The organism is Pseudomonas sp. HB05 (genome assembly GCF_016756915.1).
Lineage (GTDB): Bacteria > Pseudomonadota > Gammaproteobacteria > Pseudomonadales > Pseudomonadaceae > Aquipseudomonas > Aquipseudomonas alvandae.
The window spans coordinates 1-57,671 of the sequence record NZ_JAESPG010000009.1 but is presented as its reverse complement, the minus strand read 5'-3'; the positions used below and the strand labels follow the sequence as shown (position 1 = coordinate 57,671).

47 protein-coding genes, 1 rRNA gene and 1 other RNA gene (1 of these 49 running past the window's edge) are annotated in these 57,671 nt (G+C 61.7%); 26 read left to right on the top strand and 23 right to left on the bottom strand.

What is annotated here, in order from left to right; all coding sequences use genetic code 11:
• The 3 genes from hemN to JMN22_RS10820 all read left to right on the top strand — a co-directional run.
• Window positions 1-161: the final stretch of an oxygen-independent coproporphyrinogen III oxidase gene (gene hemN, locus JMN22_RS10830; protein ID WP_030140893.1), read on the top strand. Its footprint begins 1,222 nt before the window's first position; 161 of the gene's 1,383 nt are visible here — the last part of the coding sequence; its start codon lies beyond the left edge, outside the window; it ends in the stop codon at window positions 159-161.
• 95 nt (window positions 162-256) lie between these two features.
• Window positions 257-991 carry a fumarate/nitrate reduction transcriptional regulator Fnr gene (gene fnr, locus JMN22_RS10825; RefSeq protein WP_030140892.1) on the top strand — a complete coding sequence of 245 codons (735 nt, stop codon included), beginning with the start codon at window positions 257-259 and terminating at the stop codon, window positions 989-991.
• 75 nt (window positions 992-1,066) lie between these two features.
• Window positions 1,067-1,615, top strand: coding sequence for an adenine phosphoribosyltransferase (locus JMN22_RS10820; RefSeq protein ID WP_003183509.1), 549 nt, complete (start codon window positions 1,067-1,069; stop codon window positions 1,613-1,615).
• A 127-nt stretch (window positions 1,616-1,742) separates the two neighbouring features.
• Here the strand turns inward: JMN22_RS10820 and recR are convergent, their stop codons facing one another.
• The 4 genes from recR to dnaX all read right to left on the bottom strand — a co-directional run bounded on the left by recR (window position 1,743) and on the right by dnaX (window position 6,245).
• Window positions 1,743-2,345, bottom strand: coding sequence for a recombination mediator RecR (recR, locus tag JMN22_RS10815; protein ID WP_181286939.1), 603 nt, complete (start codon window positions 2,343-2,345; stop codon window positions 1,743-1,745).
• Window positions 2,346-2,411: 66 nt separating this feature from the next.
• Complete coding sequence (locus JMN22_RS10810; RefSeq protein ID WP_030140890.1) at window positions 2,412-3,440, bottom strand: NADP-dependent oxidoreductase; 1,029 nt, start codon at window positions 3,438-3,440, stop codon at window positions 2,412-2,414.
• Between the two features lie 314 nt (window positions 3,441-3,754).
• The gene (locus tag JMN22_RS10805) at window positions 3,755-4,093 is read right to left on the bottom strand and encodes a YbaB/EbfC family nucleoid-associated protein (protein ID WP_003183512.1); all 339 of its coding nucleotides are present in this window, start codon (window positions 4,091-4,093) and stop codon (window positions 3,755-3,757) included.
• Window positions 4,094-4,157: 64 nt separating this feature from the next.
• Window positions 4,158-6,245 carry a DNA polymerase III subunit gamma/tau gene (dnaX, locus tag JMN22_RS10800; protein ID WP_198797580.1) on the bottom strand — a complete coding sequence of 696 codons (2,088 nt, stop codon included), beginning with the start codon at window positions 6,243-6,245 and terminating at the stop codon, window positions 4,158-4,160.
• Between the two features lie 143 nt (window positions 6,246-6,388).
• On the opposite strand from dnaX, the gene JMN22_RS10795 reads away from it, so the two are divergent.
• Window positions 6,389-7,156 (top strand): substrate-binding periplasmic protein, encoded by a 768-nt coding sequence (locus JMN22_RS10795; RefSeq protein WP_030140887.1) that lies wholly within the window; start codon window positions 6,389-6,391, stop codon window positions 7,154-7,156.
• Here the strand turns inward: JMN22_RS10795 and JMN22_RS10790 are convergent.
• The gene (locus JMN22_RS10790; protein ID WP_198797581.1) at window positions 7,108-8,850 is read right to left on the bottom strand and encodes a putative bifunctional diguanylate cyclase/phosphodiesterase; all 1,743 of its coding nucleotides are present in this window, start codon (window positions 8,848-8,850) and stop codon (window positions 7,108-7,110) included. The genes JMN22_RS10795 and JMN22_RS10790 overlap by 49 nt on opposite strands.
• A 339-nt stretch (window positions 8,851-9,189) precedes the next feature.
• On the opposite strand from JMN22_RS10790, the gene JMN22_RS10785 reads away from it, so the two are divergent.
• Window positions 9,190-9,504, top strand: coding sequence for a helix-turn-helix domain-containing protein (locus JMN22_RS10785; RefSeq protein WP_030140885.1), 315 nt, complete (start codon window positions 9,190-9,192; stop codon window positions 9,502-9,504).
• Between the two features lie 182 nt (window positions 9,505-9,686).
• Here the strand turns inward: JMN22_RS10785 and ffs are convergent.
• The 6 genes from ffs to JMN22_RS10755 form a co-directional block, all read right to left on the bottom strand.
• Window positions 9,687-9,783, bottom strand: an RNA gene (ffs, locus tag JMN22_RS10780) — signal recognition particle sRNA small type.
• A gap of 316 nt (window positions 9,784-10,099) precedes the next feature.
• Window positions 10,100-11,260 (bottom strand): zinc-binding metallopeptidase family protein, encoded by a 1,161-nt coding sequence (locus tag JMN22_RS10775; RefSeq protein ID WP_198797582.1) that lies wholly within the window; start codon window positions 11,258-11,260, stop codon window positions 10,100-10,102.
• Between the two features lie 128 nt (window positions 11,261-11,388).
• Window positions 11,389-13,746: an NAD-dependent DNA ligase LigA gene (ligA, locus tag JMN22_RS10770; protein ID WP_198797583.1), complete on the bottom strand. Its 2,358-nt coding sequence runs from the start codon at window positions 13,744-13,746 to the stop codon at window positions 11,389-11,391.
• A gap of 114 nt (window positions 13,747-13,860) precedes the next feature.
• The gene (zipA, locus tag JMN22_RS10765; protein ID WP_030140882.1) at window positions 13,861-14,706 is read right to left on the bottom strand and encodes a cell division protein ZipA; all 846 of its coding nucleotides are present in this window, start codon (window positions 14,704-14,706) and stop codon (window positions 13,861-13,863) included.
• Window positions 14,707-14,961: 255 nt separating this feature from the next.
• Window positions 14,962-18,450 (bottom strand): chromosome segregation protein SMC, encoded by a 3,489-nt coding sequence (gene smc, locus JMN22_RS10760; RefSeq protein ID WP_198797584.1) that lies wholly within the window; start codon window positions 18,448-18,450, stop codon window positions 14,962-14,964.
• Window positions 18,451-18,452: 2 nt separating this feature from the next.
• Window positions 18,453-19,112, bottom strand: coding sequence for a GntR family transcriptional regulator (locus tag JMN22_RS10755; RefSeq protein ID WP_198797585.1), 660 nt, complete (start codon window positions 19,110-19,112; stop codon window positions 18,453-18,455).
• Between the two features lie 369 nt (window positions 19,113-19,481).
• Here JMN22_RS10755 and xdhA point away from each other — a divergent pair, with 369 nt between their 5' ends.
• The 4 genes from xdhA to guaD all read left to right on the top strand — a co-directional run bounded on the left by xdhA (window position 19,482) and on the right by guaD (window position 25,605).
• Window positions 19,482-20,936, top strand: coding sequence for a xanthine dehydrogenase small subunit (gene xdhA, locus JMN22_RS10750; protein WP_198797586.1), 1,455 nt, complete (start codon window positions 19,482-19,484; stop codon window positions 20,934-20,936).
• Window positions 20,929-23,328, top strand: coding sequence for a xanthine dehydrogenase molybdopterin binding subunit (gene xdhB / locus JMN22_RS10745; RefSeq protein ID WP_198797587.1), 2,400 nt, complete (start codon window positions 20,929-20,931; stop codon window positions 23,326-23,328). The genes xdhA and xdhB overlap by 8 nt, the downstream gene beginning before the upstream one ends.
• Window positions 23,329-23,442: 114 nt before the next feature.
• Window positions 23,443-24,279 (top strand): xanthine dehydrogenase accessory protein XdhC, encoded by an 837-nt coding sequence (xdhC, locus tag JMN22_RS10740; protein WP_198797588.1) that lies wholly within the window; start codon window positions 23,443-23,445, stop codon window positions 24,277-24,279.
• A 21-nt stretch (window positions 24,280-24,300) separates the two neighbouring features.
• Window positions 24,301-25,605: a guanine deaminase gene (gene guaD / locus JMN22_RS10735; protein WP_198797589.1), complete on the top strand. Its 1,305-nt coding sequence runs from the start codon at window positions 24,301-24,303 to the stop codon at window positions 25,603-25,605.
• Window positions 25,606-25,727: 122 nt separating this feature from the next.
• Here guaD and JMN22_RS10730 read toward each other — a convergent pair whose 3' ends face one another.
• Complete coding sequence (locus JMN22_RS10730) at window positions 25,728-26,492, bottom strand: GntR family transcriptional regulator (protein WP_030140875.1); 765 nt, start codon at window positions 26,490-26,492, stop codon at window positions 25,728-25,730.
• 243 nt (window positions 26,493-26,735) lie between these two features.
• On the opposite strand from JMN22_RS10730, the gene JMN22_RS10725 reads away from it, so the two are divergent.
• Entirely contained in the window at window positions 26,736-27,926 is a 1,191-nt protein-coding gene (locus tag JMN22_RS10725; protein WP_198797590.1) for a benzoate/H(+) symporter BenE family transporter, read from the top strand.
• 165 nt (window positions 27,927-28,091) lie between these two features.
• Here the strand turns inward: JMN22_RS10725 and JMN22_RS10720 are convergent, their stop codons facing one another.
• On the bottom strand, window positions 28,092-28,436 hold the full coding sequence (locus tag JMN22_RS10720; protein ID WP_039589030.1) for a YggL family protein: 345 nt from the start codon (window positions 28,434-28,436) through the stop codon (window positions 28,092-28,094).
• A 233-nt stretch (window positions 28,437-28,669) separates the two neighbouring features.
• Between JMN22_RS10720 and dacB the strand changes: the two genes are divergently transcribed.
• Window positions 28,670-30,136, top strand: a complete 1,467-nt coding sequence (dacB, locus tag JMN22_RS10715; RefSeq protein WP_198797591.1) for a D-alanyl-D-alanine carboxypeptidase/D-alanyl-D-alanine endopeptidase — start codon at window positions 28,670-28,672, stop codon at window positions 30,134-30,136.
• A 129-nt stretch (window positions 30,137-30,265) separates the two neighbouring features.
• Here dacB and JMN22_RS10710 read toward each other — a convergent pair whose 3' ends face one another.
• Window positions 30,266-32,650, bottom strand: a complete 2,385-nt coding sequence (locus tag JMN22_RS10710; RefSeq protein WP_198797592.1) for a sensor domain-containing diguanylate cyclase — start codon at window positions 32,648-32,650, stop codon at window positions 30,266-30,268.
• A 140-nt stretch (window positions 32,651-32,790) separates the two neighbouring features.
• Window positions 32,791-35,061: a bifunctional 23S rRNA (guanine(2069)-N(7))-methyltransferase RlmK/23S rRNA (guanine(2445)-N(2))-methyltransferase RlmL gene (gene rlmKL / locus JMN22_RS10705; protein ID WP_198797593.1), complete on the bottom strand. Its 2,271-nt coding sequence runs from the start codon at window positions 35,059-35,061 to the stop codon at window positions 32,791-32,793.
• 531 nt (window positions 35,062-35,592) lie between these two features.
• Between rlmKL and rmf the strand changes: the two genes are divergently transcribed.
• On the top strand, window positions 35,593-35,808 hold the full coding sequence (rmf, locus tag JMN22_RS10700) for a ribosome modulation factor (RefSeq protein WP_003223300.1): 216 nt from the start codon (window positions 35,593-35,595) through the stop codon (window positions 35,806-35,808).
• Window positions 35,809-36,114: 306 nt separating this feature from the next.
• On the opposite strand, the gene JMN22_RS10695 is transcribed toward rmf, so the two are convergent.
• Window positions 36,115-37,134 carry a quinone-dependent dihydroorotate dehydrogenase gene (locus tag JMN22_RS10695; RefSeq protein ID WP_198797594.1) on the bottom strand — a complete coding sequence of 340 codons (1,020 nt, stop codon included), beginning with the start codon at window positions 37,132-37,134 and terminating at the stop codon, window positions 36,115-36,117.
• A 234-nt stretch (window positions 37,135-37,368) separates the two neighbouring features.
• Here JMN22_RS10695 and JMN22_RS10690 point away from each other — a divergent pair, with 234 nt between their 5' ends.
• From JMN22_RS10690 to JMN22_RS10675, 4 genes are all read left to right on the top strand, one after another.
• Window positions 37,369-38,580 carry a CmpA/NrtA family ABC transporter substrate-binding protein gene (locus tag JMN22_RS10690; protein WP_198797595.1) on the top strand — a complete coding sequence of 404 codons (1,212 nt, stop codon included), beginning with the start codon at window positions 37,369-37,371 and terminating at the stop codon, window positions 38,578-38,580.
• Between the two features lie 14 nt (window positions 38,581-38,594).
• The gene (locus JMN22_RS10685; RefSeq protein ID WP_025212689.1) at window positions 38,595-39,170 is read left to right on the top strand and encodes an ANTAR domain-containing response regulator; all 576 of its coding nucleotides are present in this window, start codon (window positions 38,595-38,597) and stop codon (window positions 39,168-39,170) included.
• A 622-nt stretch (window positions 39,171-39,792) separates the two neighbouring features.
• Window positions 39,793-41,004 carry a nitrate/nitrite transporter gene (locus JMN22_RS10680; RefSeq protein WP_030140867.1) on the top strand — a complete coding sequence of 404 codons (1,212 nt, stop codon included), beginning with the start codon at window positions 39,793-39,795 and terminating at the stop codon, window positions 41,002-41,004.
• 9 nt (window positions 41,005-41,013) lie between these two features.
• Window positions 41,014-42,684: a bifunctional protein-serine/threonine kinase/phosphatase gene (locus JMN22_RS10675; protein ID WP_198797596.1), complete on the top strand. Its 1,671-nt coding sequence runs from the start codon at window positions 41,014-41,016 to the stop codon at window positions 42,682-42,684.
• A gap of 51 nt (window positions 42,685-42,735) precedes the next feature.
• Here JMN22_RS10675 and JMN22_RS10670 read toward each other — a convergent pair whose 3' ends face one another.
• Window positions 42,736-43,470 (bottom strand): thioesterase II family protein, encoded by a 735-nt coding sequence (locus JMN22_RS10670; protein ID WP_198797597.1) that lies wholly within the window; start codon window positions 43,468-43,470, stop codon window positions 42,736-42,738.
• A gap of 131 nt (window positions 43,471-43,601) precedes the next feature.
• On the opposite strand from JMN22_RS10670, the gene tam reads away from it, so the two are divergent.
• Window positions 43,602-44,372 (top strand): trans-aconitate 2-methyltransferase, encoded by a 771-nt coding sequence (gene tam, locus JMN22_RS10665; protein ID WP_198797598.1) that lies wholly within the window; start codon window positions 43,602-43,604, stop codon window positions 44,370-44,372.
• Window positions 44,373-44,506: 134 nt separating this feature from the next.
• On the opposite strand, the gene JMN22_RS10660 is transcribed toward tam, so the two are convergent.
• Window positions 44,507-44,959 (bottom strand): carbohydrate binding domain-containing protein, encoded by a 453-nt coding sequence (locus JMN22_RS10660; RefSeq protein ID WP_198797599.1) that lies wholly within the window; start codon window positions 44,957-44,959, stop codon window positions 44,507-44,509.
• Window positions 44,960-45,161: 202 nt separating this feature from the next.
• Here JMN22_RS10660 and JMN22_RS10655 point away from each other — a divergent pair, with 202 nt between their 5' ends.
• Complete coding sequence (locus JMN22_RS10655) at window positions 45,162-46,295, top strand: cupin-like domain-containing protein (protein ID WP_198797600.1); 1,134 nt, start codon at window positions 45,162-45,164, stop codon at window positions 46,293-46,295.
• A 180-nt stretch (window positions 46,296-46,475) separates the two neighbouring features.
• On the opposite strand, the gene JMN22_RS10650 is transcribed toward JMN22_RS10655, so the two are convergent.
• A complete protein-coding gene (locus JMN22_RS10650; protein WP_030140863.1) occupies window positions 46,476-47,648 on the bottom strand; it encodes an MFS transporter in 1,173 nt (390 codons plus the stop codon).
• A 157-nt stretch (window positions 47,649-47,805) separates the two neighbouring features.
• Between JMN22_RS10650 and JMN22_RS10645 the strand changes: the two genes are divergently transcribed.
• From JMN22_RS10645 to JMN22_RS10630, 4 genes are all read left to right on the top strand, one after another.
• Window positions 47,806-48,606 carry an SDR family oxidoreductase gene (locus JMN22_RS10645; protein ID WP_198797601.1) on the top strand — a complete coding sequence of 267 codons (801 nt, stop codon included), beginning with the start codon at window positions 47,806-47,808 and terminating at the stop codon, window positions 48,604-48,606.
• A complete protein-coding gene (locus tag JMN22_RS10640) occupies window positions 48,599-50,422 on the top strand; it encodes a glycoside hydrolase family 15 protein (RefSeq protein ID WP_198797602.1) in 1,824 nt (607 codons plus the stop codon). The genes JMN22_RS10645 and JMN22_RS10640 overlap by 8 nt, the downstream gene beginning before the upstream one ends.
• A gap of 159 nt (window positions 50,423-50,581) precedes the next feature.
• A complete protein-coding gene (locus JMN22_RS10635; protein WP_198797603.1) occupies window positions 50,582-50,959 on the top strand; it encodes a hypothetical protein in 378 nt (125 codons plus the stop codon).
• A 28-nt stretch (window positions 50,960-50,987) separates the two neighbouring features.
• Window positions 50,988-51,890 carry an alpha/beta fold hydrolase gene (locus tag JMN22_RS10630; RefSeq protein ID WP_198797604.1) on the top strand — a complete coding sequence of 301 codons (903 nt, stop codon included), beginning with the start codon at window positions 50,988-50,990 and terminating at the stop codon, window positions 51,888-51,890.
• Here the strand turns inward: JMN22_RS10630 and JMN22_RS10625 are convergent.
• On the bottom strand, window positions 51,859-52,845 hold the full coding sequence (locus JMN22_RS10625) for a GlxA family transcriptional regulator (protein ID WP_030140858.1): 987 nt from the start codon (window positions 52,843-52,845) through the stop codon (window positions 51,859-51,861). The two genes, JMN22_RS10630 and JMN22_RS10625, sit on opposite strands and share 32 nt — an antisense overlap.
• Before the next feature lie 99 nt (window positions 52,846-52,944).
• On the opposite strand from JMN22_RS10625, the gene inhA reads away from it, so the two are divergent.
• The gene (gene inhA / locus JMN22_RS10620; RefSeq protein WP_030140857.1) at window positions 52,945-53,631 is read left to right on the top strand and encodes an isonitrile hydratase; all 687 of its coding nucleotides are present in this window, start codon (window positions 52,945-52,947) and stop codon (window positions 53,629-53,631) included.
• 65 nt (window positions 53,632-53,696) lie between these two features.
• Here the strand turns inward: inhA and JMN22_RS10615 are convergent, their stop codons facing one another.
• The gene (locus tag JMN22_RS10615; protein ID WP_198797605.1) at window positions 53,697-54,434 is read right to left on the bottom strand and encodes an SDR family oxidoreductase; all 738 of its coding nucleotides are present in this window, start codon (window positions 54,432-54,434) and stop codon (window positions 53,697-53,699) included.
• A 199-nt stretch (window positions 54,435-54,633) separates the two neighbouring features.
• Here JMN22_RS10615 and JMN22_RS10610 point away from each other — a divergent pair, with 199 nt between their 5' ends.
• Window positions 54,634-55,581, top strand: a complete 948-nt coding sequence (locus JMN22_RS10610; RefSeq protein WP_198797606.1) for an AraC family transcriptional regulator — start codon at window positions 54,634-54,636, stop codon at window positions 55,579-55,581.
• A gap of 174 nt (window positions 55,582-55,755) precedes the next feature.
• Window positions 55,756-56,007, top strand: coding sequence for a hypothetical protein (locus JMN22_RS10605; RefSeq protein WP_030140854.1), 252 nt, complete (start codon window positions 55,756-55,758; stop codon window positions 56,005-56,007).
• Window positions 56,008-56,517: 510 nt separating this feature from the next.
• Here JMN22_RS10605 and JMN22_RS10600 read toward each other — a convergent pair.
• On the bottom strand, window positions 56,518-56,976 hold the full coding sequence (locus JMN22_RS10600) for an SRPBCC family protein (protein ID WP_030140853.1): 459 nt from the start codon (window positions 56,974-56,976) through the stop codon (window positions 56,518-56,520).
• 121 nt (window positions 56,977-57,097) lie between these two features.
• Here JMN22_RS10600 and JMN22_RS10595 point away from each other — a divergent pair, with 121 nt between their 5' ends.
• Window positions 57,098-57,499 carry a lysozyme inhibitor LprI family protein gene (locus tag JMN22_RS10595; RefSeq protein ID WP_030140852.1) on the top strand — a complete coding sequence of 134 codons (402 nt, stop codon included), beginning with the start codon at window positions 57,098-57,100 and terminating at the stop codon, window positions 57,497-57,499.
• 93 nt (window positions 57,500-57,592) lie between these two features.
• Here the strand turns inward: JMN22_RS10595 and rrf are convergent.
• Window positions 57,593-57,671 (bottom strand): 5S ribosomal RNA (rrf, locus tag JMN22_RS26820); the annotation flags it as partial.

The following is a 57,671-nucleotide window of genomic DNA, read 5'->3' as shown; positions in this document are numbered from 1 at the left end:
GGCCGCAGTTGCAGGTCATGGCCGACGATGGCCTGATCGAATTGACGGACACGCATCTCCAGGTCTTGCCTGCCGGGCGCCTGCTGGTGCGCTCGATCTGCATGGTGTTCGATGCCTATCTGGAGCAGCAAAACCGGCAGCGTTTTTCCCGAGTCATCTGAGCGCGACAATTTGACGGTAACGCTGCACTGGCCGGAGTGTGTGCGCTGGGTTACCCTTACGTCTAATGTGTGTTTTTCCCACAAGGATTTAAGAAATGTCCGAGCCAGTCAAATCGCGCGCTCATAACCAGGCTCATTGCAAGGATTGCAGCCTGGCCCCTCTCTGTCTGCCACTTTCGCTGAATCTGGAGGACATGGACGCGCTGGACGACATCGTCAAGCGGGGACGTCCCTTGAAAAAAGGCGAGTTCCTGTTCCGCCAGGGCGATGCCTTCGACTCGGTCTACGCCGTGCGCTCGGGCGCCCTGAAGACGTTCAACCTGAGCGACGGTGGCGAAGAACAGCTCACCGGGTTCCACCTGCCCAGTGAACTGGTGGGCCTGTCCGGCATGGACACCGAAAGCCATCCGGTCTCGGCCCAGGCGCTGGAAACCACTTCCGTGTGCGAAATCCCCTTCGATCGCCTGGATGAACTGGCCATACAGCTGCCGCAGCTGCGCCGCCAGTTGATGCGGGTGATGAGCCGGGAGATCCGCGACGACCAGCAAATGATGCTGTTGCTCTCGAAGAAGACCGCCGATGAGCGCATTGCGACGTTCCTGGTCAACCTCTCGGCGCGCTTCCGTGCCCGTGGGTTTTCGGCCAATCAGTTTCGCTTGAGCATGTCGCGCAACGAAATCGGCAACTACCTGGGCCTGGCGGTGGAAACCGTGTCCCGGGTGTTTACCCGGTTCCAGCAGAATGAATTGATTGCCGCCGAGGGCAAGGAGATCCATATCCTTGATCCGATCCAGCTCTGCGCTTTGGCTGGCGGCTCGGTCGACGGCTGATGCGCTTGCGCGGCTGAGGCTTTCGCCTCGCCGCGCTATACTGCCGCGTTTGCAGCCAGCCAGGACACCTCGACGATGGTCTTCGACTCCTTCGACATCAAATCCCTGATCCGCCCCGTGATCGATTTCCCCAAGCCAGGCGTGATCTTTCGCGATATCACACCGTTGTTCCAGTCACCCACGGCCCTGCGGCTGGTCATGGACAGTTTCGCCCACCGTTATGTCGAGGCCGAGTTCACGCACATCGGCGCGATGGATGCACGCGGCTTCCTGATTGGCTCGATCCTCGCCTATCAGTTGAACAAGCCTCTGGTGCTGTTTCGCAAGCAAGGCAAACTGCCGGCCGACGTATTGGCCGAGGGTTACCAGACCGAGTACGGCGAAGCCTTCCTGGAAGTCCACGCGGACAGCCTGTGCGAAGGGGATTCGGTGGTGATGTTCGATGACCTGATCGCCACGGGCGGCACGTTGATCGCCGCCGCCAACCTGATCCGCCGCATGGGTGCGAAGGTCCACGAAGCGGCCGCGATCATTGATCTGCCGGAGCTGCTCGGGTCCCAGCGCCTGGAAGACATGGGCATCCCGACGTTCTGCCTGACGCAGTTTTCGCTCAGCGAAAAATAACCTCCAAACAACGAACAACCCTGTGGGAGCGAGCTTGCTTGCGATGGCGGTGGATCAGTTGATACTTATACTGGCTGACACACCGCTATCGCGAGCAAGCTCGCTCCCACAGGGGGTTGTGTGGGGGTTATAAGGCGATCGGCTTACGCCCCGCAAACGAATGCGCCAGCGTCCCGCCGTCCACCAGCTCAAGCTCCCCACCCAGCGGCACGCCGTGGGCGATGCGAGAGGCCACCAGGCCTTTATTGCTCAGCAACTGGGCGATGTAATGGGCGGTAGCTTCGCCTTCGACCGTCGGGTTGGTGGCGAGGATGACTTCGGTAAACGTGCCCGCCTCCTCGATCCGCGCCATCAACTGCGGGATGCCGATGGCCTCAGGCCCCAGGCCGTCGAGGGGTGACAAGTGCCCCTTGAGCACAAAATAACGGCCGCGAAAACCGGTTTGCTCCACCGCATAGACATCCATCGGCCCCTCGACCACGCAAAGCAGGCTGTCGTCCCGGCGCGGATCGGCACATTGCGGGCACAGGTCGTCCTCCGTCAGGGTGCGACACTGGCGGCAGTGCCCCACACCTTCCATGGCCTGGCTCAAGGCCTGGGCCAGGCGCGAGCCGCCGCTGCGATCACGCTCGAGCAATTGCAACGCCATGCGCTGGGCGGTTTTCTGACCCACGCCCGGCAAGGTTCGCAGGGCATCAATCAGTTGGCGGATCAAAGGGCTGAAGCTCATTGAGGAAACGTCCGACATAACAACGAGACGCGGTTTATACCCGCGCCTCCGATTAGCGTCAAATACTCAATCGCGCGCCACCCGCACGACCAGCTTGCCGAAATTGCGCCCTTCCAGCAGGCCGATGAACGCCTGTGGTGCATTCTCCAGTCCGTCGACGACGTCTTCGCGGAACTTGACCCGGCCGTCACGCACCCAGGGCGCCATGGCGCTGATGAATTCCGGCTGGCGGTCACCGTAGTCATCGAACACGATGAAACCCTGGATGCGCACGCGTTTGGTCAACAGGGTGCGCTGTAGCTGCGGCAGGCGATCCGGACCACTTGGCGGCTGATGATCATTGTAGGACGCGATCAAACCGCAAAGCGGGATGCGCGCCTTGGCGTTGAGCAATGGCAGCACTGCCTCAAAAACCTTTCCGCCGACGTTTTCGTAATAGATATCAATGCCCTTGTCGCAGGCCCGAGCCAGCTCTTCGGCAAAATTCGCGCTCTTGTGGTCGATGCAGGCGTCGAACCCCAGCTCATCGACCACGTATTTGCATTTTTCACCGCCACCGGCCACGCCCACCACCCGCAGGCCCTTGATCTTTGCCACTTGGCCGACCACTGAGCCCACCGCGCCGGAGGCCGCCGCCACGACCAGGGTTTCTCCCGCCTTGGGTTGGCCAATGTCCATCAACCCCATGTAGGCGGTCATGCCGGGCATGCCCAAAACACCCAGCGCCATCGAAGGGCTGGGCAATCCTGAAGGGATTGGAATGACATTGCGCCCATCGCTGATGCAGTGGCTTTGCCAACCCGTGGCGCCCACCACCAGATCACCCTCCTGGAATTTCGGGTGCATCGAACGCTCCACGCGACTGACAGCGCCACCGGTCATCACTTCGTCGATTTGTACCGGGGCCGCGTAGGACGGTGCGTCACTCATGCGCCCGCGCATATAGGGGTCCAGGGACAGGAACAGCGTCTTGAGCAGGATCTGCCCTTCGGCCAGATCCGGCAGCGTCATGTGTTCAAGGCGAAAATTTTCAGCGGTTGGCGCGCCGGTGGGGCGCGAGGCCAGGACGATGCGCTGGTTGGAAATCGATGACATGGGGCGTCTCCTTGTTCGTTGAGCGGACACGTATAGGGAGCAGACCATTGCCGAGGGGGCGGCGTTCGATGTTTGTTCGGTTGGACCGCAGTGGCCGCATCGTCGGAACGCCGCCCGGAGCAAGCTCGCTCCCACAGGGTTCATGGGTGAACACACATCTTGTATTCATCACAATCTACTGTGGGAGCGAGCTTGCTCCGGGCGGCGTTCCGACGATAGCGATCTGGCATCCACTGCTATCTCTGAAGCAGAAACAAAAATGCCAGGCGCGATGCCTGGCATTGTGTGTAGCCCATCCCGACCGGGATGGCGAATCAGAACGGCAGTTTCATGCCCGGCGGCAATTGCATGCCCGCGGTCATGCCGGACATCTTGTCCTGGCTGTTGGCTTCGATCTTGCGCACCGCGTCGTTGACGGCAGCGGCGAACAGGGCTTCGAGCATTTCCTTGTCGTCTTCGCTCAGGCCTTCGACCACGCTTGGGTCGATGCTGACGCGCTTGATGTCATGGCGACCGGTCATGACCACGGTCACCATGTCGCCACCGGACTTGCCGGTGACTTCGGCGTTGGCCAACTCTTCCTGCATCTTGGCCATTTTTTCCTGCATCTGCTGCGCCTGCTTCATCAGGCCGGCCATGCCACCTTTCATCATGGGAATCACCTCGAAAGTACTTGGATAAACAACGCGCCCGGCCTGCACGGCCCGGCGCCTTCAGTTATGAGCCCTGGGGGACCGGGGCCTCGACAGGTTCGATAGTATCGTGACGGACCACGGCGCCGAACTGTTGCATCATCTGCTGGATGAACGGATCGTTGTGGATCGAATCCTCGGCTTCACGCTGCCGGTCGGCACGGCGCCGGGACGCGGCCTGGGCCGGCGTCTCCTGCTCGGGCTTGATCAGCTCGATGGTCAACGTCAGGGTGCGCTGATGGTACTGGTTCAGCGCATCGTTGAGGCGACGCTGCTGGGTCGCGTTGAACAGCGCGCTGTGGGCCGGATCCAGGTGCAGCAACCAATGGTCGCCCTCCACCGAGATCAGCGTGCAGTTGGCGGCGATGCTGCCGGTCATGCCGCTGATCTGCAGCTTCGGGAACAGCTCCAGCCATTGCAGGGCCAATCCGGTGGCCGGCATCGCCGCCGGTTCCGGCTCGGGCTCCGGGGCCGGCTCGGCGGCATGTTCGCTGGCCAGGTCGTCCAGGTAGCTGTAGGCCGAATCCATGTCCGGTTCGATGTAATCCTCGTCCAGCGGCGGCTCGTCGTCCAGGTCGATGCCCGGCGTGGCGACATCGACGTCGGCCACCGTTGGCTCCGGCATCGGTGCAGCCACCCACTCCGGCGCGTCAGGCACTGCGCTGTCCGGCGTGGGCATGGGCATTGGTGGCAATTCAGGCTGCTCGGCCACGGTTTCCAGCACGGGCTCGACGGCCGGTTGCTGGACAACTTCCGGCTCGACCGGGTCGTTCCATGGCAGGTCGATGACTTCTTCGGCGACGGCCTCGGGAACCGCCTCGACGACCGGTTCGGGCTCCGGCTCAGGCGTGACGACAACAGGTGCCGGTGCCGGCGCCGGAATCGGCTGGGCTACAGGCGCCACCGCCGCCGGAGCAGAAGCCGCTGCCGGCGCAACCACGGGCGCGGCAGCCACTGGCTTGGCGGAATCAGCTGTGGCCTGGCTGATCCCCACTGGCTTTAGCGCTTGTCTCGGCGCATCCGACGTATCGGCGGGCCGGAACGCAAGCATCCGCAGCAAGACCATTTCGAAACCGCCTCGCGGGTCCGGCGCCAGGGGCAGGTCGCGACGGCCGATCAGGCCCATCTGGTAATAGAACTGCACGTCCTCGGCCGGCAGCGCCTGGGCCAGGGCCAGTACGCGATCACGGTCGCCATGACCGTTGTCGACGCCATCAGGCAGGGCCTGGGCGATGGCGACACGGTGCAGCACGTTGAGAATTTCCGAGAGCACGCCATTCCAGTCCGGTCCCTGCTCGGCCAGGTGACGCACCGCTTCCAGCAGCGCCTTGGCGTCGCCTTCGATCAATGCGTGCAAGACGTCATAGACCTGGCCGTGATCAAGCGTGCCAAGCATGGCCCGCACATCGGCGGCCATGACCTTGCCTTCTCCGAACGCGATGGCCTGGTCGGTCAGGCTCATGGCGTCGCGCATCGAACCATCGGCGGCGCGGCCTAACAGCCACAGCGCGTCGTCTTCGAACGGCACGTTCTCGACGCCCAGCACGTGGGTCAAATGCTCGACGACGCGTTCCGGCGTCATGTTCTTGAGGGAGAACTGCAAGCACCGCGACAGAATCGTTGCAGGGAGTTTCTGCGGATCGGTGGTCGCCAGGATGAACTTGACGTAGGGCGGCGGTTCTTCGAGGGTCTTGAGCAGCGCATTGAAGGAATGGCTGGAGAGCATGTGCACTTCGTCGATCAGGTAGACCTTGAAGCGCCCACGGCTCGGCGCGTACTGCACGTTGTCGAGCAGTTCGCGGGTGTCCTCGACCTTGGTGCGGCTGGCGGCGTCGATTTCGATCAGGTCGACAAAACGGCCTTCGTCGATTTCCCGGCAGACCGAACATTCGCCGCAGGGCGACGAGGTGATGCCGGTTTCACAGTTCAGGCACTTGGCGATGATCCGCGCGATGGTGGTCTTGCCCACGCCACGGGTGCCCGTGAACAGATAGGCGTGGTGCAGCCGCTGGCTGTCCAAGGCATTGATCAGAGCCTTGAGCACATGGGTCTGGCCGACCATTTCGCGGAACGAGCGCGGACGCCATTTACGTGCAAGAACCTGATAACTCATCGAAAACCGTCGCAACGAAGGAACATAAGCGGCTAATGCTAGCGGAGCAGGGGCGAAATTGCATCCGGTGTGCTCGTCTAATCTGGCTAAGCTAGGTTGAGCAGCTCGATTGTCGGCACGTTTTTGTATAGTCAGGAGAGTTTATGCGTTCGGCCATGGGGGCTTTGCTGTTGTTGGGAACGGGATGTTTCGCAGAAGAGGTCCCCTTGCGCTTCGCCATTACCGATGGCTGGGCCATGCCCATGGTGCAGATAGAGAGGGGCCGTCCAACCCAGGGCATCCTGCCGGATATCATGACCAGCCTGGCGACCCGAGTGGGCATGCCGGCGCAATTCCACGTGCTTTCCCGCGCGAGACTCGATGGCGCCATGGAGCACGGTGAAATAGACATGCGGTGTTACGTCTCGCCTGATTGGGTGGACCACGAAGCGCCCGACTACCTTTGGAGTGTCCCGCTGTTTTTTCAGCGCGATGTACTGGTCGGCTCGTCCAGCGCTCCGGTGAAAATCAACCCCGCGGCGCTGGCACAGCAATCGATCGGCACCGTGCTCAGCTATAGGTATCCTACCCTTCAGCCTTTGTTCGACAACGGCCATCTCCGGCGGGACGACGCACGCAGCCAGGACCAGGTGCTGGCAAAGCTGCTGGCGGGACGTTATCACTATGCGGTCAGCAATCAATGGGCGTTGGACTGGTTCAACCAACGCCACACCGCTGACCGGCAATTGCACGAAGTCGCGGTCCTCCAGGAACAGCAACTGAGCTGTTACCTGCGCAATGACCCGAACATCCCGGTGCAACGCATTCTGCAAACCTTGCAGGAGATGAAGGCATCCGGGGAAATCGACGCAATCATCCAGCTTTATACCGGCCGCGGTGACGGGTCGCAGGCCAGCGCCGCTTCGCTCTGATCGGCTGGCCGGGCCTGCCATTGGAACGGTGGAATAAACGTCTTGACCCAGCCCGGTATCTGCCTGGCGGGCATCGGTCGGGCGATGAAATAACCCTGGGCCACTTCACAACCCAGGTCCAACAGGAGCTGCCCATGCTCCAGGCTGTCCAATCCCTCCGCGACCACCTGTCGACCAAATGCCCGGGCAAGGCCGATCACCGCTTCGGTCAAGGCCAGGTCGTCCCGGTCATTGAGAATATCGCGCACGAACGTCTTGTCGATCTTGATGGTTTGCGTGCGCAGGTGCTTGAGGTCGTTGAGCGAACAATTCCCCGTACCGAAGCCGCCCAGGGAAAAGCCCACGCCCAAGGCCTGGCACGCCTGGAGGCAAGCGCTGACATGCGCCAGGTTTTCCACGGCCACCGACTCGACGATTTGCAGGTCGAGCATGCGCGGCGACACCGCCGGATGCCGTTCCAGTACCTGCCGCAGCCGCTCGACAAAGTCCGCCCGCTGAAAATGCCGCGCCGAAATATTGATGCTGACCGGCCAGCCCGGTCCCGTCCGTTGCCATTGTTGAAGCTGGGTCAATACCTGTTCCATGACCCATTCGCCGATGTCGACGATCAGATCGGTTTCCTCCACCAACGGCAGGAATTCCCGTGGCGGCACCAGGCCTCGCTGCGGATGCTTCCAGCGCAACAAGGCCTCGAGCCCGACCACCACACCATCGCGCATATTGACCTTTGGCTGAAAATGCAACCGCAACTCATTGTCGGCCAGCGCCTGCCGCACCCGCTCTACGGTCTGGTACGTGGCCCGCACTTCCTTGTCCCTGGAAACGTCGAACAGATGGAAGCGATTGCGACCGCTCTGCTTGGCCACGTACATCGCCTGGTCGGCGTGGCGCAGCAGCGTGTCGGCGTCCTCGTTGTCCCACGGAGACAGCGTGACGCCGATGCTGGCAAAGACGTTGATGGCCTTGCCGTCGATGACATAAGGCATGGAAACCGCGATCAGGACCCGGTTCAAGGCCGCATGCAATTCGTCCATCCCTCGCACATGGCGCAACACCAGGACGAACTCATCCCCGGCCAGCCGCGCCACGACGTCTTCGCCACGCACGATGCTGCGCAGGCGCCTGGCGACTTCCACCAGCAGCCGATCGCCACTGGCATGGCCATACCCGTCGTTGACGGCCTTGAAGCCATCGAGGTCGAGCATGCACACGGCCAAGGGCAGGTTTTCCACCCGGGAAAACGCCAGGGCCTGGTCCAGCAGTTCGGATAAATAGGTGCGATTGGGCAAGCCGGTGAGCACGTCGTGACCGACACGCCATTGCAAGGAATGCAGCAACCGACGCTTCTCGCTGACGTCAAAACGAATCGCCAGATAACGCTTGATCTTCCCTGTCGCTTCGTCGATCACCGGCACCAGGGTGGTATCGACCCAATGCAACGCCCCATCCTTGGCCCGATTACAGATCTCGCCCTTCCAGATCTTGCCCAAGACGATGGTGCGCCACATGGCGCTGAAGAACTCACTGGGATGTTGGCCCGAGTTGAGCACGCGGTGGTCTGCCCCCAGCAACTCATCCCGACCGTAGCCAAACAGGCTGCAGAATTGATCATTGACGTAAGTGATGCGCCCGCTCAAATCGGTTTCGGAAAAGATCGCGGCGGCGTCAACAGCCCTGCGGTACTTCTTATCCATCGAAGCAGTCATCCATGAGTCAGGCTCGTTTGTCGCGCACGGTTGCACCGCCCCCGCAGAGGCGAAAATCAACTAGGCTCAAATACCTTGAGAAAGCTGGAGCATGGACGCTGGCGGTGCGACCTGAAAAGCTCCAGGCCCCGCCCTGTGTCGCTGCAAAAGAAGCGCGAGCCCCGGTCTTTCCTGCACACCGGCTCCTGAAGCAGGTCACTAAAATACCCATGCCAAAGGCCGATTCTACGAAACGCATCACATTTTGCAAAGCAAGGTGATGGAACGAGCGGTTGCCTAATGCGAAGATCTATCGTTAAGTTCTTGATTCTGAATGGGAATTAAGCGATGCGAATTTCAAGTCTGGGTCCGGCCATCAGACGCTACCGCAAAGTAGCGGGGCTCACTCAGGCTGAACTTGGCGAAAAAACCGGTTTCGACCCGAAAACCATCAGCCGCTTCGAAACCGGCGCCTACACTCCGAGCGTCGAAGCCCTGTTCCTGTTTGCCGACGCACTGGACGTCCAGCTCAAGGCATTCTTCGCTGACATGGGCGACGAAGACGAGCAGCGGGCGTACCTGTTCAACATCATTCACAAAGCCACCCCGAAGGACCTTGGGAAGCTGATCGTGGCGGTTGACCAGGCGCTGTCCAAGCCTTGATGCAGTGAAATAGAAGCAGGGGGTGCCAACGGCACGGCTCGGCCTCCTTGTTGGCGCTCGGCTGCCTTGTCCGCGAAAACCAGGGCAGCAGAAAGCACCGATCAGTGTCGATCAGCAAAACAACAAAAAATTTTGAGTTTGACAAACCTTGCGAACGAAGGCCTGGAGCGTTATGGAGGCAACCCCACCAGCCACACCCCGGCACACAATGTTCCCGCTGTGGCTGCTTCCTTCCGGATCTGACCAGGTTCACGGGTAATCGTTGCGGGGGGACCGATGGGGTCACCATAACGACGCCCGCCTGACGGCGAGCCGCGCCATTGTACCTATCTGACAAGAAGTTACAACCGTTCGTGGCGGATTAAAAACTGAAGATGTTCAAGCACTTGCTATGGGATCGCGGTTTGCCTGCGAGGGTGTCGCCACGTTCAGCATGACGTTGGCTGACCGGCCGCTATCGCGAGCAAGCTCGCTCCCACAGGGGTTCTGTGCCCGGACGCCAGAGCTGCGGACAACCGCCAGCCAGTGTGGGAGCGAGCCTGCTCGCGAAAGCGTCGGCACATTCAACGAGGATGCAGGCGGCCTCCACAGACACTTACAACAACACCTCATCCGCCCGACCGCCCTCCTCCTGGATCACCAGATGGATGAAATGCAGTTTGGTGATCACCGCAGCCGGCACGACGAACGGGTAGAAATCCGGCTGGCCCATGCTGCGCGACAGCTCGTTGAGCATGCCCGCCAGTTCGATCCAGGCATTGACGAATGACAGGAACGCCGTGCCACCCGCATGCCCCGGGTCAAACAGGGTGTCGGGCGGGAACGGCTGATAGTCGAAATCCATTTCCCGCGCACTCATGCCGAAGCCCAGCGCCGTGTCCACCGCGTCCATCATGTGCAGGTAATGAGCCCAGGTCTCGGCCCAATCCTCCCAAGGATGCATGGTGGCGTAGGCACTGACGTAGTGGGTTTGCCAATCCAGCGGCGCACCTTGTTGGTAGTGCCGCTCCAAAGCTTCGGAATAACTGGCGCGTTCATCGCCGAACAACGCGCGAAACGGTTCCAGCCAATGACTGTTGGCAATCAACCGATCCCAATAGTAATGGCCGACCTCGTGGCGAAAGTGCCCGAGCAAGGTGCGATACGGCTCGTGCATCTGCTGGCGCACGTGCTCGCGATGAGCATCGTCGGCTTCTTTGATATCGAGCGTGATAAGCCCACTGGCGTGCCCGGTCGTCGGCGGTTTTCCGTCGGGATCGACGCCGATGAAATCGAAGGCCAGGCCGATGTTGTCGTCGACAGTCTTGGGAATGACCGGCAAGCCGAGGGTGATCAACTGCGCCACCAGACGGCGCTTGGCCGTTTCAACCTTGCCCCAGCGCTCGGGGTTTTCCGGGAGCGACAGGTCAGGAATCGTGCGGTTCAAGCTGCAGGCGATGCACAGCGTGTCTTGTCCGTTGGCGGGAAGCAGCCAGTTGCAGGCCGCAGGGGTATCGAGATTGGCGCAGCGGCGGAACAGCCCGGCCTGCGGGTCGGCATCCAATGTCCAGGTATCAGCCTGCTCGCCGGGCTGGAGGGACGACAGGCGACTCTGCTCCGGCTGATAGCCCAGCGCCGCCAGGCAAGCCAGGCACTGGCTGTTGCGAAAGAACAATGACTGGCCGCAACGGCACGGCCAGACCTTGCTGTTGCGTGACCGATCACCGAGGAACGGCGCGGCGATGCGCGAGCTCAATTGTTCGAAGAAGCGGTACATGGCGATCTCTCCCTGGAGCCTGCAAGACTAGATCACCTTAGGTTCATGATCGTTCCAAAACGCTGGGTCATAGCGCCGATAAACCGTGGCGAGGGAGCTTGCTCCCTCACCACAAAAGCCGAGCGCCCTCAGACCGGGATGCCATGGCCCTTCAGAAAGTCGACAAACGCTTGTTCGTCGAGCACCTTGAGCCCCAGCTCATTAGCCTTGGTCAACTTCGACCCCGCCCCCGGCCCGGCCACCACGCAGTGGGTCTTTGCCGACACGGAACCAGCCACCTTGGCCCCCAGGCTCTCCAACTTGTCCTTGGCTATGTCGCGACTCATCAGCTCCAACGAACCGGTCAATACCCAGGTGTGCCCTGCTTCGGGCAAGCCTTCGACAACCTTTTTCTCGCTCAGCCAGTGCATGCCGAAATCCTGCAGTTGCTTCTCTGCGGCCAAGGCCTGCTCTCGATTGGCAGCGACAGCGAAGAACTCGCGCACGGCGTTGGCCTGTTTTTCCGGAAGCGCCTGGCGCATGTCCAGCCAGTCGGCGTTCATGACTGCTTCGAGGGAACCGAACTTGTCCGCCAGTTTCTGCGCGCCGCCCGGGCCAACTGAAGGAATGTGCAGCTTGTCGAGGAAGCCGCCCAGGGTCGTGCTGGCAGAGAACTCCGCGCCCAACTCGCCCTGATCCTGAATTTCCAAGCCATGGCGCAGCAGATCCTTGATGACCTGGCGATTGTGCGGGTCCTCAAAGAAGCTGTGGATCTCATGGGCGACCTCCAGCCCCACATCCGGCAGGTACGTCAGCACTTGGGGCAACGCCGCCTGCACGCGCTCCAGCGAACCGAGGGAGCGGGCCAGGACCTTGGCGGTCTCCTCGCCCACGTCCGGGATGCCGAGGGCGTAGATGAAGCGCGCCAGGCTCGGCTGCTTGCTGTCGACGATGGCCGCCAGCAAATTCTTGCTCGATAGCTCGGCGAAGCCTTCCAGGTCGACGACTTGCTCGAACGTCAGCGCATACAGGTCGGCAGGCGACCCCACCAGCCCTTCATCCACCAACTGCTCGACACTTTTTTCGCCCAGGCCTTCGATATCCATCGCCCGCCGCGAGACGAAATGGATGATCGCCTGCTTGAGTTGCGCGCCACAAGCCAGGCGACCGACGCAGCGGTACACCGCGCCTTCGCTGACGGTCTCACGTCCCTTGCTGCGCTTGATCAGTTGCGTACGTTCGACATGGGAACCGCAAACCGGACACAGCTGCGGCACCTCCACCGGGCGAGCATCGTCCGGACGGCGCTCGGTGACGACTTGCACCACCTGCGGGATCACGTCGCCGGCGCGGCGAATGATCACCGTGTCGCCGATCATCAGACCCAGGCGCGCCACTTCGTCCATGTTGTGCAACGTGGCATTGGCCACCGTCACGCCAGCCACCTTGACGGGTTTGAGCCGCGCCACGGGTGTGACAGCACCGGTACGGCCGACCTGGAACTCGACGTCGAGCAATTCGGTGAGTTCTTCGCTGGCGGGGAATTTATGGGCGATGGCCCAGCGCGGCTCGCGGGCACGAAAACCCAACTCGCGCTGGGAGGCGATGCTGTTGACCTTGAACACCACGCCGTCGATTTCGTAGGGCAGCGAATTGCGTCGCTCGCCGATGTCGCGGTAGTAATCCAGGCATTCGTCGATGCCGTGGGCCAGCTTCAGCTCACGGCTGATGGGCATGCCCCAGGCCTTGAGTTGCTTGAGGTTACCGATGTGGGTGTCGGCGATGTCCGATGTCACCTGGCCGATGCCATAGCAACAGAACTCAAGGGGACGGTTGGCCGTGATTCTCGAGTCGAGCTGGCGCAGGCTACCCGCCGCCGCATTACGCGGATTGGCGAACGTCTTGCCGCCCGCTTCCAGTTGCGTGGCATTGAGGCGCTCGAAACCGGCCTTGGACATGTACACCTCGCCGCGCACTTCCAGCACCGGCGGCCAACCGCTGCCCTGCAGCTTGAGGGGAATGTTGCGCACCGTGCGCACGTTGACGCTGATGTCCTCGCCCGTGGTGCCGTCACCGCGCGTGGCACCGCGCACCAACATGCCGTCCTGGTACAACAGGCTGACCGCCAAACCATCGAGCTTCGGTTCACAACTGTATTCCACCGCCGCACCGCCGCCGAGCAAATCGCCCAGGGGCAGGTCAAGGCCTTCTGTCACGCGCCGATCGAATTCACGCAGGGTGGTTTCGTCGAACGCGTTGCCCAGGCTGAGCATCGGGATCTCATGCCGCACCTGGCTGAACGCCGACAGCGCCATGCTGCCGACTCGCTGGGTCGGGGAGTCGCTGGTCACCAGTTCCGGGTGCTGCTCTTCCAGGGCCTTGAGTTCGTGGAACAGGCGGTCGTATTCGGCGTCCGGGATGCTCGGTTCATCGAGTACATGGTAACGATAGTTATGCTGATCCAGCTCGGCGCGCAGCTCTAGGATGCGGGTTTCAACGGCGTTCATGGTGTTCTCTCATAAAGCAAAAGAGCAGCCTGGGCTGCTCATTCTCAATACTTAGGTCGCTGCGGGCCCCGTAGGAGCCGTAGGAGCTGCCGTAGGAGCCAGCGATCTTTGGCCTCAGCGCTTCTGGGTCAGCGCGCGGCGCTCGAATTCGACGATGCGCTGGCGGTAATGCTCGATCGTCTGGGCGGTCAGCACGCTGCGCTGGTCATCCTTCAATTCACCGTTGAGCTCCTGGGACAGCTTGCGCGCCGCGGCGACCATCACGTCAAAGGCCTGCTTGGGATGGCGAGGGCCTGGCAAGCCGAGGAAGAAGCTCACCGCCGGGGTGCTGAAGTGGTCGATGTCGTCGAGGTCGAACACCCCAGGCTTGACCGCGTTGGCCATGGAGAACAACACCTCGCCATTGCCGGCCATGCTTTCGTGGCGATGGAAAATGTCCATTTCGCCAAAGCGCAGGCCGCTCTCGAGGATGTTCTGCAGCAGCGCCGGGCCCTTGAAGCCGGCCGGGTCGCGGCAGATCACGCTGATCACCAGCACTTCTTCGGCCTGGGCCTGTTCCTTGTCGGCACTGGAAGGCTTGCTCTCGTCCGGGAAATCGCCATCACGGCTGCTGAAGCCCGGGCCGCCATCCAAGTCCAGGTTCAGGTTCAAGTCGCCCTGGGAAGGCTCGCTGTTGCGCTTGCCGCGCTTGGAACCCGACTCTCGTGGCTCACGTGCAGGCGCGCTCATCGACGGCAGGTCATGCTCGTCCAGCTGGGGCTCCTTGTGGGTGTCGAGCACCCTGGGCGGGCCAAGCAGTTCGGCGCTGTCATCTTCATCCGGCAGGTTCGACAGGCTGCGATCCAGGCGAAACTTGAGTTTCCCCTTGCCGCCGCGCATGCGACGCCAGCCGTCGAAAAGAATACCGGCAATGACAATGATGCCGATGACGATCAGCCACTCGCGCAGACCGATTTCCATGTAATCCCGTGCCTCTATAAAAATGCTGAAAAATAAGGGGCTTAGCTATTTGCAAACCGCTTTAAAACGTGGCGCCAACTCTATGTTCTGAATGGCGTTTTGCCCACGCATACGAAAAATTGACATTAAACTAGCACGACCAAAGACAACTTTACACCGTCTGTCGCATAGGCTTGTGCCCAATCTGTGAATTGAACATCAGCCCCAAGGGTAAAAACACCTACGGCGTTCGAAGTAGAAGCCCTACAACCTTGTTCAGGCGTCCACCATGGCCATGGCCTCCTCCACATCCACCGCCACCAGTCGCGAACAACCTGGCTCATGCATGGTCACCCCCATCAGTTGATCAGCCATCTCCATGGCGATCTTGTTGTGGGTGATGTAGATGAACTGCACTGTTTCAGACATCTCCTTCACCAGCCGTGCGTAACGGCCTACGTTGGCGTCGTCCAACGGCGCGTCGACTTCGTCGAGCATGCAGAACGGCGCCGGGTTCAGTTTGAAAATGGCAAAGACCAGGGCCAGTGCCGTCAACGCTTTTTCACCGCCGGAGAGCAAATGAATGGTGCTGTTCTTCTTGCCGGGAGGACGCGCCATGATTGTCACCCCAGTATCGAGTAGATCTTCGCCCGTCAGTTCCAAATAGGCGCTGCCGCCACCGAAAACTTTTGGGAAAAGTGCCTGCAAACCGCCATTGATCTGATCAAAGGTATCCTTGAAGCGGTTGCGGGTTTCCTTGTCGATCTTGCGGATGACGTTTTCCAGGGTCTCCAGCGCCTCCACCAGATCGTCGTTCTGGGCATCCAGGTAGCGCTTGCGCTCGGACTGCTGCTGGTATTCGTCGATTGCGGCCAGGTTGATCGCGCCCAGGCGCTGGATGCGCTGGGCAATGCGCTCAAGCTCTTCCTCGGCGTCCTTCTCGTTCGCCCCCGCCACCAGGGTCGCGAGTACGCCGTTGAGGTCGTAGCCGTCCTCCAGCAGTTGGTCCTGCAAGGCCTTGCGGCGCACGGTCAGGGCTTGCCACTCCATGCGCTGCTGTTCCATCTGGCCACGGATCAGTTGCGATTGCTGCTCGGCCTGGCTGCGGCGCTTCTCGGCATCGCGCAATTCGCGGTCGGCGTCTTCCAGGGCGATCTGCGCGGTCTTGAGCTCTTCGTCGACGCTCATGCGTTTGTCGAGCAATTCTTCAAGCTTGAGGCGCAGCTCTTCCAGCGGCGCCTCGCCCTCCTCCAGGTTGAGGCTCAACTGTTCGCGCTTTTCAGTCAGGCGCTCGGACTGCATTTCCAGGCGCTCCAAGGCCTGGCGGGTGGAATCGTATTGCGCCTTGAGCGAGCCCAGGCGTACCGCCAGTTGATGAGCATGATCCTTGTGCTGGCGCGCTTCCTGGCGCACGCGGTCGAGGCGTTCGCGCAGGCTGTCGCGCTGGGCCAGCAGTAATTCACGCTGCTCGGTATCCAGCGCCATCGCATCAAGGGCTTCCTGCAATTGCAGGCGCGCCTCGCCGATCTGCTCGTGTTCCAGCGCCCGCTGCTCGCCCAACTCGGCGATTTCTTCGTCCAGACGGGTGCGGCGCAGGGCCAATTGTTCGACCTTGGCCTTGCCGGCGGACAGCTGCGCCTTGAGTTCGCCCTGCTGGCGCGCTTCGTCCTGTAACAGCCGACGCAAATGTTCGCGACCGTTTTCCTGTTGACGCTGTTGCGCCCGCAGGTTCTGCAATTCGGTTTCCAGCGCTTCGACGCTGGCCTCGCGCTCTTCGCGCTCGGCGCCCAGGCGCTGGATTTCCTGGCCGCGGGCGAGCATGCCACTCTCCGCTTCGCTGGCCCGGCGCACACGCAGGAAATGCCGGCCGACCCAATACCCGTCACGACTGATCAGGCTTTCGCCGGCCGCCAATTGCCCACGCAAGGCCAAGGCCTGTTCCAGGCTGTCCACTGGCTTGACCTGCCCCAGCCAGGGCGACAGATCGACTTGGGCCTCGACTTTGTCCAACAGGCTGCCCGGCACCCGCACGCCGTCGCCGGCCGGGCTGAGCAGGCGCAGATCGCCTTGGCTGAACCCGGAAAGGTCGAAGCCGGCGAAATCATCGACCAGCACCGCTTGAAGGTCGGCACCCAGTACGGTTTCCACCGCCAACTCCCAACCGGCATCGACCTTCAACCCTTCGGCCAGGCGCGGACGCTCGGCCAGATGCTGGTCGCGCAGCCATTCGGCAGTGCCGGTGCCCGGGTCCAACGCTGCCTGTTGCAAGGCTTCCAACGAGGCCAGGCGGCCGTTGAGGCGCTGCAATTCGCCCTGGGCCTGTTGCTGGTTCTGCAGGGCCAGTTGCAAGGCTTGGCGCAGTTGTTCGAGGCGTTCGACCTGGGCGTCTTCGCTGGCCTGCAAGTCTTCGAGCGTGGCTTCGCTGGTGGCGAGTTGCTCGCCCAGCTCCAGGATGGCGGCGTCCTCCGGGTCTGCCGCGAGCAATGCACGCTCTTCGGACTGACGCCGTTGACGCTCGGCCAGGCGCTCCATGCTGGTTTCCAATTGCTGGATGCGCGACTGCTGGACTTCAGCCTGGCGCCGTGGCTCGGCGGAGGTCAGGTTGAAGCTGTCCCACTGCTCCTGCCAGCCGTGCATGGTCAGCTCGGCTTCCTCCAACGCTGCGGCCGCCTCTTCGGCGGCGGCGCTGGTGAGTTCCTGCTCCGGGGTGAGCCGTTCCAGTTCTTCACCAAGGGTCAGCAACAAGGTGCGGTCGTGGCCCAGGTGCGATTCGGTTTCCAGGCGCGCGCGCTCGGCTTCCTTCAAATCATCCTGCAACTGGCGCAAGCGTTGCTGACCGTGCTGGATGCTTTGTTCGACCCGGGCAATGTCACCGCCCACCGAATAGAAACGCCCTTGCACCAGATTGAAGCGTTCGGACAGTTCGTGGTGCCCATCGCGAAGGCGCTCGATGGCGGCATCGGCGTTGCGTTGTTCGGCCACCAGCGCTTCGAAACTGACTTCCTGGTTGCCAATGATCGCCTCGCGCTGGCCAACCTGCTCGTCCAACGCCTGCCAGCGCAGGGCCGATAGCTGGGCCTTGAGCTGGCGCTCCTCGCCTTTGTATTCCTGGTATTTCTTCGCGGCTTCGGCCTGGCGGTGCAGGCGTTCGAGTTGGCGCTCGAGTTCTTCGCGAAGGTCGGTCAGGCGGGCGAGGTTTTCGTGGGTTCGACGGATGCGGTTTTCGGTCTCGCGGCGCCGCTCCTTGTACTTGGAGATTCCGGCGGCTTCCTCGATGAAATTGCGCAGGTCCTCGGGCTTGGCCTCGATCAGCTTGGAGATCATGCCCTGTTCGATGATCGAATAGCTGCGCGGGCCCAGGCCGGTACCCAGGAAGATGTCGGTAATGTCCCGACGTCGGCACTTGGCGCCGTTGAGGAAATAACTGTTCTGGCTGTCGCGGGTCACTTTGCGCCGAATGGAAATTTCCGCGTAGGCCGCGTACTCGCCAATCAGCGTGCCGTCAGAGTTATCGAACACCAGCTCGATGCTCGCCTGGCTTACCGGCTTGCGACTGGTGGAGCCATTGAAGATGACGTCGGTCATCGACTCGCCGCGCAGGTTCTTCGCCGAGCTTTCGCCCATCACCCAGCGCACGGCATCGATGATGTTCGACTTGCCGCAGCCATTGGGCCCGACCACTGCCGCCATGTTGCTGGGGAAGTTCACCGTGGTCGGGTCGACGAAGGATTTGAACCCCGCCAGCTTGATGCACTTGAGGCGCATGTTCAGGCCTTCGTCAGGGCTGAAACCACCAGATCGCAACTGCGCTGGGCGTAGGCCGTCAGCACGATGCGGATCTGTGGCAAATCACGGGCCAGCACCGCGCCGAGCAGGCGCTGGAACAGGTCGAGGAATTCGCTCATTTCAGCCTTGCGCTGCTCCAGGGCCAGGAAGTAGGCGCGGCTCATGGCCGGCTGCAGGTTCTCGACGGTTTCCTGCAGGTATGGATTGTTGGCAAAGGGATACGCGGCGCGCATCACGCTGAAGCTTTCATCGACGAAGGTGCGGATGTCCTGGCGCGCGTAGGCGTCGTTGAGGCGCTGCTGGATCGCGACGAACGGTGCCATGTCGGCCTGTTCTTTCCAACCATGGGCCACGGCGTTGCCCAGCAGGATGTACAGCTCGCTCATCAGCGCACAGAGGCTGCGCACGTTGTGTTCGGTCAACTCGGTGACATGCGCCCCACGGCGCGGCAGGATCGCGATCAAATGGCGTCGCTCCAGGATCAGCAAGGCCTCACGGACCGAACCACGGCTGACATTGAGCGCCAGCGTGACCTTCTGCTCCTGGATGCGCTCTCCCGGCTTCATTTCGCCGCGAATGATGCGCTCGGCGAGATGGTGGGCGATTTGCTCGGCGAGGCTGTCCGGGGCCTTGAACGTCATGGTTGTCCTTCAAACTCTTAGATCTGCACAAGCGGCGCAGTGTAGCGCACTCGATACGTCATGGCGCAGGGCCTGCACCGGGTTTTTGGCACGATATAAGCAAAAAAGTTAAGGAGTTTGCCCTGAAGCGAAACCTGTGGGAGCGGGCTTGCTCGCGATAGCGGTCTGTCAGCTTGCATCCATACTGAATGTATCGCCGCCATCGCGAGCAAGCTCGGCTCCCACAGGGTTCTACAGTGTCCATAGATCGTTGTTCATCGACCGAATGGATTTTCTTGACCTTTAAGTCAGAAAATCATTGACCGAAAAGTCAGAACTGCTAAATTCAGCCCACGTCGATACAACAATAATGAATCTGCGAGGCCTTCCGTGATCCAGTTTTTACTCAACCAGGAACTCCGTAGCGAGCATGCCCTGGACCCGAACCTGACCGTGCTCGACTATCTGCGCGAACACGTTGGTAAACCCGGCACCAAGGAAGGCTGCGCCAGCGGCGACTGCGGTGCGTGCACGGTGGTGGTGGCCGAATTGGACACGGATGCGAATGGCCGCGAATGCGTTCGCTATCGCAGCCTCAATTCATGCCTGACGTTCGTCTCGTCCCTGCACGGCAAGCAACTGATCAGCGTCGAAGACCTCAAGCACAACGGCCAACTGCACAGCGTCCAGCAGGCGATAGTCGATTGCCACGGTTCGCAATGCGGTTTCTGCACGCCGGGCTTCGTCATGTCGCTGTTCGCCCTGCAGAAGAACAGCGAGCAAGCCGACGCTCACAAGGCCCACGAAGCCCTGGCCGGCAACCTGTGCCGCTGCACCGGCTACCGGCCGATCCTGGCGGCCGCCGAGCAGGCCTGTTGCAGCAAGCAGCCAGATCAGTTCGACGCCCGTGAGGCCGAGACCATTGCCCGCCTGAAAGCCATCGCGCCGACCGAAACCGGCGAACTCAACAGCGGCGACAAGCGCTGCTTGGTGCCGCTGACCGTGGCGGACCTGGCCGATCTCTACGACGCCTATCCGCAAGCGCGGCTGCTGGCCGGCGGCACCGACCTGGCCCTGGAAGTCACGCAATTTCATCGCACCCTGCCGGTGATGATCTACGTCGGCAACGTCGCCGAACTCAAGCGCATCGAGCGTTTCGACGATCGCCTGGAAATCGGCGCCGCCACCCCGCTTTCCGATTGCTACGAAGCCTTGCAAGCCGAATACCCGGATTTCGGCGAATTGCTCCAGCGCTTCGCCTCGTTGCAGATCCGCAACCAGGGCACCCTGGGCGGTAACATCGGCAACGCCTCGCCGATTGGCGACTCGCCGCCCCTGCTGATCGCCCTCGGCGCGCAGATTATCCTGTGCAAAGGCCAGGTCCGTCGCTCCCTGGCCCTGGAAGACTATTTTCTCGATTACCGGGTCACCGCCCGGCAGGAAAGCGAATTCATCGAAAAAATCATCGTGCCCCGGGCCAGCGCCGAGCAGGCGTTCCGCGCCTACAAGGTTTCCAAACGGCTGGACGATGACATTTCCGCCGTCTGTGGGGCATTCAATCTGCGCATCGAAAACGGTGTAGTCCAGGACGCTCGCGTCGCCTTCGGCGGCATGGCCGCCACACCCAAGCGCGCCAAGCATTGCGAAGCCGTCTTGATCGGTGCGCCATGGAAAAACAGCACCGTCGAACGCGCCTGTCTCGCCCTGGCAGAGGACTTCACGCCGCTCTCGGACTTCCGTGCCAGCAAGGAATACCGCCTGCTCAGCGCCCGCAACCTGCTGCGCAAATACTTCATCGAACTGCAAACGCCGCACATCGAGACTCGGGTGACCGCTTATGTCTAATCATCACGCCGTAGAGAAGAGCCAAGCTGAACTCGCGGAGCTGTTCGCCCGCGACCTGACGACCGGCGTGGGCCGCAGCGTCAAGCACGACAGCGCTGCCAAGCACGTGTCTGGCGAGGCGCAGTACATCGATGACCGCCTGGAATTCCCGAACCAGTTGCACGTCTATGCGCGGCTGTCGGACCGCGCCCACGCGCGAATCCTGCGCATCGACACCGCGCCCTGCTACGCCTTCGAAGGCGTGCGCATCGCCATTACCCACCAGGACATTCCCGGCCTGAAGGACATCGGCCCGTTGCTGCCCGGCGACCCGCTGCTGGCGATCGATGACGTGCAGTTCGTCGGCCAACCGGTGCTGGCCGTCGCGGCCAAGGACCTTGAGACCGCACGCAAGGCGGCCATGGCCGCGATCATCGAATACGAAGACCTCGAACCGGTGCTGGACGTGGTCGAGGCGCTGCGCAAGCGGCACTTCGTGCTCGACAGCCACACCCACCAGCGCGGTGATTCAACCACCGCATTGGCGAGTGCCGAGCATCGCATCCAGGGCTCGCTGCACATCGGCGGCCAGGAGCACTTTTACCTGGAAACCCAGATTTCTTCGGTGATGCCGACTGAAGACGGCGGCATGATCGTCTACTGCTCGACCCAGAACCCCACCGAAGTGCAGAAGCTGGTGGCCGAAGTGCTCGGTGTGTCGATGAATAAGGTCGTGGTCGACATGCGCCGCATGGGCGGCGGCTTTGGCGGCAAGGAAACCCAGGCCGCCAGCCCGGCGTGCCTGTGCGCGGTCATCGCGCACCTCACCGGCCAGCCCACCAAGATGCGCCTGCCCCGGGTCGAAGACATGCTGATGACCGGCAAGCGCCACCCCTTCTACATCGAATATGACGTCGGCTTCGACAGCACCGGGCGCCTGCATGGCATCGCTCTTGAATTGGCCGGCAACTGTGGCTGCTCGCCGGACCTGTCGGCCTCGATCGTCGACCGGGCGATGTTCCATGCCGACAACGCCTACTATCTGGGCGACGCGACCATCAACGGCCATCGCTGCAAGACCAACACCGCGTCAAACACCGCCTACCGGGGTTTCGGCGGCCCCCAAGGCATGGTCGCCATCGAAGAAGTGATGGACGCCATCGCCCGCCACCTGGGGCTCGATCCGCTGGCGGTGCGCAAGGCCAACTATTACGGCAAGACCGAGCGCAACGTCACGCATTACTACCAGACCGTCGAGCACAACATGCTCGAAGAGATGACCGCCGAGCTTGAACAAAGCAGCCAATACGCCGAGCGCCGCGAAGCGATCCGCCGCTACAACGCCAACAGCCCGATCCTGAAGAAAGGCCTGGCGCTGACGCCGGTGAAGTTCGGCATTTCGTTCACCGCCAGCTTCCTCAACCAGGCCGGCGCGTTGATCCACGTGTACACCGACGGCAGCATCCACCTCAACCATGGCGGCACGGAAATGGGCCAGGGCTTGAACACCAAGGTCGCACAGGTAGTGGCCGAGGTGTTCCAGGTGGAAATGGACCGTGTGCAGATCACCGCGACCAACACCGACAAGGTGCCGAACACCTCGCCGACCGCGGCCTCGAGCGGTGCCGACCTGAACGGCAAGGCTGCGCAGAATGCCGCCGAAACCATCAAGCGGCGCCTGGTGGAATTCGCCGCGCGGCAGTACAAGGTCAGTGAAGAAGACGTGGAATTCCACAACGGCCACGTGCGGGTGCGCGATCACATCCTGACCTTCGAGGCGCTGGTGCAACAGGCGTATTTCGCCCAGGTCTCGCTGTCGAGCACCGGCTTCTACAAGACCCCGAAAATCTACTACGACCGCAGCCAGGCCCGTGGTCGGCCGTTCTATTACTACGCCTACGGCGCGGCGTGTGCCGAAGTGATCGTCGACACCCTCACCGGCGAGTACAAGATGCTGCGCACCGACATCCTCCACGACGTCGGCGCCTCGCTGAACCCGGCCATCGACATCGGCCAGGTCGAGGGCGGTTTCATCCAGGGCATGGGCTGGCTGACCATGGAAGAGCTGGTGTGGAACGACAAGGGCAAGCTGATGACCAACGGCCCGGCCAGCTACAAGATCCCCGCCGTCGCTGACATGCCTTTGGATTTGCGGGTCAAGTTGGTGGAAAACCGCAAGAACCCCGAAGACACGGTATTCCACTCCAAGGCCGTCGGCGAGCCGCCGTTCATGCTCGGCATCGCCGCGTGGTGCGCCATCAAGGACGCCGTGGCGAGCCTCGGGGATTACCAGCATCAACCGAAGATCGACGCGCCGGCGACGCCGGAGCGGGTGTTGTGGGGGTGTGAGCAGATGCGCGGGTTGAGGGTGGTGCAGGTAGGGGAAGCTGAAACCGAGTTGGCTTCGCTTTAGACCGCGGCGCTGCTATCGCGAGCAAGCTCGCTCCCACAGGGGACCGCAATCCAATGTGGGAGCGAGCTTGCTCGCGAAAGCGGCCGGACAGACAAGAGAGATGTCGAGGTGAATATGTACAACTGGATCAGCGCCCTCGCCGACCTGCAGACCCGCGGTGAATCCTGCGTGCTCGTGACAATCATCGAGGAGCTCGGCTCCACGCCGCGCAACGCCGGCTCGAAGATGGTCGTCAGCGCCAGCCAGGCGTTCGACACCATTGGTGGCGGACACTTGGAATACAAGGCTATGGAGATCGCTCGGCGGATGCTCGTCAACGGCCAGCAGAACACCCATCTGGAGCGCTTCAGCCTCGGCGCCAGCCTGGGCCAATGCTGCGGCGGCGTGACCGTGCTGTTGTTCGAACCCATGGGCCAGGTCCAGGCGCAGATCGCCGTGTTCGGCGCCGGCCACGTCGGCCGCGCCCTGGTGCCGTTGCTGGCGAGCCTGCCGTGCCGGGTGCGCTGGATCGACTCGCGGGAAGCCGAGTTTCCCGAACACCTGCCCCAAGGCGTGCGCAAAATCGTCACCGAAGACCCGCTGGATGAAGTCGACGAGTTGCCCCCCGGCAGCTACTGCATCGTCATGACCCACAATCACCAGCTCGACCTGGAACTGAGCGCCGCGATCCTCAAGCGCAACGACTTTGCCTACTTCGGGCTGATCGGTTCGAAGACCAAGCGGGTCAAGTTCGAACACCGCCTGCGGGATCGCGGCTTCGACAGCGGCACCCTGCAACGCATGCGTTGCCCGATGGGCATCGGCGAAATCAAAGGCAAGTTGCCTGTTGAAATCGCCATCTCCATCGCCGGCGAAATCATCGCCACCTATAACGCGGATTTCGGCCAGCACACCTCACGCGCCGAACCGATTGCCAAGTTGCTGCCGGTTTCGCGCCGCAGCCAGCGTTAATCTTTTTTAACGAGACAAACCATGCCCCTGACACGCAAAGCCTACCGCGCCGCCCTGCTCCACAGCCTCGCCGACCCGGCCGAGGTGGGCATCGAGGCGTCCCATGAGTATTTCGAAGACGGCCTGCTGGTGGTGGAAAACGGCCAGATCAGTGCCATCGGCCACGCCAGCGACCTGCTGCCGACCCTGGCGGCGGACATCGAGATCACGCATTACCAGGACGCGCTGATCACCCCGGGCTTCATCGACACCCACATCCATCTGCCGCAAACCGGCATGGTCGGCGCGTATGGAGAGCAACTGCTGGATTGGCTCAACACCTACACCTTCCCTTGCGAAAGCCAATTCGCCGACAAGGCCCATGCCGAGACAGTGGCGGATATTTTCATCAAGGAACTGCTGCGCAACGGCACCACCACCGCCCTGGTGTTCGGCAGCGTGCACCCGCAATCGGTGAACGCGTTTTTTGAAGTGGCCGAGAAACTCGACCTGCGGATGATCGCCGGCAAAGTGATGATGGATCGCAACGCCCCCGACTATCTGGTCGACACCGCCGAATCCAGCTACACCGAGAGCAAGGCGCTGATCGAGCGCTGGCACGGCAAGGGCCGCCTGCACTACGCCGTGACCCCGCGCTTCGCACCGACCAGCACCCCGGAACAACTGACCCTGGCCGGCCAATTGCTCAGCGAATACCCGGACCTGTACATGCAGACCCACATCAGTGAAAACCTGCAGGAAGTGCAATGGGTCAAGGAGCTGTTCCCGGAGCGCAAGGGTTACCTGGACGTCTACGACCACTACCAACTGCTCGGCGAACGCTCGGTGTTCGCCCACGGCGTGCACCTGTGCGACGACGAGTGCGCGCGCCTGGCGCAGACCGGTTCGGCCATTGCCTTCTGCCCGACCTCGAACCTGTTCCTGGGCAGCGGGCTGTTCAACCTGCCGATGGCGGAGAAGCACAAGGTGAACGTAGGGTTGGGCACGGACGTGGGCGGTGGCACCAGTTTTTCGCTGCTGCACACCTTGAACGAAGCCTACAAGGTCATGCAGTTGCAAGGCGCGCGGCTGAGTCCGTTCAAGTCGCTGTACCTGGCCACCCTCGGCGGCGCCCGGGCCTTGCGCCTGGAGGAAAAGATCGGGACGTTGCAGCCAGGAACCGATGCGGATTTCCTGGTGCTGGACTACAACGCGACGCCGCTGTTGAGCTATCGCCTCAAGCAGGCCAAGGACATTGCCGAGCGGTTGTTCGTGTTGATGACGCTGGGGGATGACCGGACGGTCGCGCAGACTTATGCGGCTGGGAGGTTGGTTCACCAGCGATAAAACTTCAGCGCATGTTGGATCGCCATCGCAAGCAAGCTCGCTCCCACAGGGGATATGTGTTGTTCACACTAACCCTGTGGGAGCGAGCTTGCTCGCGATTGGCGGTATGACTGATTCAACCCTCAGAGCTTGGCAGGCGTACGCCCCGGCTTCTTGCTCTGCAACAGATGCGAGAACACCGCGTGCAAGTCATCCGACGCGCTTTCCTCGTCGAGGTTGAGCTTGCTGTCGATGTGGTCCATGTGGTGCATCATCAGGTCCACCGCCAGCTTGGCGTCGCGGGCCTCGATGGCGTCGATCAGTTGGGTGTGTTCGTCATAGGAACAGTGGGATCGGTTGCCGCTTTCATACTGGGCGATGATCAACGAAGTCTGGGATACCAGGCTGCGCTGGAAGCTGATCAGCGGGGCATTCTTCGCCGCCTCGGCCAGCTTCAAGTGGAACTCGCCCGACAAGCGGATGCCGGCACCACGATCGCCGCGGGAGAAACTGTCGCGCTCGTCGCTGACCATCTGCCGCAGCTCGGCAAGCTGCTCGGCGGTGGCGTGCTGGACCGCCAGTTCCGTGATCGCCTTCTCCACCATGCGCCGGGCGAAGAACACCTGGCGTGCCTCTTCGACACTCGGGCTGGCGACGACCGCGCCGCGATTGGGCCGCAACAGCACCACGCCTTCATGGGCCAGGCGTGACAGCGCACGGCGAATGATGGTGCGGCTCACCCCGAAAATCTCCCCAAGTGCCTCTTCGCTCAATTTGGTACCGGGCGCCAGGCGCTGCTCGAGGATGGCCTCGAAAATGTGCGCATAGACAATATCGTCCTGGGTTCCGCTGCGGCCGGCTTTGCCTGCTCGCGGTTGTTTCTTGAGGGGCTGCAACTGTTCGTTCATGGGCACTCGAGTCGGGAGAACTGCGGCGATTTAACCGTGACTGTAATACGGCACAGCGGGTCGCTGGCAAGTATCGCGTAAAAAACACGGCGATTGTACACAACCTCTGATGGCAACACGACTGTACGGCTCTTTGCGGACATGGCTGTATTGCAATCGACCACGGTGTTGAGTTTAGGCTTAAACCACGAAACCCGTGGCCCATCAAGGCCAGCCAATCTACAACAAGGAACACCGCCCACCATGACCGAAGTCACGACCGCGCCACTTCGTCCCTTGGCCGATACATCGCCCTCGGCCATCGTCGCCGGCTTCATCGCCATGATGACGGGCTACACCAGTTCCCTGGTGCTGATGTTCCAGGCTGGGCAAGCGGCGGGCCTGACCAGCGGGCAGATTTCCTCGTGGATCTGGGCGATTTCCATCGGCATGGCCGTGTGCTCCATCGGCCTTTCGCTGCGCTACCGCACGCCGATTACCATTGCCTGGTCGACTCCCGGCGCGGCGTTGCTGATCACCAGCCTGGGCGGCGTGAGTTATGGCGAGGCCATCGGCGCCTATATAACGTGCGCGGCGTTGGTGACGATCTGCGGCCTGACCGGCAGTTTCGAGCGCCTGGTCAAGCGCATTCCGGCCTCGCTGGCGGCGGCGTTGCTGGCAGGCATCCTGTTCAAGATCGGCAGCGAAATCTTTGTCGCCACCCAGCACCGCACCGGCCTGGTGCTGGGCATGTTCTTCACCTACCTGATCGTCAAGCGCCTCTCGCCGCGTTACGCGGTGCTGGCGGCGCTGCTGGTCGGCACCGCGCTGTCGGGCCTGTTGGGACTTTTGGATTTCAGCGGTTTCGCCCTGGAAGTCGCGACACCGGTCTGGACCACGCCGCACTTTTCCCTGGCGGCCACCATCAGCATCGGCATCCCGCTGTTCGTGGTGGCGATGACCTCGCAGAACATGCCTGGCATTGCCGTGCTGCGCGCCGATGGCTACAACGTACCGGCGTCGCCGTTGATCACCAGCACCGGCGTCGCCTCGCTGCTGCTGGCGCCGTTCGGCTCCCACGGGATCAACCTGGCGGCGATCAGCGCAGCGATCTGCACCGGGCCGCACGCCCATGAAGATCGCAACAAGCGCTACACGGCCGCCGTGTGGTGCGGGATTTTCTATGGGATTGCCGGAGTGTTCGGCGCAACGCTGGCGGCGCTGTTCGCGGCATTGCCCAAGGAACTGGTGCTGTCCATCGCGGCCCTGGCGCTGTTCGGATCGATCATCAATGGGCTGAGCATCGCCATGAGCGAAGTGAAGGAACGGGAGGCGGCACTGGTCACTTTCATGGTCACGGCGTCGGGGCTGACGCTGTTTTCCATCGGTTCGGCGTTCTGGGGGATTGTGGCGGGGGTGTTGACGTTGCTGATCCTGAACTGGCGCAACGCCTGAAACTTAAAAGCTTCGCGGGCAAGCCCGCTCCCACAGTGGATATGTGTCGTTCATATCACCTCTGTGGGAGCGGGCTTGCTCGCGAAGGCGGCCTGGCAAGCGCCGCACAAATGGCAGGCACAAAAAAACCGGCACCTGTAAAGGTCGCCGGTTTTTTTTACACCATCAAGCCTTCGGGTTGATCGGCTTTTCCGGGTACCACACGTCCAGCAACGGGCTGACTTCAACGCTGGTCAGCTCAGGACGGGCCTTGAGCCAGGCTTCAACGGCAGCGCGCTGCTCTTCGGTCACCGAGCCACGCTTCTGCAGGCAAACCAGGCCGTAGTCGTCACCGCCGACATAACCCAGGCCGTTGGCTTCCATGGCTTCTTTCAGGAAAGCGTCGAGGAAAGCGTCAATAGCCTCATCGGCCAGATCTTCTTTGAAATCCAGGTTCAGTTCGAAACCCAGCTCTTGAAATTCATCCACGCACAGCTTTTTGCGCAGACGCTGGGAACGGTTAGTCGCCATTGGAACAATCCTCATAAGTAATAACGGCCGGCACTTTACCAGTTTGGTGCATCGTTTGCCCGACTCATCAGGCATATCGCGTTACCGCCGGTAAAAAAATACCGCTTCGACGGGCTTGGGCACGGCACAAGCCGTTGCGCCTTGGGGCATAATGCCGAACTTTCATGACCGTTGAGGGCGTTCATTTTCATGTCCTCGTCTTTTTCCCCCTCGCCTGCAGGGTTTTACTTCACATGATCAAATCTTTGCGTCCATTGCTCCTGGCCAGCCTTCTTCTTCCCCTGGCCCTTCCTGTCACCACCAGCGCCGCCACCATCAACACCGCCCTGTCGCCGAATGTGCAAAAGGCCCTCAAGAACAGCAAGCTGCAAGACAACGCCCTGTCCCTGGTCATGGTGCCGCTCGATGGCCCTGGCACCCCGACGCTGTACAACGCCGATGTCTCCGTGAACCCGGCGTCCACCATGAAATTGGTCACGACCTACGCTGCTTTGGAGATGCTCGGGCCGAACCACCAGTGGAAAACCGAGTTCTACACCGACGGGACCCTCAGCGGTGGCATCCTCAACGGCAACCTGTACCTCAAGGGCGGCGGCGATCCCAAGCTGAACATGGAAAAACTCTGGCTGTTGATGCGCGACCTGCGGGCCAACGGCGTGCAGCAGGTGACCGGCGACCTGGTGCTGGATCGGAGTTTTTTCATCCAGCCACAATTGCCCGAGTTCAACGACGACGGCAACGACGAGAACAAACCCTTCCTGGTCAAGCCCGACTCGCTGTTGGTCAACCTCAAGGCCCTGCGCTTCGTCGCCCGCAACGACGGCGGCCGGGTGCTGGTATCGGTCGAGCCGCCGATTGCCAGCATCCGCATCGAAAACGTGGTCAAGGCCGCCAATGGCAAGCAGTGCGCCGGCGGCGTTCGCTACAACCCGGTGGCGAACGCCGATGGCAGCATGACCGTCACCGTCAGTGGCCAACTCGGCGATGGATGCAGCTCCCAGACCTACCTGTCATTGCTCGATCACGCCACCTATACCGCTGGCGCCGTGCGGGCGATCTGGAAGGAGCTGGGCGGCAGCATCCAGGGCAACGATCGCCTGGCCGCGACCCCGGGCAACGCCAAATTACTCGCCCGGGCCTTCTCGCCAGACCTGGCGGAGATCATCCGCGACATCAACAAATACAGTAACAACACCATGGCCCAGCAACTGTTCCTGAGCCTGGGCGCGCAGTTTCGCAACGAGGCCGACGGCGACGACGCCAAGGCTGCGCAGCGGGTGGTACGCCAGTGGCTGGCCAAGAAAGGCATTACCGCGCCGCACCTGGTGATGGAGAACGGTTCTGGCCTGTCCCGCGCCGAACGGGTCAGCGCCCGGGAAATGGCGGCGATGCTGCAGGCGGCATGGCACAGTCCGTATGCGGCGGAATACATCAGCTCGATGCCCATCGCCGGAACCGACGGCACCATGCGCAAGCGCCTCAAGACCACCGCCATGGCTGGCGAAGCCCACATCAAGACCGGCACGCTGAACACCGTCCGGGCCATTGCCGGCTTCAGCCGCGACATCAACGGCAACACCTGGGCGGTCGTGGCGATCCTCAACGATCCGAAGCCATGGGGCGCTTCTTCGGTGCTGGACCAGGTATTGCTTGACCTGTATCGCCAGCCGAAGCTCCCGCAGGCGGCTTCGGTGCTCTGAGCCGGGACGACAGAGATCAAGTGTGGGAGCGAGCTTGCTCGCGATTCGGTAGGTCAGCACACATCGATGCTGAATGAAATACCGCTTTCGCGAGCAGGCTCGCTCCCACAGTGGTTAGCGTAAAAGGCACTATTCCAACGGCGCCTCGACCCGATCGCGCCCGGCCTGCTTGGCCGCATAGACCCCCGAGTCAGCTCGTAGCAGCAGCGCATCGGCGCCTTCGCCGGGACGGAGGCTGGCGACGCCAAAACTCGCAGTGATGACCCCCACCTCCTCGATCGGCGCCCCGCGCAGGCCGTCCCACAATCCCACGGCCAGCGTGTAGGCGCTTTCGCCGTCGGTGTCAGGGCACAGCACCACGAACTCTTCCCCGCCGAGCCGGCAGAACACATCGGTGCGTCGCAGTCGCTGGGTGATGCGCTCGCAGACCGCTTGCAAGACTCGGTCGCCCGTCGCGTGCCCATATTGATCGTTGATGCGTTTGAAATGATCAATGTCGAGCATGATGACCGCCATTTCCCCGGAGCCGCGCTCGACCCGGGCCAACTCCGAGGTCAGCCGCTCCTGAAAATAACGCCGGTTGCGAATGCCGGTCAGGGCGTCGGTCACCGACAACGCCCGCAGCTCTTCTTCCACGCGCTTAAGGTCGGAAATGTCCGAGATATAACCGTGCCACAACACCCCGCCACCCGGCAGTTGCTCAGGCGTCGCCTCGCCGCGGACCCAGCGCAGGCCGCGCAGTGGCAGTTGCACCCGATACTCTTCGCGCCAGGGGCTCAGCGTGTCGGCCGAGGTGCGGATCGATGCCCGAACCCGCGCGCTGTCCAATGGATGAATGCGGGAAAAAATCGCTTCGGCGTGCCGCACCAGGACGTCCGGCTCCAGTTCGTAGATATCCCGGATGCCATCGCTGGCGTAGATCACGCTGAAGCTGCCGTTGAAATCCATCTTGAACTGATAGATACCGCCGGGCACATGGGCGCTGAGTTTCTTCAACAACAGATCCCTGGCGGCCAATGCTTCGTGGACGCGCTTGCGCTCGGTGACGTCGATGCAGATCGCCAGGTGCCCGACCCAAAGCCCCTGGTCGTCCAGCACCGGAGTCGCCAGCATGTTCACCGTCAGATAGCTGCCGTCGCGGCGTACGAGCGTCCACTCCCGCGCCTGCTGGCCACCCTGCTCGCCGCCTTCCAGCAACATGGCGTGGCAGGTGGGGATCGGTTTGCCAAAGCGAGCGGCGAGCTGGGCTGCCCGCTCCTGCAGCTCGCGCGGGACATGGAGGCTTTCCAGGGTCATGCTCTGCAAGACATCGCAGCTCCGATAACCGAGCATCTGCTCGGCACCGGCATTGAAAGTGGTGATGACACCGCGCAAATCAGTGGCAATGATCGCAACCTGTGTCGCGGCGTCGAGCACGCCCCTCAACTGGCCATGGGTCCCGCGCAATTCCGTTTCCCGGGCCCGCAGTTCCTGGGTCCGTTGCTCCACCAGCGCCAGGGCCCGTTGCCGCTGGCTGACCAGCGTGTAGAACAAGACACTGAGCATCAGGCTGAGTAACCCGCCCAGCACCGTCAGGCTCATCACGCTGGAATGATTGCTCGACAGGAACAAGTGGCTGGGTCGCAGCTCAACCCGGAAGTCACGATCGGCCAGGCGCAACAGCCGGGTCGCCGACAACTCGCTTTTGCCCGGGCGGTCAGGGCTCTCGTACAGCACTTCTTGATGATCGTCGCTGGACAGGTCCAGCACCCGCATCGACAAGTTGTCATGACCGGAATCCGGCAGGCCATCAGACATCAGTTGGCGCATGCTGACCGCAGCCACGACGAAACCCAACAGTTCACTTCCGGAATGCCGCACCACTGGCGCGGCCAGCATGATTCCCCTGGAAAAGATCGGATCGACGCCGACCAGGTCCAGGGGCTTGGACACTGTCATGGCGTTACGTTCGCGGGCCCGTTCCAGCGTGGCGCGGCGCGTGGGTTGGTAAAGCAGATCCAGGCCCAGCGGTGCGCCATAGGAGGGCTGGCCCTGGACGTACAGCACCGGTACGTATTCGTCCCGCTCGGGGGCCTCTCGCAGCAGGCCCGCCTCGTCCGGCTCACGAATGGTAAACGTACCGGAGACTTCGGCGCGCGCCTGGTGCTCGAATGCCTGCCGCTCGTCCCGAAGCACCCGGGGCGCCCAGGCGAAGGCCCGGGTATGGCGCAGCATGGCTTCGGTGTAGCCATGGAATTCGGTGTTGGAAACCCCATCGGAGTTGGCGAAGAAACGCCTCAGGCTGTCGAGGCGTTGGACCTGGTCCTGAAAGCGCTCTTCGATGCGGCTGTAGCGCTCGTCGACTTGCAGCGCGAAACGTTGGCGCAGTTGCTGATTGAACAGATTCAGCGTGCCCCAGGCCAACAAGCCGGTCAGCAAAGCCCCCGCCGCCAGGACCAAAGAAGCCACCAGCCACGCTGAAACATCTTCGCTGATAAAACCCAGGATCCTGGGACGCACCGGATGTAATGCCATACCCATAACTCAGAAAAGGACCAGGCATTTGAACGGCCCCGGCCACAGCTAAGTTATAGCTATATGCCACTACTTTAGCCAGCCCCCAAAACACCCGAAAGCCTTGAATTTCAAGGCCTGGGTGGATCCAATCAGCAAAATCAGCGTGCCGTGATTTTCCATGCGCGGTGAATCTTGCTGTTTCGGGCAAAATCCGGATCGATGGTCTTCGCGGTGATTTCCTCCACCGCGTAACGCTCGGTCAGGTTCTCTTCGAGTTGGAACTTGCGGAAGTTGTTGGAGAAATACAACACGCCGCCCGGCGCCAGGCGCGCCATGGCCAGGTCCAGCAACTGGACGTGATCGCGCTGCACGTCGAACACGCCTTCCATGCGCTTGGAGTTGGAGAAGGTCGGCGGATCGATGAAGATCAGGTCGTATTCGTCACGGCTGGCTTCCAGCCACGCCATCACGTCACCCTGCTCCAGGCGGTTCTTGTCGGAAAAGCCATTGAGCGACAGGTTGCGCCGCGCCCAATCGAGGTAGGTTTTCGACAAATCGACGCTGGTAGTGTTGCGGGCACCGCCCTTGGCAGCGTGGACGCTGGCGGTCGCGGTGTAGCAGAACAGGTTGAGGAAGCGCTTGCCGGCCGCTTCTTTCTGGATTCGCAGACGCATGGGCCGGTGATCGAGAAACAGCCCGGTGTCGAGGTAATCCGTGAGGTTGACGAGCAGCTTCACGCCGCCTTCGTTGACTTCGGTGAACTTGCCCTGGGCGCTCTGGCGCTCGTACTGCTTGGTGCCGCTCTGGCGCTCGCGGCGCTTGATGACGACGCGGCTCTTGTCGACGTTCAAGGCCTGGGGAATCGCCGCCAGCGCATCGAACAAGCGGGCCGAGGCCTTTTCCGGATCGATGGACTTCGGCGCGACGTACTCCTGCACGTGAACCCAATCGTGGTACAGGTCGATGGCCATCGAGTATTCCGGCATGTCGGCATCGTAGACGCGATAGCAGTCCACGCCTTCACGCTTGGCCCACTTGCTCAGCAGCTTGAGGTTTTTCTGCAGGCGATTGGCGAACATCTGCCCGCCTTCGCTCAGGCGCGCCTGCTCGACCACGGGGGCCGGTGCCGGCGCTGGCTTGATCGGGTTGCCGTTCTTGTTGTACTGACGCTCCTGCGGGACATCCGGGGTCTGGTCGTAGGCGGATTGCTCACGCTCGGCCTGGCGTTGCTCCGGGGTCCGACGCTCGCCCGTGACGAACTGATCCGGCAACACCTTGATCAACAGCAGCTTGCAGGGCAAGGCGCCGTTCCAGAACGAATACTGCTTGTGGCTGCGAATGCCCATGCGCTTGCCCAGGTCCGGCGCGCCGGTGAACACCGCGGCCTCCCAGTTCAGGCAGGCCTGGCGCAGGCGTTCGCCGAGGTTCTGGTAGAGATAAAGCAGGCTGGCTTCATCGCCCAGGCGTTCGCCATACGGAGGGTTGCAGATCACCAGGCCTTTCTGGTTCTGGTCCGGGCGCGGCTCGAAGGTGGCGACTTCGCCCTGGTAGATCTTGATCCACTCGCTCAGGCCCGCGCGCTCGACGTTGTTGCGACCCGGCTGGATCAGCCGTGGATCGGCCTCGTAGCCGCGGATCCACAACGGCGGCTTGGCCAGCCCGGCAGCGGCGCGTTCAGAGGCTTCTTCATGAAGCTTCTTCCACAACGCCGGCACATGGCCGAGCCAGGCGGTAAAGCCCCATTGCTGGCGACGCAGGTTCGGCGCCATGTCGGCGGCGATCATGCCGGCTTCCACCAGGAATGTGCCGACGCCGCACATCGGGTCGGCCAGCGCCCCGCCTTCGGCGGCAATGCGCGGCCAACCGGCGCGGATCAGGATCGCGGCGGCGAGGTTTTCCTTCAGCGGCGCGGCGCCTTGCTGCAGGCGATAACCGCGCTGGTGCAGGCTGTGGCCGGAAAGGTCCAGGGAGAGGATCGCTTCGCCGCGGTCCAGGCGCAGGTGGATGCGCAGGTCCGGGTTGAGCTTGTCGATGGACGGGCGCTCGCCCGACGGCGTACGCAGTTTGTCGACAATGGCGTCCTTGACCTTCAAGGCGCCGAAATGGGTGTTGTCGATGCCCGAGCCGTGGCCGCTGAACTCCACCGCCAGGGTGCCGTCGGCGAGCATGTGGTCTTGCCAGTCGACATCCAGCACACCGTGGTAAAGGTCTTCGGCATCCTTCATCGGGAAGCGCTTGAGCACCAGCAACACGCGGTTGGCCAGGCGGGACCAGAGGCAGAGCCGATAGGCCGTCTCCATGTCAGCGCTGCCGCGAACGGCCGAGGTATGCTCTCGCGCCTCTTCAAGGCCAAGCCCGACGGCTTCCTCAAGAAGCAGGCCTTCGAGGCCCTTGGGGCAAGTGAGGAAGAGTTCAAAACGGTCGGACATGGGATTTCCAGAGCCTTTGGCTAAGTGGGCCGGGCAACGCATTGCCGGGCCGGGTTCAATCAGGTGCTTTTCTCAAGAGCACCCGCGTGGCACGAAAGTGTGCCGCTCCGTCCCCACCGCTCAGGTTCAAAGAGCTTAGATGCGAGGACAGATAAAAAATTCTGTGCAACAAATTGTGAAAAGTCGTCCCTTTCGTCGAATAGTGCCCGAGTGCAACAGGGGGACATTCTCATTCGTTTCCGGCGACCGCCTTTCAGCGCAGGGCTGATCATACAGGGGTCTTGCTCAAAAGCGGGCGTCGAACATCGTGTTACTTATCGCACTAACATCTTTATTGTTACGTGCTTATGACAAAACGATCATTCCATCCGTGTGACGCTTTGGTTAGAACTCACCACAGGTTGACGTCGCAACGGCGTCAACACCTTGGCTCGTCACGCCGGCAACGAGCCACCAACGGCAGAATGATTCTGCCCCGGCCTCGATAGAGGTCGACGCTAAGCAACAGTCAACAAGTGAGGGCAACACCCTATGAGAAGACTTAAGCGTGATCCGTTGGAAAGAGCTTTTTTACGCGGTTACCAATATGGCGTTGGTGGTAAATCCCGTGAGCTTTGCCCCTTTACTCTACCGTCGGTACGTCAAGCCTGGATCAATGGCTGGCGGGAAGGACGCGGCGACAACTGGGACGGTATGACCGGCACTGCGGGTATCCACAGACTCAACGAACTTCACGCCGTCGGCTGACACAGGGCCTATTACTCAAGAACTCGACAATCTGACATCCAAACCGATTTAACCACGCACGTCCCATCCGGACGGCGGGCTGCGGCCCAGGGGGCTCCTTCGAGGAGCCCTTTTTAATGCCCGGGTTTCTTGGACTTGAGCTGCAAACACTGCTGTGGCGAGGGGATTTATCCCCGCTGGGCTGCGCAGCAACCCCAAAAAGATCACACAATAAACCTGACACACCGAGAGCAGCTTACAGGGGCCGCTTCACGCCCAGCGGGGATAAATCCCCTCGCCACAAATGGACCTCACCAACCTTAGGAATCACCCCAACGCCGCAATCGCATCCACCGACTCGCGAATCAACGCTGGCCCCTTGTAGATGAACCCCGAATAAACCTGCACCAGGCTCGCCCCGGCGGTGATCTTCTCGGCGGCGTGCCGACCTTCGGTAATCCCGCCCGCCGCGATGATCGGCAAACGTCCCGCCAATTCACCCGCCAGGACTTTTACGGTGTGGGTGCTCTTGTCACGCACCGGCGCGCCAGACAAGCCGCCCGCCTCGTCGCCATGCTCCAACCCTTCGACACCTTCACGGCCCAGCGTGGTGTTGGTGGCGATCACCGCGTCCATGCCAGTCTCGATCAGCGCCTGGGCTACCTGGACGGTTTCCTCGTCGCTCATGTCCGGGGCAATCTTGATCGCCAGCGGCACATGTCGGCCATGGGTGACCGCCAGCTCCGCACGGCGCCGGGCCAGGTCGGCCAGCAGTTGCTTGAGCGAATCACCGAACTGCAGGCTTCGCAGCCCCGGGGTGTTCGGTGAACTGACGTTGACGGTGATATAGCTGGCGTGGGCGTAGACCTTGTCCAGGCAGATCAGGTAATCGTCCACGGCGCGCTCCACCGGGGTGTCGAAGTTCTTGCCGATGTTGATGCCCAGCACGCCCTTGTACTTGGCTGCCGCGACACGGGCCAGCAGGTGATCAACGCCCAGGTTGTTGAAGCCCATGCGATTGATGATCGCCTCGGCCTGGGGCAGACGGAACAGTCGTGGCTTGGGGTTGCCCGGCTGCGGTCGCGGCGTCACGGTGCCAATTTCCACGAAGCCGAAACCCAATTGCGCAAAGCCGTCGATGGCCGCGCCATTCTTGTCCAGGCCCGCCGCCAGCCCGACCGGGTTGGGAAACTCCAGCCCCATGACCGTCACCGGAAGTTTCGCCGGGGCCTTGCACAGCAGACCGTTAAGGCCCAAGCGCCCGCCCGCGCCGATCAAGTCCAGGGACAGGTCATGGGAGGTTTCCGGGGAGAATTTGAACAGCAGTTCACGGGCCAGGGTGTACATGGGCGGCTTTGACTCGGGCGACGAAATGAGGCGGCGATTATAGCCGCGCAACGGCGTCGCAAGCGAGGCGCTCGCACAAAACCGCAGCGCTGGCATATGCCTTGCACCTTTTTGGTCATCAGCGCCCCATGCCAACGACGGAATGAGTGCCGCACTGTTTCAAAGGACAACGGCGTCGGCGTCCGGCCTCTCCTGGCCAGGACACGGCGCCTTTTCATGTGGAAGGTGATATCGATGAATGAAGTTCCAGCCACGCCCCTGGCCTGGGTCAATGGCAGCGATGCCCCGGAGAAGAGCGCGATCAACCTCGGCTTCATGGCCTTGAGCGACTGCGCCCCGGTGGTGGTGGCCGCCACCCAAGGCTTCGCCCAACCCTACGGCCTGACCCTGAATCTCAAGCGCCAGGCATCCTGGGCCAACCTGCGGGACAAGCTGGTCAGCGGTGAAATCGATGCCGCCCACAGCCTCTATGGCTTGATCTACGCAGTGCATCTGGGCATTGGCGGCGTCGCACCGACGGACATGGCCGTGCTGATGGGGTTGAACCAGAACGGCCAGAGCATCAACCTCTCCCACGGCCTCCAGGCCCAAGGCGTGACCAGTCCTGAAGCACTGGAACGGCACGTGCACCAAACTCGCCCGAAACTGACCTTCGCCCAGACCTTCCCCACCGGCACCCATGCCATGTGGCTCTATTACTGGCTCGCGGCCCAGGGCATCCATCCGCTATCGGATGTCGACAGCGTCGTGGTACCACCGCCGCAGATGGTCGCTCACCTGCAAGCCGGGCGCATCGACGGTTTTTGCGTGGGCGAGCCCTGGTGCGCCAGTGCGGTAAAGCAAAACCTCGGTTTTACCCTGGCGACCACCCAGACCATCTGGCCCGACCACCCGGAAAAGGTCCTCGGCTGCACCCGCGCGTTCGTCGAGCAATACCCCAATACCGCCCGGGCGCTGGTAATGGCGATCCTGGAAGCAAGCCGCTTCATCGAGCAAAGCACTGAAAACCGTCGCAGCACCGCACAACTGTTGAGCGCACCCGAATACCTCGACGCGCCGCTGGACTGCATCGAGCCGCGCTTGCTGGGCATCTATGCCGACGGCTTGGGCAACAGTTGGCAGGACCCCCATGCCATGCGCTTCCACGGAGGCGGCGAGGTGAACCTGCCATACTTGTCCGATGGCATGTGGTTCATGACCCAGTTCCGTCGCTGGGGCCTGCTGCGTGAAGACCCGGACTACCTGGCCGTCGCGCGCCAGGTCCAGCAGCTCAAGTTGTACCGTGAAGCCGCCGCGGCGCTGGGCGTAATCTCCCCAGGCCAGGACATGCGTAGCAGCCAACTGATCGACGGCACCACCTGGGACGGCACTGATCCGGCCGGGTACGCCCGCAGCTTCAAACTGCACGCCTTGAGCGATGCGGCTCCCCTTCTCGCCAGCCGCTGACAGGAGCCACGACCATGCTGCGTATCCTGCTGATCAACGACACCGCGAAAAAAGTCGGTCGCCTGAAAGCGGCCCTGATTGAAGCCGGCTTCGAAGTGATCGACGAATCCGGCCTGACCATCGACCTGCCGGCGCGCGTCGAAACAGTGCGTCCGGACGTGATCCTGATCGATACCGAGTCACCCGGACGCGATGTGATGGAGCAAGTGGTGCTGGTCAGTCGTGACCAGCCGCGACCGATCGTCATGTTTACCGACGAGCACGACCCGGATGTAATGCGCCAGGCGATCAAGTCGGGCGTCAGCGCCTACATCGTCGAAGGCATCCATGCCGCGCGCCTGCAACCGATCCTCGACGTCGCCATGGCCCGCTTCGAAAGCGACCAGGCCCTGCGCGCCCAACTCCTGGCCCGGGACCAGCAACTGGCCGAACGCAAGCGCATCGAACTGGCCAAGGGCATGCTCATGAAGATGAAGGAGTGCAACGAGGAACAGGCCTACACCCTGATGCGCCGCCAGGCCATGAGCCGCCAGCAGAAGCTCATCCAGGTGGCGGAGCAGATCATTGCCATGAATGAGCTGCTGGGCTGAAAGCCTTGTAGCGCAGGGCCTGCCGCCATCGCGAGCAGGCTCGCTCCCACAGGGAGCCCCGGGGTGGACTTCATATTTGTCGCACCACAAATCAACTGTGGGAGCGAGCTTGCTCGCGATTGCGATCTAATGTTCAACATCGATATCGACTGACCCACCGTCATCGCGAGCAAGCTCGCTCCCACAGGAAGTCCCGGGGTGGACTTCATATTTGTCGCACCACAAATCAACTGTGGGAGCGAGCTTGCTCGCGATGGCGATCTAACGTTCAACATCGATATCGACTGACCCACCGTCTTCGCGAGCAAGCTCGCTCCCACAGGAAGTCCGGAGTGGACTTCATATTTATGAACGCCACAAATCCACTGTGGGAGCGAGCCCGCTCGCGAAGGGCTCGCCCCGAATTATCAGGTTGGCACAGATCTCGCTTAACCCACCCCACAGGTAACCAACGGCGGTTGCCCCACCTACGACAAAGACGTCGCATACCCCATTGCCCTCCAGCAATCCGGGTTGCGGCGTTTTTTTGTTTTGGTCCTGCGGGACCGGTGGTGCGACCACAGGCGGCGCACTGCTCAAAGCACTGACTCATTTCTCGAGACTTTTACAGCTGAGGTGCGCGATGAATTCAAGCTTCTGGAAATCCGGCCATACCCCGACACTGTTCGCGGCCTTCCTCTATTTCGACCTGAGCTTCATGGTCTGGTACCTGCTCGGCCCGATGGCGGTGCAAATCTCCGCCGATTTGCATTTGAGCACCCAACAACGTGGCTTGATGGTGGCGACGCCCATTCTGGCCGGCGCGGTGTTGCGCCTGTTCATGGGGTTGCTGGCCGACCGCCTGTCACCCAAGACCGCCGGCATGATCGGCCAGGTCATCGTGATCGGTGCCTTGTTCTGTGCCTGGAAACTCGGCATCCACAGCTATGAACAAGCGCTGCTGCTGGGGCTGTTCCTGGGCATGGCCGGGGCCTCGTTCGCCGTGGCACTGCCATTGGCGTCCCAGTGGTACCCGCCGCAACATCAGGGCAAGGCCATGGGCATCGCCGGGGCCGGTAACTCGGGCACCGTGTTCGCCGCCTTGGCCGCGCCGATCCTCGCGGTGTCGTTCGGCTGGACCAACGTGTTCGGCTTCGCGCTGATCCCGCTGGTCCTGACCCTGATCGCCTTCAGCTTGATGGCCAAGAACGCCCCCGAGCGCCCCAAGGCCAAATCCATGGCCGATTACCTCAAGGCCCTGGGCGATCGCGACAGCTGGTGGTTCATGTTTTTCTACAGTGTGACCTTCGGCGGCTTCATCGGCCTGGCCAGCGCCCTGCCCGGCTACTTCAACGACCAATACGGCCTGAGCCCGGTCACCGCCGGCTACTACACCGCCGCCTGCGTCTTCGGTGGCAGCCTGATGCGCCCACTGGGCGGCGCCTTGGCAGACCGTTTCGGCGGCATCCGCACCCTGCTGGGCATGTACACCGTGGCGGCTATCTGCATCGCTGCCGTGGGTTTCAACCTGCCGAGTTCCTACGCGGCGCTGGCACTTTTCGTGTGCACCATGCTCGGCCTGGGTGCAGGCAACGGTGCGGTATTCCAACTGGTGCCACAACGTTTCCGTCGCGAAATCGGCGTGATGACTGGTTTGATCGGCATGGCCGGCGGCATCGGCGGCTTCGCCCTGGCGGCGGGCATGGGTGCGATCAAGCAGAGCACCGGCAGCTATCAACTGGCGTTGTGGTTGTTCGCCAGCCTCGGTGTCCTGGCCTGGTTCGGCCTGCATGGCGTCAAGCGTCGCTGGAGAACCACTTGGGGTTCGGCCGCCGTCACCGCTGCTCGGGTATAACAGCCCACCATGAGCCTGCAATTGAGCTTCGCCGAGGCCAGCGCCATCGGCCCCCGGGAAGAAAACCAGGACGCCCTGCGCCTGGTCACCCCCGCCCCGGCCTTGGCCGCCAGCAAGGGTTATCTGTTCGCCATCGCCGACGGCGTGAGCCAATGCGCCGATGGCGGATTGGCCGCCCGCTCGACCTTGCAAGCGCTGGCCTTGGATTACTACTCCACGCCGCAAACCTGGGGCGTGGCCCAGGCGCTGGACCGGCTGTTACTGGCACAGAACCGCTGGTTGCAAGCCAACGGTGGCGGGCAACCGCTGCTCACCACCGTCAGCGCGCTGGTGCTGCGGGGCCGGCGCTTCACCCTGGCCCATGTCGGTGATTGCCGGGTCTACCGTTGGCAAGCCGATCATCTGCAACGGATCAGCGAAGATCACGTCTGGGAACAACAGGGCATGCAACATGTGCTCAAGCGCGCGCTGGGGCTGGATCAACACCTGATCCTGGATTTCCTCGACGGGGAACTGCGCGAGGACGAGACCTTCGTGCTGCTCAGTGACGGCGTGTGGGCAGTACTCGGCGACACCGCCATCGCCGGCATTCTGCGCGACCAGCCAGACCTCGAACTCGCGGCCCAGACACTGGTGAACGCCGCCCATCTGGCCGGCAGCCAGGACAACGCCAGTGCGTTGCTGGTGCGCGTCGATGCCTTGGGCGAAGCCAGCATCGGCGATGCGTTGATCCAGCTCCAGCAGTGGCCGTTGCCGCCGACGCTGAAGCCCGGCCAGGCCTTCGAGGGTTGGCAGATCGAAAGTTTGCTCGGCCAGAGCCAGCAATCCTTGCTTTACCGGGTCCACGACGGCCAAGGCCAGCCCTGGCTGCTGAAGACCCTGCCCGCGCAACTGCGGGACGATTCCCGGGCTGGGCAGGCCTTGTTGTCGGAAGAATGGTTTCTCAAGCGAGTCGCCGGCAGGCAATTTCCCGAAGTGCATGGCGTGCCCCAGCGCCAGCATCTGTACTACGTGATGCGCGAATATTCGGGCATGACCCTGGCCGAGATGTTCGACCGGACCGGCACGCTGCCCCTGGCGCAATGGCAGGACTTGGCACAACGGCTGGTGCGGGCGGTGGGCCTGTTGCATCGACGGCAGATCTACCACCGCGACATCAAGCCGGAAAACCTGCACCTGGGCGACGACGGCGAACTTCGCCTATTGGATTTTGGCCTGGCGTATTGCCCAGGCTTGTCCGAGGACCAGGCCAACGTTCTGCCTGGCACGCCCAGCTACATTGCCCCGGAAGCCTTCGGCGGTGCCGCGCCGACTGCTCAACAGGATTTGTACTCGGTCGGCGTGACCTTGTATTTCCTGCTGACCGGGCACTATCCCTACGGTGAAGTCGAAGCCTTCCAACGCCCGCGCTTTGGTGTGCCGGTCAGCGCCAGCCGCTATCGACCGGACCTGGCCGAATGGCTTGGCCAAAGCCTCGAACGTGCCGTCGCGGCGGACCCGGGCCAGCGCTTTGAAACCGCCGAGGAATGGTTGCTGTTGCTGGAACAGGGCGAGCGCCGCAGCTTGAGCGTAAGGCCCCGGCCCCTGCTGGAGAGAGAACCGCTGAAGGTCTGGCGAACGTTGGCGCTGGTGTCGCTGGTCGTGAATATCGTGCTGTTGTTCCTGGTATTCCACGGCTGAAATCGGTCGCTCCCCGCAAGGGATTGTCTTGCGGCAAGCCTGGAAATCAGCTCAAGCACTGATCGCCAGGCCATGCCGGCGATGATGCATGCTCAACTGATCCTTGATCAGCCGCAGCACCCGGGCTTCGTGTTCATGGATAAAGAAATGCCCGCCCGCGAGCATGTCCACGGAGAAACTGCCGCAGGTTTCCCTGCTCCAGCCAATCAGTTGTTCCGTGGTGGCCTTGTCGGCCGCGCCGCCGAGCACATGCACGGGGCAGTTCAGCGGTGATCGGAGCTTGGGTTGGTAGCGCCCGCAGAGCAGGAAATCCGCCCGCAGCACGGGCAAGGTCAGGGCCATCAGTTCTTCGTTGGCCAACACCTCTTCGCTGGTGCCATTGAGGGTGCGCAACTGGTCGATCAGTTCCGCATCGGTTTTCGGCTCGGCGAAGCCGCGATCGTAATCGGCGCGCATCGTCGGCGCCGCAGTGCCCGAGGCAAACAGCGCCACCGGTTCCGGGCAACCCAGCTCGCGCAGGGCATGGGCGAGCTCGCAGGCCAGCAAAGCCCCCAGGCTGTGGCCGAACAGGGCGTAAGGAGCCCGGAGCGTCGGGTACAGCTCCCGTGCCAGTTGCTTCGCCAATGGCCCCATGTCGGTGTGCAGCGGCTCGGCAAAACGCGCCCCGCGCCCCGGCAATTCCACCGGTTGCACCGTCAGCCACTGTGGCACCTTGCGCCGCCAGCGGCTGTAAACCATCGCACTGGCGCCTGAATATGGCAGGCACAGCAGGGTCAGTTGGGTCACTGCGGTTTTCTCCGATCGTTTGTATAAAAAGAATAACGAGGCCGGGCCGTGGAAAATTAGTCACCGGCCCCACGTCCGGATGCGGCTTATAATGTCCGCCCCATGGCTTTGGTCTGCCCAAGGAGAACACAATGAGCTGGTCCGCCCAACAATATGTTGCTTTCGAACAGGAACGCACCCGCCCGTCCCGCGATCTGCTGGCAGCGATCCCGCAAATGCAGGCGCGCCAGGTGATCGACCTGGGCTGCGGCCCCGGCAACTCCACCGAATTGTTGGTGGACCATTTTCCCGGCGCAACGGTGCGTGGCCTCGACAGTTCCGCCGATATGGTCGAAGCCGCCCGCAAGCGCTTGCCCAACGTGTCATTCGACACGGCCGACATCGGCCGCTGGAACGAAAACGGCCCCTTCGACGTGATCTTCGCCAACGCCGTGCTGCAATGGCTGCCGGACCACGCCACCCTGCTGCCATCGCTGGTGGACAAGCTCAAGCCAGGTGGCAGCCTGGCGATCCAGATGCCCGACACCCTGCACCAGCCGTCCCACCGCTTGATGCGGGACATCGCCGCCAACGGCCCTTGGGCCAGCCAACTGGCCGGCGCGGCTGATTCGCGGACCGAGGTGGAGGATGCCGCCACCTATTTCAAGATTCTCAAACCCCATTGCACTCGCGTCGACGTGTGGCGCACCACCTACCACCATCCGCTGGCCGGTGGTGCCTCGGGAATCGTGGAATGGTTCAAGGGCAGCGGCCTGCGTCCGTTCCTCGAACCCCTGGACGAAGCGCAACGCGAGGACTATCTGACGCAGTACCACAAGGCCATCGAACAGGCGTATCCAGCCCTGGACGATGGCTCGGTCCTGCTGCCGTTTCCAAGGTTGTTCATCGTCGCGACGCGCTAGGGCGATGGTCGGGAATGAGGACAAAACACCAGGCCGAACCGGTCGCAACAAAAGGAAAAAGAACTGAGAATAGTGCGAAACCATTCCCAGCTCTAATCTCAAACAAGTTAAAGAATTACAAACACGTAGAACTGCTAAAGCTCTCGAATATGAATATTATCAACATCAACAATTGGATCGCCAAAATCAACAAGTGCTTGACGGATCCAGATTTCTCCAGCACCCGCGTCCTCACTCGTCATAGTAAACGTGAACTTATAGGTCTCCCAATGAGGTGTTACTTTAAAGTTTTCGTTCCCTTCTTCTGCAGCGCCATAGACAGTCATAGCCAGATACGCACGCCCATAAGTTTCAGAGGTTCCTCGAGCCAGAACGCTCATCTCATAACTTTTACCTAAGGCGAAAGAAATTCCTGTATGAGCCAATCTGGGAAATTTACCAACCGCGACCAGTTCACAGTAATAGTTACCCTTTTGCCCCTCTTTGATGGATGCGTTTTGCACTAACACCCAACCGTTGGTGTTTCGACCTGAAAAATCAGTATAGTGATCGAGTTTATTTATTCCGGTTGCTTTTGAAGTAGTCATGGTTGAACGTCCTCTGTGTATTGAAGTGTTATTCAATCCCGTTCCTGAATTACTGGCTACTGTCAAACTTTACAGGTACGGGGCCTTTCCCGACGGATGGCCAGAGAGTCATTTACTTAGGCGATGGTCGGGTGGCGAGGGCTAAATTTCTGATCCAGGCCCTCGTTACCTGCTAAGACCAAAACCCGCAAGAGTGATCGCCGTGGACCTGCAAACCATCCTGGGCAAGCTGTTCGCCAATGCCGGCGCCGTTGGCATCGAAGGCGTTTTCCAATTCGTGTTCGGCCCGCACCAGGCGTTCTGGTCCGAGGTCAAGGCCAGCAGCCACACCCAGGCTGGCCGCCACGCCAGCCCCGACGTGACCATCGAAGTGGCGGAAACGGACTTTCTCGGGATCATGGCCGGCCTGGCCAACGTCGAGGAACTGTTCGCCAGCGGTCGCCTGAAGATCGGCGGCAACATGGGCCTGGCGACGTTATTGCCGCAGATCATCGACCATGCGCGCCACGGCAATCGGCCGGTGGAAAAGGTCGACATGAACAAGCGCTACCCCACCCCATCGCGCTTCAGCGAAACCCTCACCGCCAGCCGGCCAATCCAACGCAGCATCGAGCGTCAGCCGCGCAGCAAGCTATCGGTGCAAGACTTCCAGGCGCGCTATCTGCCCCATGGCATCCCAGTGATCATCAGCGATGCGCTGCAGGACTGGCCCTTGTTCAAGCTCAGCCGGGAAGAAACCCTGGTGCATTTCGCCAAGCTGCAAGGCATCACCCGCCATGGCGATTATACGAAGAAGACCTTTTCCACCGAGCGGGACTTTCGCTCCACCTCCATGGCGGACTTCATCGCCTCCCTCGACAGCCCGGCGCCCAAGCGCGCCGACGGCGAACCACCGGCCTACATGGGCAACAATATCTTGCCGGCGCAGTTGATGGAGCTGATCAAATATCCGCCCTATTTCGATCCGTCGCTGTTCATTCCGCCGCGCATCTGGATCGGCCCCAAGGGCACCCTCACGCCGCTGCACCGCGACGACACCGACAACCTGTTCGCCCAGGTCTGGGGCCAGAAAACCTTCACCCTCGCCGCGCCCCATCACCGCGAGGCACTGGGCACCTGGTCGACCGCGCCCCAAGGCGGATTGGACGGCTGTGATTTCAACCCGGACGCGCCGGACTACGAGCGTTTCCCCAGCGCCCGGGACGTGACGTTCATGCGGGTGACGCTGGAGGCCGGGGACCTGCTGTTTTTGCCGGAGGGTTGGTTTCACCAGGTGGAGTCGGTGTCCACCTCGCTGTCGGTGAATTTCTGGGTGAATTCGGGGCGGGGTTGGTGACAACACTAGCGGAGCCGACCTTGTGGCGAGGGGATTTATCCCCGTTGGGCTGCGTAGCAGCCCCTCAAAAGGACAACGCGTTTAGCTTGATGTATATCAAGTAGAAGGGTTGGGACTGCTGCGCAGTCCAGCGGGGCGGTGCGACGTTTCGCTAAATCCCCTCGCCACAGCGCTTTGCGCTCACCTTTGCTGGCGATAACTCTGCACCGCCGACCCAAGCACCACCGCCCCGGCCGCAATCGCCAGCCAGAACCCACTGCGTGCGCCAAACGTATCCACCAGCCACCCCGAACCGGCCGCGCCGATCGCCACGCCGATGCTCAGGCCGGTCACCAGCCAGGTCAGGCCTTCGGTCAGCCGGGCCGGCGGCACGATACGCTCCACCAGGGCCATGGCGACGATCAGCGTCGGCGCGAAGAACAACCCGGCGACGAACACGGCCAGGGACAAGCCGAGGATATTGCTCGCCAACAGCAACGGCAGCGTGGTGACTGCCGTCGCTACGCCGCCATACAGGAACAGCCGCGGCAATGGCAGTTTCGAGCGCAGCGCGCCGAACGCCAGCCCGGCCAGGCACGAACCGATCGCATAGACCGACAGCACGATGCTCGCCGCCGCGGGCTGCCCCTGCTGCTGGGCGAACGCGACGCTGACCACGTCCACCACCCCGACGATGACACCCATGGCGACCATCAACGACAGCAGCAAAAGCACATCGACTGAACCAATGATCGAGCCCTGATGATGCGCCTGGTGCGGATGCACCGGCGGCTCGGTGCCACGCTGCAGGACAAACGCCGTGACGCCGATCGCCAGCAGCAACACCGAGGCCAGCGGCCCCGCCTCGGGAAACGCCACCACGCACAAACCCACCGACAACGGCGGCCCTACGATGAAGCAGACCTCGTCCAGCACCGACTCCAGCGCATAAGCGGTGCGCAATTGCGGCTGGCCGCGATACACCTCGGTCCAGCGCGCCCGCACCATCGCCGACATACTCGGCATGCAACCGGCCAGCGCGGCGAACAGGAACAGCGTCCAATGGGGCGCCTGCAATCGCGTGCACAACAACAGCATCAACAACGCCCCGCCGCCCAGCAACGCTGACACCGGCAACACCCGCCCCTGGCCGAAACGGTCCACCAGCCGCGACACCTGGGGCGCGCAGAACGCGGTCGCCAAGGCAAACGTTGCCGCCACCGCGCCGGCCAATCCATAGCCGCCCTTGAGTTGCGCAAGCATGGTGATCAGGCCGATGCCGGTCATTGATATGGGCATGCGCGCGACCATCCCCGCCAGCACGAAGCCGCGGCTGCCGGGGGCTGTGAACAATTCACGATAGGGGTTTGCCATGGGACGCGGCCTCAACAAGGGCCTGCAACTTGCCATAAACGACCGGGCCGGGGAAAGCGCAAAACTGTGGGTGAAATGTGAAGACTGTTTCCCGCAAATGAACTCTCGGCACGTGGCGCCAGTCAGCAAGTAAGGCCCTCAGTTCAAGGTGCTACCCATGCAGATTTCCCTCGCCCGACAAGTAGCCTTGGTGACCGGCGCCAGCTCCGGCATTGGCGCTGGCTCGGCAAAGGCGCTGGCGGCGGCCGGTGCCGCCGTGGTCCTCAACTACCATTCCAGCGCCGGCCCGGCCGAAGAGCTGGCCCGCGAGATCAACGACAGTGGCGGCCGCGCCATCGCCATCGGCGCCGACGTGTCGAAGGAGCAGGACGTTGAACGCTTGTTCGCCCAGGCCCTCGACGCCTTCGGTACGCTGGACATTCTCGTCGCCAACTCCGGCCTGCAAAAAGACGCTGCCGCCGTCGACATGAGCCTGGACGACTGGAACACCGTCATCGGCGTCAATCTCACCGGCCAGTTCCTCTGCGCCCGCGCCGCCCTGCGAATCTTCAACCGCCAGGGCATTCGCCAAGGCGTGTCCCGCGCCGCTGGCAAGATCATCCATATGAGTTCGGTGCACCAGCGCATTCCCTGGGCCGGCCACGTCAACTACGCAGCATCCAAGGGCGGCATCGACCAGCTCATGCAGACCCTGGCCCAGGAAACCAGTCACCAGCGCATCCGCATCAATAGCATCGCCCCCGGCGCCATCCGCACGGCGATCAACCGGGAGGCCATGGAGGGCGACAATGAGCAGAAAATCCTGGAGCTCATCCCCTACGGTCGGGTCGGCGATGTGGAAGATGTCGCCAACGCGGTGGTCTGGCTGGCGTCGGATTTGTCCGATTATGTCGTGGGCACCACGCTGTTCATCGATGGCGGAATGAGCCTCTATCCGGGGTTCCGCGGCAATGGCTGATCATGACGAACCGCAAAGCCCCATCGAGAACCACGGGATCATTGGCGACATGCGCACTGCCGCGCTGGTCAACGATCGTGGCAGCGTAGATTTTTTCTGCTGGCCGGAATTCGACAGCCCGTCGATCTTCTGTTCGCTGCTGGACACCGCCGAGGCCGGTATCTTCCAACTCGCGCCGGACTTGCCAGACGCCCGTCGCCAGCAAATCTACCTACCCGACACCAACGTCCTGCAGACCCGCTGGCTAAGCGACGGCGTTGTGGTGGAGATTACCGACCTGCTGCCCATCGGCGACAGCGAGGATGACCTGCCTGTGCTGATGCGGCGGGTGCGCATGACGGTCGGCAGTGCGACATTTCGCATGCGTTGCGCGGTGCGCCATGACTATTCCCGTGCCGCGACCACGGCGCGCCAGGACGGCGACCACGTCATCTTCGAGGCCGCGCAACAACCGAGCCTGCGCCTGTGCGCCGACCAGCACATGACGCTGGACGGCCAGGCGGCGGTGGCCGAGTTCACCCTGGCGCAAGGCCAGACGGCGGAGTTTCTTCTCGGAGGCATCGACGACACGCGCCTGGTGGATAACACCAGCACGCTGTGCCTGGAGCGAACCCTGGCGTTCTGGCGCGGCTGGATCAGCCAATCCAACTACCGCGGTCGCTGGCGAGAAATGGTCAACCGCTCCGCGCTGGCGCTGAAACTGCTGACGTCACGTAAACAAGGCGCCATCCTCGCCGCCGCCACCTTCGGCCTGCCGGAAACACGCGGTGGCGAGCGCAATTGGGATTACCGCTACACCTGGATCCGCGACGCCTCGTTCACCGTCTACGCATTCATGCGCCTGGGCTTTGTCGATGAAGCCAACGCCTACATGCGCTGGCTGCGTGGCCGGGTCAGCGACTGCCGCGATCAACCGACCAAACTCAACATCCTCTACGGCCTGGACGGTCGGCTTGAGCTGCCCGAAACCGAACTGACACACCTGAGCGGCTACGGCAACGCGCGGCCGGTGCGCATCGGCAACCTGGCGTACGAGCAAGTGCAGTTGGACATCTTCGGTGAGTTGATGGACGCGGTGTACCTGGTCAACAAATACGGCGAAGCCATTTCCCATCAGGGCTGGAAACACACGGTCGATGTGGTGGACCAGGTGTGCACGATCTGGCAGGACAAGGATGTCGGCATCTGGGAAATGCGCGGCGAGGAGCAGCATTTTTTGCATTCGCGGCTGATGTGCTGGGTCGCCGTGGACCGCGCCATTCGCCTGGCAAGCAAACGCTCCCTGCCCGCCCCGTTCGCCCGCTGGGATGAGACGCGCCAGGCCATCTACGAAGACATCTGGACGAACTTCTGGAACGACGAGCATCAGCATTTCGTCCAGCGCCTGGGCAGCACCGCCCTCGACGGCTCGATGCTGTTGATGCCGCTGGTGCGCTTCGTCAGCGCCCGTGATCCGCGCTGGTTGTCGACGCTGGACGCCATCGAAAAGGACCTGGTGCGCGACGGTATGGTCTATCGCTACCGCACCGACGACGACCCCATCGACGGTCTCATCGGCACCGAAGGCTCATTCGTCGCTTGCTCGTTCTGGTACGTCGAATGCCTGGCCCGCGCCGGCCGCGTGGAAAAAGCCCAACTGGAATTCGAGCAGTTGCTGCGCTACGCCAATCCGCTGGGATTGTATGCCGAGGAATTCGACAGCCACGGTTATCACCTCGGCAATCTTCCCCAGGCGTTGAGCCATTTGGCGCTGATCAGCGCGGCGACCTTCCTGGATCGCAAGTTGAGTGGAGAGAAAAATCATTGGCAGCCGTGAGCTGCGCTCGGACTAGTAGTGGAAATGTTCCTTTTGTGGCGACCGTCCACATTTCATCCTTATGCCTGTGCCAGGTTGCCAGCCCCGCATCCCTCTCCTAAGATCGATGCACGCAAGGGTGCAGCGGAGCTGCCCTAAAACCCGATTCAAGGACCCGACATGACCCATATCAAACGCTCAATCATCACCGAGCCCCGATCAGGGCTGACCCGCGAAGAACTCTGGGACGAACAGGACAAGGGCCTTATCAAATGCTGGGAAATCGGTCGCGACCGGGCGGCGAGGTTCCCCGAACTGGCGCAACGCTGTTTGGCCGGTGAACTGCCGGTGCTGGGTTGGAAAGGCGGAGTCAGCCGCAGCCTGAAGAAAACCGCCAAGTTCGGTTGTCTCAAGTACCTGGCCCAATGGCAGGGCCTGCGCGGCGAAGACCTCGACATCGACCTGACCCAGGAGCGCACCCTGACCTGCTCCAGCACGAACATGGTCGTGACGTTCACACCGGACCGGGCCAAATACCTGAACCAGGAGCCCGCCTGACCCCAACCGATTGAAGCCGGAGACCGACATGATATCTGCGCCCAAGGTCAATTTCGCGGTGACGCCACTGCTGCGCATCGCCTACGAAGAACACGGCCCTGCCAGCGGCGACCCGATCATCCTGCTGCACGGCTTCCCCTATGATCCGCGTACCTTCGATGAAGTTGCCCCGGCCCTGGCCCAACGCGGCTATCGAGTCATCGTGCCGTACCTGCGCGGCTACGGCCCAACCCGGTTCAACAACCCAGCCATCGCCCGCTCCGGGCAACAGGCGGCGTTGGCCCAGGACCTGCTGGACCTGATGCACGCGCTCGACATTCCCCAAGCGGCGCTGTGCGGCTATGACTGGGGAGGCCGCGCCGCCTGCATCGTCGCCGCCCTGTGGCCCGAACGCGTGCGCTGCCTGGTCGCGGGCGACGGCTATATCGTGCAGGACATTCCTGGCTCGACCCAACCGCTGGGTCCCGAAGATGAACATCGCCTGTGGTACCAGTATTACTTTCACACCGCCCGGGGCGTCGAAGGCCTGACGCAGAATCGGCGTGAACTGTGCCAATTGCTCTGGCGCCTCTGGTCGCCAACCTGGAAACGCGGCGCCGAGCTGTATCCGCTCACCGCCCCGTCATTCGAGAACCCGGACTTTGTCGACGTGGTGATTCATTCCTACCGGCATCGCTTCATGTACGCGCCGGGAGATCCGACGCTTAAGTGGATGGAGGAGCAACTGGCGGCGCAACCGGCCATCAGCGTGCCGAGCATTTCCCTGCGCGGGGCCGATGATGGTGTGGGACCGCCGTCCGAACACGACGAAGATGCCGGGCATTTTACCGGGCACTACGAACGCCGCGTGCTAGCCGGCGTCGGCCATAACATTCCTCAGGAAGCCCCCGAGGCTACGGTCAAGGCGTTACTGGATCTGCTTGAGCGTTGAATCGCTCCCGATAGGCCTGGGGCGTCACGCCCACGGCTCGCAAAAAGCTGCGGCGCAGGGTTTCTTCGCTACCGAAGCCACATTGCAGGGCGACGCGCTTGACCGGCACCGCGCTGTCGGCAAGCAGGCGGCGGGCGGTCTCGACGCGGATCAGTTCCACGGCGCGGGCCGGGGTCTGGCCGGTCTCGGCGCGGTAATGACGGACAAAACTGCGTTCACTCATGCCCGCCTCGGCAGCCAGGCTCGACAAGCCCAGGTCCCGCGTCAGGTGCTCGGCGATCCAGGCATGTAATTTATCAAAGCGACCGCCCTGTTTTTGTAGCGCCAAGGTAGCGCTGAACTGCGATTGCCCACCAGGGCGCTTGAGAAACACCACCAAGTGCCGCGCAACCTCCAGGGCCATCGCCCGACCAAGGTCCTCTTCGACCAACGCCAGTGCGAGGTCGATCCCGGCCGTGACCCCGGCCGACGTCCAGACCGAGCCGTCCTTGATGAAAATTGGATTGGGTTCGACTTGCAATTGCGGGTGTTGCTTGGCCAGTTGTTCGCAGCGGGTCCAGTGAGTCGCCACCCGGCGCCCGTCCAGCCAACCACTTGCCGCCAACAGGAACGCGCCGGTACACACTGACGCGACCCTTCGCGAGCGCACTCCTTGGTGTTTGACCCAGGCCACCAGGGCCGGATCCTCGGCGGCTTCGTATACGCCCCAACCACCGGCGATCAACAACGTGTCGCTGTCTTCGTCGGGGAGCGGATCGGCCATCAGCGCCAACCCTGCCGAAGACATCACCGCCCCGCCACCGGCAGCGACGACGGTCGGCGCATACGGCATCGGCAAGCCTTGCGCACGGGCCAGATCGTTGGCCGACGCGAACACCTGCAAGGGCCCTGTGACGTCCAGCACCTGAACGTTGGCAAAGGCCAGCACATGAATGGATTTCGGCGTATTTGGCATATTGGCGTGATTCGTGGGCTGATTGGCGAATACGCCAGATCCTACGAGCCTACAGTGAAACCGTCCACCCCTCGGGGACCATCCACAGGAGAAAGCGACATGACATTGCAGATTGGTTTTCTGTTATTCCCCCAGGTGCAGCAACTGGATCTCACCGGCCCTTATGACGTGCTGGCCTCCCTGCCCGACGTGAAAGTCCACCTGATCTGGAAAGACCTGGCACCCGTTACCGCCAGCACCGGGCTGGTCTTGCTGCCGACCACTACGTTCGAAGATTGCCCGACGCTCGACGTGATCTGCGTCCCCGGCGGCAGCGGCGTCGGTCCGCTGATGGAAGACGAGCAGACCCTGGCTTTCATTAAGCGCCAGGCAGCCCACGCCAAGTACATCACCTCGGTGTGCACCGGTTCGCTGGTACTCGGCGCGGCGGGTTTGTTGCGCGGCAAGCGCGCCACCACCCATTGGGCTTTCCACAGCCTGCTGCAACCGTTGGGCGCGACCCCCATCAAGGACCGCGTGGTACGCGATGGCAATCTGTTCACGGGCGGTGGCATCACGGCGGGCATCGACTTTGCCCTGACCCTGGCGGCAGAACTGTTCGACCGGGACACCGCCGAGCTCGTGCAATTGCAGCTTGAGTACGCCCCCGCCCCGCCGTTTGTCTCAGGGAGTCCGGACACTGCGCCAGCTAAAGTGCTGGAAGAGGCCAACCGGCGCTCGGCGGAGTCGCTCCGGGTGCGTTCGCAGATCACTCAGCGGGCTGCGGCGCGGTTGGAAAAGGCGTAGCGGTAAATTTCAGCCAGGCAAGCGGATGTTCTGCCTGGCTGAAACGGATGTCGAACCGGTACGCCTCAGTACGGGCTGGCCGTTGGCCGTACCACCAGCTCACTGACGTCCACGTCCGCCGGCTGTTCGATGGCGTAGGCAATGGCCCGGGCAATGGCCTCAGCGGGGATGGCGATCCTGCGGAACTCGCGCATCTCGGCGCGTCCGCCTTCGTCGGAAATACTCTCGGCCAGTTCCGATTCGGTGACGCCCGGGGAAATTACCGTTACGCGAACGTCTCCACCCACCTCCTGGCGCAGGCCTTCGGAAATGGCCCGCACGGCAAATTTCGTGGCGCAGTAAACCGCGGCCGTTGGGCTGACCGCGTAGGCACCGATGGAGGCAATATTGATGAACTGGCCGCTGCGTTGGCGCTGCATCAGTGGCAGGCCTGCGGCAATACCATGGAGGACGCCGCGGATGTTGACGTCGATCATCCGGTCCCACTCATCGACTTTGAGGGCCTCGAGCTTGGAGAGGGGCATGACGCCGGCGTTATTGATGATCACATCGAGTCGGCCGAATTTTTCGACGGCGAAATCGATCAGGTTCTGGACGTCATCGCGACGGGTCACGTCCACGGCTTTGCAAGCGGCTCGCTGGCCAGCGGCCTCAATTTCTTGCACGAGCGTCTGCAAACGGTCCACGCGTCGGGCACCCAATACGACGCAAGCCCCCCGGGCCGCCAGCAAGCGTGCTGCCGCCTCACCTATCCCGCTGCTAGCGCCAGTGATGACCACGACTTTGTTCTGAATATCGGACATGATGAATCCCTCGTCTGGATGTGTTGGCTCCTGGGTGGAGCGTTTCGACAGGTCCAGATTAGGGATTCGCTCTGCGCTTCGGTTAGCCGGATTCTCCTGCGCATTTGCACGATCCTGTAACGATAACGCCTCTGGCCGTCGCGGCTGCAATCCGCTTTACTAGCGCGATCCATTGAATTGGCCAGGGAGATTGATCGGCATGTCGGTATCCACGTCCATCACCATCACGCCCGATAACCGCGTAGACCTGCGTCGCGCCGAACTGGCGAGCCTGATGAAGCGCTTCGCCCCGGAATATGGCGCTCACGCCACGGCCATCGAGGCGCTGCACCTTATCCGCAGCGACCAACCCACCGAAGCCCTGCATGTCGTACACAAGCCGGCGCTCTGCGTCATTGTCCAAGGGCGCAAAGAAGTCACGCTGGCGGATGAACGCTATGTCTATGACCCGCTCAATTATTTGGTAGTCTCGGTGACGCTGCCTCTGGCCGGCCAAGTGATCGAGGCCAGTCCCGAGCAACCGTACCTGTGCATTCGCCTGGACATTGATCCGGCCCAGATCTGTAGATTGATCGCTGATGCCAGCCCCATCGGCGTACCGACCGAAAGGGCCAATCGTGGATTGTTCCTGGATCGCATTGATGAACCCTTGCTCGACGCAATGCTGCGCTTGCTGCGGTTGCTCGACAGCCCGGAAGACATCGCCACCCTTGCGCCGTTGGCCCAGCAGGAGATTTTCTACCGACTGTTGCGCGGTACCCAAGGCCGGCGCCTGCATGAAATCGCGATTCCTGACACCCAGACCCACCGCATCAGCCGGGCCATCGAGTGGCTCAACAGCCACTATGCCGAACCGTTGAGCATTGAGAGCCTGGCGCAAATGATCAATCTCAGCCCTTCGGCCCTGCATCATCGCTTCAAGGCCGTGACCGCCATGAGCCCGCTTCAATACCAGAAACAACTGCGCCTGCAGGAAGCCCGACGGTTATTGTTGGCCGAGAACGGCGACGTTTCGTCAATCGGCTACAAGATGGGCTATGAAAGCCCTTCCCAGTTCAGCCGTGAGTACAGCCGTTTATTTGGCGCCTCGCCCAGCAAAGACATCGCTCGTCTGCGAGCCATGGCATTACAGGCCAGCAGCGCCTGATTCGACAGGCAAACAGGATCAGGCAAACGCAAGGCAGTTTCGGACTAACGACGTCCCCCTCCTCATTCTTATTCTGAACCCATGCAGTAAGACAACCGTCCAGCTGCAACGGGTTCAGCAGATCTCGATATCTGAACGACCCGGCACTCACCCCATTGATACCGGAGTCATGCTATGAAAACTTTCAATTCGTCGCTCGCCATTATTGCCTTCGCCTTGAGCACCACGGCAGTTGCCCTGCCAAGCCAGCAACAGGACCGCTTCTTTACCCAAGCGCTTGATCAACAGCAGTCCGTAGCAGCAGACGGTACGGAGCGTACCGCCGGTGGCCGCGCACTGGCTGCTGATGGCTCGGAGCGTACCCCTGGTGGGCAGGCACTGGCTGCTGATGGTTCGGATCGAGTACTGGCCCGACGTCTGGCATGAGAGACCTACTTTGTTGCAGACGAAAAAAAAACCCGCCTAGGCGGGTTTTTGAGGACCTATTAGACTCCTGTCCGGCACTCCATGCCTGGTCCCATCATCCGTGACCCCGAGCACTCCCTGTACTCAACGGTTGCACATAGATTAGTCCCGTCGCGTACGAGGGCAAAGACGATAAAGCAGCAATGGCGTGTAAGTTTTTCGCCATGTAGCGTTTTCGACAACTTTTCAACAGACGAAAAAAAACCCGCCGAAGCGGGTTTTTCCAAGACCATTACGACTCCCTGTCGATAGCTTTCCTTGCAAGGCCGATCATCCCTGATCCTGAGCACTCCCTGTGCTTCAGTGGATGGGGTCAGAATACGCGTGGGATCCAAAGTGGAATAGAAGAGATAGCAACCAACGCGTGTAAGACATTCGCCATACCCACCCTTCCGTAAACCCTTAGCCTCTTAAGGGGACCGTTGGGATACCACCGTTTCCCACGCCTGCCGAGGAACGTCAACCTGGAATTCATGCCTTGTTCAAGAACTCTTCAATATTAGCCATTTGCTCATCCCAGCCACGACTGTCCATACGGAAGGCCTTGAGTCGGCGCGCCTCGGGGATATCGTTGAATCCCGATTCCACTACCTTCAGCAGGGTGCCTCCATTCATATCCTCAAGCTCGAATTGCACGCGCGTCTCGGACTCCGAAGAATAATCCATCTCTGGCTGGATGGCATAAGGATGCCAACGAAACGAAAATACCCGCTCGGGCTCGACCCGCTCCACCGCCACATCCCAAGTAAGGTGCTCATAGCCAGGGTAGGTAATCTTTCCTTGGGTCCGCTCCCCCGCAACGAATCGTTTACCCACCAGATTCACGCCAAACCATTGGCCAAAGACCTCGGCATTGGCCAAGGCTCGCCAGACTTGTGAACGCGGCGCCTTGAGTAAGATCTTTCTTTCTATACGATCGGATAAATGCATGGGGTCACCTCCTGTGTTCAACAGTAGGCTTGTAAGACCACGAGTCCAACCGGAAAGTTGTATCGGACCATCGCTTGGGTACATTCCCGCGCCAGTTTCACCCTTCAAGGAGACATTGATAATGTCCACCCGTTTGCTGCTTCCCCTGATTCCCCTGCTGTTCATCAGCACTGTTCAGGCTGATGCTTGCGCCAATGCCACCACTCAAGGTGATATGAATCAATGCGCAGCCCAGGAGAACAAAGCTGCCGACAAGGAACTGAACAGCTTGTACAAACAAATCACAGCACGCTTGATGGACAATGCCCACGCCAAGCAGTTGCTGGTCAAGGCCCAACGTGCATGGATCGAATTCCGTGACGCTGAATGCAGCTTTTCCGCGTCCGGAGTCGAAGGCGGTAGCGTCTATCCCATGATTCACGATGAGTGCATTACAAACTTGACGAAGGCACGGGTCGAGGCGCTCAAGACCTACCTAAAGTGCAAGGAGGGAGACTTGAGCTGCCCGGTACCCGAGGCTTGATGGATGGATATTGGAGGGATGACCTGGTCATCCCTTTTTTTCTCAAAAACAAAACCCCTACCTGCGTCAGCAGATAGGGGTTTCGGAATTTAATCTTGACGATGACCTACTCTCACATGGGGAAACCCCACACTACCATCGGCGATGCATCGTTTCACTTCTGAGTTCGGGA

Bases quoted from the DNA above. Each gene is read 5' to 3' on its own strand.
- JMN22_RS10625 (WP_030140858.1), bottom strand. From the start codon at position 52,845: ATGCCAAATACGCCGAAATCCATTCATGTGCTGGCCTTTGCCAACGTT.
- JMN22_RS10795 (WP_030140887.1), top strand. From the start codon at position 6,389: ATGCGTTCGGCCATGGGGGCTTTGCTGTTGTTGGGAACGGGATGTTTC.
- JMN22_RS10775 (WP_198797582.1), bottom strand. From the start codon at position 11,260: ATGTACCGCTTCTTCGAACAATTGAGCTCGCGCATCGCCGCGCCGTTC.
- recR (WP_181286939.1), bottom strand. From the start codon at position 2,345: ATGAGCTTCAGCCCTTTGATCCGCCAACTGATTGATGCCCTGCGAACC.
- JMN22_RS10640 (WP_198797602.1), top strand. From the start codon at position 48,599: ATGGCTGATCATGACGAACCGCAAAGCCCCATCGAGAACCACGGGATC.
- zipA (WP_030140882.1), bottom strand. From the start codon at position 14,706: ATGGAAATCGGTCTGCGCGAGTGGCTGATCGTCATCGGCATCATTGTC.
- JMN22_RS10595 (WP_030140852.1), top strand. From the start codon at position 57,098: ATGTCCACCCGTTTGCTGCTTCCCCTGATTCCCCTGCTGTTCATCAGC.
- JMN22_RS10650 (WP_030140863.1), bottom strand. From the start codon at position 47,648: ATGGCAAACCCCTATCGTGAATTGTTCACAGCCCCCGGCAGCCGCGGC.
- JMN22_RS10680 (WP_030140867.1), top strand. From the start codon at position 39,793: ATGAATTCAAGCTTCTGGAAATCCGGCCATACCCCGACACTGTTCGCG.
- JMN22_RS10730 (WP_030140875.1), bottom strand. From the start codon at position 26,492: ATGAACGAACAGTTGCAGCCCCTCAAGAAACAACCGCGAGCAGGCAAA.
- JMN22_RS10805 (WP_003183512.1), bottom strand. From the start codon at position 4,093: ATGATGAAAGGTGGCATGGCCGGCCTGATGAAGCAGGCGCAGCAGATG.
- JMN22_RS10675 (WP_198797596.1), top strand. From the start codon at position 41,014: ATGAGCCTGCAATTGAGCTTCGCCGAGGCCAGCGCCATCGGCCCCCGG.
- xdhB (WP_198797587.1), top strand. From the start codon at position 20,929: ATGTCTAATCATCACGCCGTAGAGAAGAGCCAAGCTGAACTCGCGGAG.
- JMN22_RS10695 (WP_198797594.1), bottom strand. From the start codon at position 37,134: ATGTACACCCTGGCCCGTGAACTGCTGTTCAAATTCTCCCCGGAAACC.
- JMN22_RS10810 (WP_030140890.1), bottom strand. From the start codon at position 3,440: ATGTCATCGATTTCCAACCAGCGCATCGTCCTGGCCTCGCGCCCCACC.
- rmf (WP_003223300.1), top strand. From the start codon at position 35,593: ATGAGAAGACTTAAGCGTGATCCGTTGGAAAGAGCTTTTTTACGCGGT.
- JMN22_RS10690 (WP_198797595.1), top strand. From the start codon at position 37,369: ATGAATGAAGTTCCAGCCACGCCCCTGGCCTGGGTCAATGGCAGCGAT.
- JMN22_RS10610 (WP_198797606.1), top strand. From the start codon at position 54,634: ATGTCGGTATCCACGTCCATCACCATCACGCCCGATAACCGCGTAGAC.
- JMN22_RS10755 (WP_198797585.1), bottom strand. From the start codon at position 19,112: ATGACGTTCAAGGCCCCGGACAGCCTCGCCGAGCAAATCGCCCACCAT.
- smc (WP_198797584.1), bottom strand. From the start codon at position 18,450: ATGCGCCTCAAGTGCATCAAGCTGGCGGGGTTCAAATCCTTCGTCGAC.
- JMN22_RS10645 (WP_198797601.1), top strand. From the start codon at position 47,806: ATGCAGATTTCCCTCGCCCGACAAGTAGCCTTGGTGACCGGCGCCAGC.
- ligA (WP_198797583.1), bottom strand. From the start codon at position 13,746: ATGAACGCCGTTGAAACCCGCATCCTAGAGCTGCGCGCCGAGCTGGAT.
- inhA (WP_030140857.1), top strand. From the start codon at position 52,945: ATGACATTGCAGATTGGTTTTCTGTTATTCCCCCAGGTGCAGCAACTG.
- tam (WP_198797598.1), top strand. From the start codon at position 43,602: ATGAGCTGGTCCGCCCAACAATATGTTGCTTTCGAACAGGAACGCACC.
- rlmKL (WP_198797593.1), bottom strand. From the start codon at position 35,061: ATGTCCGACCGTTTTGAACTCTTCCTCACTTGCCCCAAGGGCCTCGAA.
- JMN22_RS10720 (WP_039589030.1), bottom strand. From the start codon at position 28,436: ATGGCGACTAACCGTTCCCAGCGTCTGCGCAAAAAGCTGTGCGTGGAT.
- JMN22_RS10600 (WP_030140853.1), bottom strand. From the start codon at position 56,976: ATGCATTTATCCGATCGTATAGAAAGAAAGATCTTACTCAAGGCGCCG.
- JMN22_RS10785 (WP_030140885.1), top strand. From the start codon at position 9,190: ATGCGAATTTCAAGTCTGGGTCCGGCCATCAGACGCTACCGCAAAGTA.
- dacB (WP_198797591.1), top strand. From the start codon at position 28,670: ATGATCAAATCTTTGCGTCCATTGCTCCTGGCCAGCCTTCTTCTTCCC.
- JMN22_RS10685 (WP_025212689.1), top strand. From the start codon at position 38,595: ATGCTGCGTATCCTGCTGATCAACGACACCGCGAAAAAAGTCGGTCGC.
- fnr (WP_030140892.1), top strand. From the start codon at position 257: ATGTCCGAGCCAGTCAAATCGCGCGCTCATAACCAGGCTCATTGCAAG.
- xdhC (WP_198797588.1), top strand. From the start codon at position 23,443: ATGTACAACTGGATCAGCGCCCTCGCCGACCTGCAGACCCGCGGTGAA.
- JMN22_RS10635 (WP_198797603.1), top strand. From the start codon at position 50,582: ATGACCCATATCAAACGCTCAATCATCACCGAGCCCCGATCAGGGCTG.
- JMN22_RS10660 (WP_198797599.1), bottom strand. From the start codon at position 44,959: ATGACTACTTCAAAAGCAACCGGAATAAATAAACTCGATCACTATACT.
- JMN22_RS10820 (WP_003183509.1), top strand. From the start codon at position 1,067: ATGGTCTTCGACTCCTTCGACATCAAATCCCTGATCCGCCCCGTGATC.
- dnaX (WP_198797580.1), bottom strand. From the start codon at position 6,245: ATGAGTTATCAGGTTCTTGCACGTAAATGGCGTCCGCGCTCGTTCCGC.
- JMN22_RS10725 (WP_198797590.1), top strand. From the start codon at position 26,736: ATGACCGAAGTCACGACCGCGCCACTTCGTCCCTTGGCCGATACATCG.
- JMN22_RS10790 (WP_198797581.1), bottom strand. From the start codon at position 8,850: ATGGATAAGAAGTACCGCAGGGCTGTTGACGCCGCCGCGATCTTTTCC.
- JMN22_RS10615 (WP_198797605.1), bottom strand. From the start codon at position 54,434: ATGTCCGATATTCAGAACAAAGTCGTGGTCATCACTGGCGCTAGCAGC.
- JMN22_RS10630 (WP_198797604.1), top strand. From the start codon at position 50,988: ATGATATCTGCGCCCAAGGTCAATTTCGCGGTGACGCCACTGCTGCGC.
- guaD (WP_198797589.1), top strand. From the start codon at position 24,301: ATGCCCCTGACACGCAAAGCCTACCGCGCCGCCCTGCTCCACAGCCTC.
- JMN22_RS10710 (WP_198797592.1), bottom strand. From the start codon at position 32,650: ATGGCATTACATCCGGTGCGTCCCAGGATCCTGGGTTTTATCAGCGAA.
- JMN22_RS10605 (WP_030140854.1), top strand. From the start codon at position 55,756: ATGAAAACTTTCAATTCGTCGCTCGCCATTATTGCCTTCGCCTTGAGC.